Source organism: Sphingomonas sp. CV7422 (assembly GCF_027945725.1).
Classification (GTDB): domain Bacteria; phylum Pseudomonadota; class Alphaproteobacteria; order Sphingomonadales; family Sphingomonadaceae; genus Sphingomonas; species Sphingomonas kyungheensis.
On sequence record NZ_CP115900.1, the window covers coordinates 2795952 to 2853622 of the forward strand.

Annotated in this window: 43 protein-coding genes (2 of these 43 cut by a window edge); 27 read left to right on the forward strand and 16 right to left on the reverse strand. The window is 70.4% G+C overall.

Features of this window, described 5'->3' with window-relative positions; translation table 11 throughout:
• Window positions 1–89: the final stretch of a TIM-barrel domain-containing protein gene (locus PBN85_RS13295; RefSeq protein WP_271299293.1), read on the forward strand. 2770 nt of this gene lie to the left of the window's left edge; only the last 89 of its 2859 coding nucleotides appear in the window; its start codon lies off the left edge, out of view; it ends in the stop codon at window positions 87–89.
• Window positions 90–420: 331 nt separating this feature from the next.
• Here the strand turns inward: PBN85_RS13295 and PBN85_RS13300 are convergent, their stop codons facing one another.
• Window positions 421–1398, reverse strand: coding sequence for an alpha/beta hydrolase (locus tag PBN85_RS13300; RefSeq protein ID WP_081792951.1), 978 nt, complete (start codon window positions 1396–1398; stop codon window positions 421–423).
• Entirely contained in the window at window positions 1395–3857 is a 2463-nt protein-coding gene (locus PBN85_RS13305) for a glycoside hydrolase family 3 N-terminal domain-containing protein (RefSeq protein WP_443026747.1), read from the reverse strand. The genes PBN85_RS13300 and PBN85_RS13305 overlap by 4 nt, the downstream gene beginning before the upstream one ends.
• 254 nt (window positions 3858–4111) lie before the next feature.
• Here PBN85_RS13305 and PBN85_RS13310 point away from each other — a divergent pair, with 254 nt between their 5' ends.
• The 4 genes from PBN85_RS13310 (at window position 4112) to PBN85_RS13325 (ending at window position 11381) form a co-directional block, all read left to right on the forward strand.
• Window positions 4112–5608, forward strand: a complete 1497-nt coding sequence (locus PBN85_RS13310) for a tryptophan halogenase family protein (protein WP_271299294.1) — start codon at window positions 4112–4114, stop codon at window positions 5606–5608.
• Window positions 5605–7056: a tryptophan 7-halogenase gene (locus tag PBN85_RS13315; RefSeq protein WP_271299295.1), complete on the forward strand. Its 1452-nt coding sequence runs from the start codon at window positions 5605–5607 to the stop codon at window positions 7054–7056. Before PBN85_RS13310 ends, PBN85_RS13315 begins: the two co-directional genes overlap by 4 nt.
• A complete protein-coding gene (locus PBN85_RS13320) occupies window positions 7053–8522 on the forward strand; it encodes a tryptophan halogenase family protein (RefSeq protein ID WP_271299296.1) in 1470 nt (489 codons plus the stop codon). Before PBN85_RS13315 ends, PBN85_RS13320 begins: the two co-directional genes overlap by 4 nt.
• A 294-nt stretch (window positions 8523–8816) precedes the next feature.
• Window positions 8817–11381 carry a sensor domain-containing protein gene (locus tag PBN85_RS13325; RefSeq protein ID WP_271299297.1) on the forward strand — a complete coding sequence of 855 codons (2565 nt, stop codon included), beginning with the start codon at window positions 8817–8819 and terminating at the stop codon, window positions 11379–11381.
• Window positions 11382–11640: 259 nt separating this feature from the next.
• Here PBN85_RS13325 and PBN85_RS13330 read toward each other — a convergent pair whose 3' ends face one another.
• The gene (locus tag PBN85_RS13330; protein WP_271299298.1) at window positions 11641–12051 is read right to left on the reverse strand and encodes a DUF3597 domain-containing protein; all 411 of its coding nucleotides are present in this window, start codon (window positions 12049–12051) and stop codon (window positions 11641–11643) included.
• Window positions 12052–12185: 134 nt separating this feature from the next.
• Between PBN85_RS13330 and PBN85_RS13335 the strand changes: the two genes are divergently transcribed.
• A complete protein-coding gene (locus PBN85_RS13335) occupies window positions 12186–12779 on the forward strand; it encodes a DUF4142 domain-containing protein (RefSeq protein ID WP_271299299.1) in 594 nt (197 codons plus the stop codon).
• A gap of 121 nt (window positions 12780–12900) precedes the next feature.
• Here PBN85_RS13335 and PBN85_RS13340 read toward each other — a convergent pair whose 3' ends face one another.
• Window positions 12901–13194: a CsbD family protein gene (locus PBN85_RS13340; RefSeq protein ID WP_271299300.1), complete on the reverse strand. Its 294-nt coding sequence runs from the start codon at window positions 13192–13194 to the stop codon at window positions 12901–12903.
• 74 nt (window positions 13195–13268) lie between these two features.
• The gene (locus PBN85_RS13345; protein ID WP_271300898.1) at window positions 13269–13640 is read right to left on the reverse strand and encodes a reverse transcriptase-like protein; all 372 of its coding nucleotides are present in this window, start codon (window positions 13638–13640) and stop codon (window positions 13269–13271) included.
• Between the two features lie 84 nt (window positions 13641–13724).
• Here PBN85_RS13345 and PBN85_RS13350 point away from each other — a divergent pair, with 84 nt between their 5' ends.
• Window positions 13725–14045 (forward strand): hypothetical protein, encoded by a 321-nt coding sequence (locus PBN85_RS13350; RefSeq protein ID WP_037532651.1) that lies wholly within the window; start codon window positions 13725–13727, stop codon window positions 14043–14045.
• Window positions 14042–15109, forward strand: a complete 1068-nt coding sequence (locus tag PBN85_RS13355) for a spore photoproduct lyase family protein (RefSeq protein ID WP_271299301.1) — start codon at window positions 14042–14044, stop codon at window positions 15107–15109. Before PBN85_RS13350 ends, PBN85_RS13355 begins: the two co-directional genes overlap by 4 nt.
• Window positions 15110–15311: 202 nt before the next feature.
• Here the strand turns inward: PBN85_RS13355 and PBN85_RS13360 are convergent, their stop codons facing one another.
• On the reverse strand, window positions 15312–17810 hold the full coding sequence (locus PBN85_RS13360; protein ID WP_271299302.1) for an ABC transporter permease: 2499 nt from the start codon (window positions 17808–17810) through the stop codon (window positions 15312–15314).
• On the reverse strand, window positions 17807–18469 hold the full coding sequence (locus PBN85_RS13365; protein WP_037532642.1) for an ABC transporter ATP-binding protein: 663 nt from the start codon (window positions 18467–18469) through the stop codon (window positions 17807–17809). The genes PBN85_RS13360 and PBN85_RS13365 overlap by 4 nt, the downstream gene beginning before the upstream one ends.
• 17 nt (window positions 18470–18486) lie before the next feature.
• Between PBN85_RS13365 and PBN85_RS13370 the strand changes: the two genes are divergently transcribed.
• The 10 genes from PBN85_RS13370 to PBN85_RS13415 all read left to right on the forward strand — a co-directional run bounded on the left by PBN85_RS13370 (window position 18487) and on the right by PBN85_RS13415 (window position 33616).
• Window positions 18487–19197: an arylesterase gene (locus tag PBN85_RS13370; protein ID WP_271299303.1), complete on the forward strand. Its 711-nt coding sequence runs from the start codon at window positions 18487–18489 to the stop codon at window positions 19195–19197.
• A 60-nt stretch (window positions 19198–19257) separates the two neighbouring features.
• Window positions 19258–19503: a glutaredoxin domain-containing protein gene (locus PBN85_RS13375; protein WP_271299304.1), complete on the forward strand. Its 246-nt coding sequence runs from the start codon at window positions 19258–19260 to the stop codon at window positions 19501–19503.
• Between the two features lie 464 nt (window positions 19504–19967).
• Window positions 19968–23135, forward strand: coding sequence for a helicase-related protein (locus PBN85_RS13380; protein WP_271299305.1), 3168 nt, complete (start codon window positions 19968–19970; stop codon window positions 23133–23135).
• 486 nt (window positions 23136–23621) lie between these two features.
• Window positions 23622–24173, forward strand: coding sequence for a DNA-3-methyladenine glycosylase (locus PBN85_RS13385; protein WP_271299306.1), 552 nt, complete (start codon window positions 23622–23624; stop codon window positions 24171–24173).
• A gap of 149 nt (window positions 24174–24322) precedes the next feature.
• Window positions 24323–24568 (forward strand): hypothetical protein, encoded by a 246-nt coding sequence (locus tag PBN85_RS13390; RefSeq protein ID WP_271299307.1) that lies wholly within the window; start codon window positions 24323–24325, stop codon window positions 24566–24568.
• 125 nt (window positions 24569–24693) lie between these two features.
• On the forward strand, window positions 24694–26811 hold the full coding sequence (gene glgX / locus PBN85_RS13395) for a glycogen debranching protein GlgX (RefSeq protein ID WP_271299308.1): 2118 nt from the start codon (window positions 24694–24696) through the stop codon (window positions 26809–26811).
• On the forward strand, window positions 26808–28502 hold the full coding sequence (treZ, locus tag PBN85_RS13400) for a malto-oligosyltrehalose trehalohydrolase (RefSeq protein WP_271299309.1): 1695 nt from the start codon (window positions 26808–26810) through the stop codon (window positions 28500–28502). The genes glgX and treZ overlap by 4 nt, the downstream gene beginning before the upstream one ends.
• A gap of 393 nt (window positions 28503–28895) precedes the next feature.
• Window positions 28896–30803, forward strand: a complete 1908-nt coding sequence (gene malQ / locus PBN85_RS13405) for a 4-alpha-glucanotransferase (RefSeq protein WP_271299310.1) — start codon at window positions 28896–28898, stop codon at window positions 30801–30803.
• Window positions 30800–33112: a malto-oligosyltrehalose synthase gene (treY, locus tag PBN85_RS13410; RefSeq protein ID WP_271299311.1), complete on the forward strand. Its 2313-nt coding sequence runs from the start codon at window positions 30800–30802 to the stop codon at window positions 33110–33112. Before malQ ends, treY begins: the two co-directional genes overlap by 4 nt.
• Before the next feature lie 51 nt (window positions 33113–33163).
• Window positions 33164–33616, forward strand: a complete 453-nt coding sequence (locus tag PBN85_RS13415) for a hypothetical protein (RefSeq protein WP_271299312.1) — start codon at window positions 33164–33166, stop codon at window positions 33614–33616.
• On the opposite strand, the gene PBN85_RS13420 is transcribed toward PBN85_RS13415, so the two are convergent.
• The 3 genes from PBN85_RS13420 to PBN85_RS13430 form a co-directional block, all read right to left on the reverse strand.
• The gene (locus PBN85_RS13420; RefSeq protein ID WP_271299313.1) at window positions 33573–33779 is read right to left on the reverse strand and encodes a hypothetical protein; all 207 of its coding nucleotides are present in this window, start codon (window positions 33777–33779) and stop codon (window positions 33573–33575) included. The two genes, PBN85_RS13415 and PBN85_RS13420, sit on opposite strands and share 44 nt — an antisense overlap.
• Window positions 33780–33992: 213 nt before the next feature.
• Entirely contained in the window at window positions 33993–34409 is a 417-nt protein-coding gene (locus PBN85_RS13425; RefSeq protein ID WP_271299314.1) for a cupin domain-containing protein, read from the reverse strand.
• A 64-nt stretch (window positions 34410–34473) separates the two neighbouring features.
• Window positions 34474–34671 carry a hypothetical protein gene (locus PBN85_RS13430; RefSeq protein WP_271299315.1) on the reverse strand — a complete coding sequence of 66 codons (198 nt, stop codon included), beginning with the start codon at window positions 34669–34671 and terminating at the stop codon, window positions 34474–34476.
• Window positions 34672–34846: 175 nt separating this feature from the next.
• Here PBN85_RS13430 and PBN85_RS13435 point away from each other — a divergent pair, with 175 nt between their 5' ends.
• From PBN85_RS13435 to PBN85_RS13460, 6 genes are all read left to right on the forward strand, one after another.
• Complete coding sequence (locus PBN85_RS13435; RefSeq protein WP_271299316.1) at window positions 34847–43342, forward strand: BapA/Bap/LapF family large adhesin; 8496 nt, start codon at window positions 34847–34849, stop codon at window positions 43340–43342.
• Window positions 43343–43438: 96 nt separating this feature from the next.
• Window positions 43439–44734, forward strand: a complete 1296-nt coding sequence (locus PBN85_RS13440) for a TolC family protein (RefSeq protein ID WP_271299317.1) — start codon at window positions 43439–43441, stop codon at window positions 44732–44734.
• A complete protein-coding gene (locus PBN85_RS13445) occupies window positions 44731–46869 on the forward strand; it encodes a type I secretion system permease/ATPase (RefSeq protein WP_271299318.1) in 2139 nt (712 codons plus the stop codon). Before PBN85_RS13440 ends, PBN85_RS13445 begins: the two co-directional genes overlap by 4 nt.
• Complete coding sequence (locus tag PBN85_RS13450; protein ID WP_271299319.1) at window positions 46866–48053, forward strand: HlyD family type I secretion periplasmic adaptor subunit; 1188 nt, start codon at window positions 46866–46868, stop codon at window positions 48051–48053. The genes PBN85_RS13445 and PBN85_RS13450 overlap by 4 nt, the downstream gene beginning before the upstream one ends.
• Window positions 48050–48529, forward strand: coding sequence for a MarR family winged helix-turn-helix transcriptional regulator (locus PBN85_RS13455; RefSeq protein ID WP_051583431.1), 480 nt, complete (start codon window positions 48050–48052; stop codon window positions 48527–48529). The genes PBN85_RS13450 and PBN85_RS13455 overlap by 4 nt, the downstream gene beginning before the upstream one ends.
• Before the next feature lie 142 nt (window positions 48530–48671).
• On the forward strand, window positions 48672–48845 hold the full coding sequence (locus PBN85_RS13460) for a hypothetical protein (protein ID WP_153810799.1): 174 nt from the start codon (window positions 48672–48674) through the stop codon (window positions 48843–48845).
• 9 nt (window positions 48846–48854) lie between these two features.
• Here PBN85_RS13460 and parE read toward each other — a convergent pair whose 3' ends face one another.
• Window positions 48855–50837 (reverse strand): DNA topoisomerase IV subunit B, encoded by a 1983-nt coding sequence (parE, locus tag PBN85_RS13465; protein WP_037534211.1) that lies wholly within the window; start codon window positions 50835–50837, stop codon window positions 48855–48857.
• Window positions 50838–51036: 199 nt separating this feature from the next.
• Here parE and PBN85_RS13470 point away from each other — a divergent pair, with 199 nt between their 5' ends.
• Window positions 51037–51876, forward strand: a complete 840-nt coding sequence (locus PBN85_RS13470) for an outer membrane protein (protein WP_037534213.1) — start codon at window positions 51037–51039, stop codon at window positions 51874–51876.
• A gap of 68 nt (window positions 51877–51944) precedes the next feature.
• On the opposite strand, the gene PBN85_RS13475 is transcribed toward PBN85_RS13470, so the two are convergent.
• Window positions 51945–52658 carry a GcrA family cell cycle regulator gene (locus tag PBN85_RS13475; protein ID WP_271299320.1) on the reverse strand — a complete coding sequence of 238 codons (714 nt, stop codon included), beginning with the start codon at window positions 52656–52658 and terminating at the stop codon, window positions 51945–51947.
• A 63-nt stretch (window positions 52659–52721) separates the two neighbouring features.
• On the opposite strand from PBN85_RS13475, the gene PBN85_RS13480 reads away from it, so the two are divergent.
• Entirely contained in the window at window positions 52722–53576 is an 855-nt protein-coding gene (locus PBN85_RS13480) for an ABC transporter permease (RefSeq protein WP_037534216.1), read from the forward strand.
• The gene (locus PBN85_RS13485) at window positions 53534–54856 is read left to right on the forward strand and encodes a serine hydrolase (RefSeq protein WP_271299321.1); all 1323 of its coding nucleotides are present in this window, start codon (window positions 53534–53536) and stop codon (window positions 54854–54856) included. The genes PBN85_RS13480 and PBN85_RS13485 overlap by 43 nt, the downstream gene beginning before the upstream one ends.
• Here PBN85_RS13485 and PBN85_RS13490 read toward each other — a convergent pair.
• The 4 genes in view from PBN85_RS13490 to PBN85_RS13505 are tightly spaced (each overlapping or abutting the next) and all read right to left on the reverse strand, a layout consistent with a single transcriptional unit that may run on beyond the window.
• Window positions 54853–55368 carry a GNAT family N-acetyltransferase gene (locus PBN85_RS13490; RefSeq protein WP_271299322.1) on the reverse strand — a complete coding sequence of 172 codons (516 nt, stop codon included), beginning with the start codon at window positions 55366–55368 and terminating at the stop codon, window positions 54853–54855. The genes PBN85_RS13485 and PBN85_RS13490 overlap by 4 nt on opposite strands.
• A complete protein-coding gene (locus PBN85_RS13495) occupies window positions 55365–56153 on the reverse strand; it encodes a LysR family transcriptional regulator (RefSeq protein ID WP_037534221.1) in 789 nt (262 codons plus the stop codon). The genes PBN85_RS13490 and PBN85_RS13495 overlap by 4 nt, the downstream gene beginning before the upstream one ends.
• Entirely contained in the window at window positions 56150–56548 is a 399-nt protein-coding gene (apaG, locus tag PBN85_RS13500) for a Co2+/Mg2+ efflux protein ApaG (protein WP_037534223.1), read from the reverse strand. Before apaG ends, PBN85_RS13495 begins: the two co-directional genes overlap by 4 nt.
• A protein-coding gene (locus PBN85_RS13505; protein ID WP_271299323.1) for a trans-sulfuration enzyme family protein crosses the window boundary here: on the reverse strand, window positions 56545–57671 show its 3' portion. Its footprint extends 79 nt past the window's final position; 1127 of the gene's 1206 nt are visible here — the last part of the coding sequence; its start codon lies off the right edge, out of view; it ends in the stop codon at window positions 56545–56547. The genes apaG and PBN85_RS13505 overlap by 4 nt, the downstream gene beginning before the upstream one ends.

Sequence of the window (57671 nt, forward strand, 5' to 3'; positions counted from 1 at the left end):
CGGGCAAGGCCGAGCCGGTCGACTTCACCGAGAATGGCACGACGCAGGTGACGTATAGCGGCAAGCCGATGACGATCCGGATAAAGTAAGGCGCCCTGCCCGCTCGGAGGCGAAGAGCGTTTCGCAGGTGATCTGAGCTCCCGTGTAGGCGGGAGCCCAGTGTCTTCCGCCACAAGCGGGCGCTCTGCTTGGCCACTGGATTCCCGCCTTCGCGGGAATACTTAGCGGCTTTTTCGACCATCCCGGCGAAGGCCGGGATCCAGATGGGCAGACCGTCGGATACTGTTGCCGACCTTCATCCAACTGGACCCCGGCCTCCGCCGGGGTGGGCCTGATTTGAGCCGGACGGATTTTCGAAGACGCATCGTGACCGCGGGAATGCTGGACGAGATAACCGACGGCCGACCGACGGCCTGCCCGCTACCCCGCGAACACCCCCTTGCGCCGCGCATAGGCCGCGAACAGCGTCGGCCAGGCCGCGGCGGGCATCGTCTTGGCGAGGCGGGTGCCGAAGCCATGGCCACCTTCGTCGAACACGTGCAACTCGGCCGGCCGCTTCGCGGCGAGCAGCGCGGCATACATGTTGAGGCTGTTGGCGATCGGCACCGTGTCGTCGTCGCTGGCGTGGACGAGGAAGACCGGTGGCGTCTCCGCCGTGATGCGCCGCTCGACCGAGGCGGCCGCGACGGTCGCCGCATCCGGCGTCGGCCCGAGCAGATTGTCGCGCGAGCCGCGGTGGGTGATCGCCGCGTCCATGCTGATCACCGGATAGATCAGCCCGGCGAGATCGGGGCGCGCCGACAGACGGTCGGCGGCATCGATCGGGGCATAGGTCGCCTCGCCATGCCGAGTCGCCAGCGAACCCGCGAGATGACCGCCCGCCGAAAAGCCGAGCACCGCGACGCGCGTGGGATCGACGCCGAAGCTCGCCGCGCGGCTGCGGATTAGCCGCATCGCGCGCTGCGCGTCCTGCAGCGGCACCAGCCGGCGGTCGTTCCAGCCCTCGCCCGGCAGGCGATAGAGCAGGATGAAGCAGGTGACGCCCAGCGCATTGAGCCAGCGTGCCTGCTCGACGCCCTCATTGTCGTAGGAGAGGAAGCCATAGCCGCCGCCCGGCACCAGCAGCACCGCCGCGCCGGTGGCGCGCGCCGGGCGTTTGACGACCAATGCGGGCGCGTCGATCCCGGTCACCCAGCGGTCGTCGAAGCCCGCGGTCTTCGAGCGTTGCTCGATCTTGCGGGTGATCGCGGTGCCGCGCGCGCCCGGAATACGCCCCGGCCACAGCGGCACGACCTCCTCGCCCGCCGCGGTCTGCGCGCCCGCTCCGCTCGCGGCGGCGAGCGTCAGCAGCGTTGCGCCGCCGATCAGCCCGCGCCGCGACCAGTCGGCGCCGCTCACTTGCCACCGCAGGCGATGGCGTTGGTCGCGCTGCCGATGCGGATCGTCGACACGTCGACACCGAGCGCAGCACTGCTGGTCAGCGCGAACGGCTTGGTCACCTTGCCCATCGTCAGCCCCTGATTGGCGAAGCAGCGCAGCGGCACCGCGACGCTGGTCCAGTCGCCGACGCGCATCGCCCCGGTCAGCGGCACGGTCGCCGTCTTGGCGGTATCGGCAACGTCGAGCGTCACCGTCCCCGCCGGTGCGGCGGTGACGCGATATTCGACGATCAGGCTGAGGTCGCCGTTGGTCTCGCGGGTCAGGTCGATCGGCGTCGCCTGTTCGATCGCGACGCTGCCGGCGCCGCTATAGGCGAGACGCAGACTATCCTCCTGCCCGCGCCGATCGGTGCGCGTCTGGACCACCGCGCCGCTCGGGCCGATGCGCGCACCGCCGACGACACGGCCGCGCACGAACAGCGCGTTCTGATCCGCCGCCGACACCTTGGGCTTGGTCTCGTCGAGCCGGCCGAGCGTGGTGTGATCGGCATAGGTCATGCCGAAGCCGATCGGGAACAGCGGATCATAGCCGGGATCGCGCTTGTTGAGCACGTTCTGGTCGATCCGCTTGGGCCAGCTGAAGCTCAGCTTGCCGTGGAAGTCGGCGACCGGGCGGCCGTTCTTGCCGGCGATCAGCAGGTCGGCGACGCCGCCGCCCTCGGTGCCCGGCAGGAAGGCGGCGACGAAGGCGTCGGCGGCGTTCATCTCGGGATTGACCCACATCGGCCGGCCCGAGAGGAACACCGCGACGGTCGGCACGCCCGCCGCCTTGAGCTTCTTGAGCAGCGCGAGGTCGCTCTTGTCGTCCGGGCTGTACTCCAGGCTCGGACGGTCGCCGGTGAATTCGGCATAGGGCGTCTCGCCGAAGACGACGATCGCGACGTCGGGCTTGGCGGTGAAGGCGCCGTCGACGGCGAGCGTCGCCTTGCCGCCGGCCGCCCGCGCCGCGGCGTCGATCCCCGACCAGATCGACTGGCCGTTGGGGAAATTCTTGTTGGTGACGTCGGTGCCCTGCCAGGTGATCGACCAGCCGCCGGCCTGCTGGCCGATGTCGTCGGCGCCGCGGCCGGCGACGAGGATGTTGGCGCCCGGCTTCACCGGCAGCACGTTGCCGTTGTTCTTGAGCAGCACCAGCGACTCGCGCACCGCCTGCCGCGCGATGGCGCGATGTTCGGGCGCGCCGAGCAGCGCGAACTTGCCCGACATCGGCCGCGCCGAGGGGCGGCCATTGTCGAACGTGCCGGCGATCACCTTGACGCGCAGGATGCGGCGCACCGCATCGTCGAGCCGCGCGGCGGGGATCGTCCCCGCCTTCGCCTCGCGCAGCGTATTGGCGTAGAGCTCCTTCCACTTCGGGCCGGAGTACATGAACATGTCGAGCCCGGCATTGATCGCGGGGGCGCAATCCTCGTTGGTGCAGCCGGTCACCTGCCCGTGCGCGTTCCAGTCGCCGATGGTAAAGCCCTGGAAGCCCCAGCGATCCTTGAGCACGCCGGTGAGCAGGCTCTTGTTGCCGGTCATCTTCTCGCCGTTCCAGCTCGAGAAGCTCGGCATGACGGTCAGCGCACCGGCGGGCAGCGCGGTCATATAGCCGGCGGCGTGGACGTCGCGCAGCACCGTCTCCGACACGCGCGTATCGCCCTGGTCATGACCACCGGTGCCGCCGTCGCCGAGGAAATGCTTGACCGAGGAGATGACGTGGCCGGGCTTCATGAAGTCCTGCCCGATCGTGCCCTGGATGCCCTCGACCATCTGGCCGGCATAGGAAGCGACGATCGCCGGATCCTCCGAATAGCTTTCGTAGGTGCGGCCCCAGCGGTCGTCCTGCACGACCGCGACGGTCGGCGCGAAGCTCCAGTCGATGCCGGTGGCGGCGGTCTCGAGCGCGGTGACCGCGCCGATCTTCTTGATCAGCGCCGGGTCGCGCATCGCGCCGAGGCCGATATTGTGCGGGAACAGCGTCGCGCCGACGATATTGTTGGCGCCGTGCACCGCATCGGTGCCCCAGATCACCGGCACCACCGGACGACCGTCGCTGCGCTTGACCGAGGCGTCGTAGAAGGCGTCGAACAGCTTGAGCCATTCCGGCGCGGGGGCGAATTCATCGCCGTTGGGCGCCGAATTGCCGCCGTTGAGGATCGAGCCGAGCTTGTAGGTCTCGAGATCCCTGGGCGTGATGCTGGCGATGTCGACCTGGATCAGCTGGCCGACCTTGTCCTCGATGCTCATCTTGGCGAGGATCGCGGCGACGCGCGCCTCGACCTTCGGGTCCTGCTTCAGCTGCATCGGCAGCACCGGCCACTGATCGGGATGCGCGGTCGCGGCGGCGGGCAGCGCGGCCTGTTGCTGCGCCAGCGCCGGCATCGCGCCTGCGATCAGCGCCATCGCCGCACCTGCCGTAGCGAACCTCAAAGCCATCATTCTCTCCCTGCGCGCACGCCTTTTTGACAGCGGAACCAAGACCGTGCCGGGACGCCCTTGTCAACGTTGACAATGTCCGTGCGGGTAAGCGTGTGGCCGCATCCCGCCACCCTCGGCCTGTTATTCGTCCGAGCCCTATCCGCCATCTGGCACCAAGCGCGAATTTCCCGATGGAGATCAGGACCCGAACGGGCATAAGGCAGCGGTATCAGACGCGCCGCCGACGGCGCGGGAACGCGAGGGGAGGACAGGTGGCGGGCGAGGAGCGGATCAGGGTGGTGATCGTCGGGGGCGGCACCGCCGGCTGGATGACCGCCGCGGCGCTTGCGACGCTGGCGCCCGGCGCCGCCGAGGTCCACCTGATCGAATCGGCGGAAATCGGCATCGTCGGTGTCGGCGAGGCGACGCTGCCGCACCTGCGCGCCTTCGTCACCCGGCTCGGCATCGACGAGGCGGCGTTCATGGCGGCGACCCATGCGACGTTCAAGCTCGGCATCGAATTCCGCGACTTCGGCGCGATCGGCGATGCCTATATCCACCCCTTCGGCAGCTATGGCCGGGCGCTCGACGGGGTCGGCTTCCATCATTACTGGCTGCGCCGCCATCATGCCGGCACGGTGCCGCCGATCGGCGACTATTCGACCGCGGTGGCCGCGGCGGCGGCGCTGCGCTTCACCCGGCCGGGTGCCGATCCGCACGATCTCGCCAATGCCTATGGCTATGCCTATCAGTTCGACGCGACGCTGTTCGGCCCCTTCCTGCGCTGCCATGCCGAGGCGCGCGGCGCGAAGCGCACCGAGGGCCGCGTCGTCTCGGTCGAACGCGACGGCGAGAGTGGCGACATCGCCGCGGTGACGCTCGCCGACGGCACACGGATCGCGGGCGACCTGTTCATCGACTGTTCGGGCTTTCGCGCATTGCTGATCGGCGGGACGCTGGACGAGGCGTGGGAGGACTGGTCGCACTGGCTGCCGTGCGACCGTGCGGTCGCCGCGCCCTGCGCCTCGCCCGAAGGCGGGATCGAGCCCTATACCCGCGCCACCGCGATGGCGGCGGGATGGCGCTGGCGCATCCCCCTCACCCACCGCATCGGCAACGGCTATGTCTATGCGAGCGAGTATCTGAGCGAAGGCGCGGCGACCGACGCTTTGGTCGCCGCGATGGAGAGCCCGCCGCTCGCCGAGCCGCGCCACCTGCGCTTCCGCGCCGGGCGGCGGCGGCGCAGCTGGGTCGGCAACGTCGTGTCGATCGGGCTCGCCTCGGGCTTTCTCGAACCGCTCGAATCGACCAGCATCTATCTGGTGCAGATGGCGATCACCCAGTTGATCGAGCATTTCCCGGCGGCGCGGGTCTGCGCCGCCGATCGCGACGGCTTCAATACATTGGTCGATGCGGAATACGACCGGCTGCGCGACTTCCTGATCCTTCATTATCACGCGACGACGCGCGACGATTCGCCGTTCTGGGATCATGTCCGCACGATGACGATCCCCGACAGCCTCACCGCCGCCATGACCCTGTGGCGGCAGACCGGGCAGGTCGCGCGCTACACCCACGGCCTGTTCCTCGAACCGAGCTGGATCGCGGTCTATCTCGGTCAGAACATCGTTCCCGAGGGCTGGGACCCGCGCGCCGACCTGCCCGACGGCGCGTCGCTCGACCGGGCGCTCGCCGCGCTCCGTGGCGGCATCGCCGGTGCGGTCGCGGCGATGCCCGATCATGCCGCCTATCTCGGAACCGCGGCGTGAACCGGCGCGAAGCGCTGCACGACATCGTCGTCGTCGGCGGCGGGATCGTCGCGCTGACCGCCGCCATCGCCTTCGCCCGCGCCTTGCCGCGCGCGACGGTCAGCCTCGTCGCGACCAAAGCCGATCCGGCGGCGCTCGCCGACCGGTTGCCGGCGGTGACCCCCGCGGTCGCCGAGATGTTCGAGACGCTCGGCCTCGACGAGGCGGCGCTGGTCGCGGGCGGCGTCGCGACGCACCGGCTGGGCGAACGGTTCGCCTGGGGCGAGCCGGCGTTCACGGTCGGCGAAGGCGACGGCGTCGCCAATCTCGCCGGGGCACCGCCGCACCAGCTATGGCGCGCGCATGGCGAGGGCGCGTTCGAAACGCTGGTGCCGGCGGCGGTGCTCGCGCAGGCGGAGCGGTTCGCCCCGCCCGCCGAGGACCGCGCGTCGCTGCTGTCGTCGCTCAACTACACGCTGCGGCTCGATCCCGAGGCGCTGACCCCGGCGCTGCTCGCCGCGATGCGCGCAGCCAGGGTGCGGCTGATCGCGCCGACCTCGCTGTCGGTCGAGCGGCAGGCGGGACAGACCATCGCCCTGCTGGTCGACGGTGGCACGCGGCTGACCGCGGATCTGTTCATCGACGCGAGCGGACCGGCGGCGTTGCTCGCGGCCGAGGATGCGGCCTGGGTCGACTGGCGCGCGACCCTGCCCGTCGACCGGCTGCTGCTCGCCGCCGCCGCGGCCAGGCCATCGCCGCTCGACCGCTATGAGGCGGGCAGCCATGGCTGGGGCGCGCGCTGGCCGCTGGCACGGCGGACGCTCGTCGGCTTTGCCTATGCGCGTGAGACGACCAACGACGCGCGCGCCGCCAAGGAACTGCCCGGCCCGGCGGAGCGGATCGCGCTCCATCCGCGACGGCAGGTCGCGCCGTTCGCCGGCACGGTGCTGGCGATCGGCGATGCCGCCGCGGCGCTCGGGCCGCTCGGCTGGCCCGGCTATACGCTGGCGCTCGCGCAGCTCGAACTCGCGCTGTCGCTGATGCCGGCGCGCACGCCCGAACCGTTGCTGATCGCGGAATACAACCGCCGCGCGACATTGCGCGCCGAACGCCTGCATGCCTATGCCGCCGCTTTCTATCTCGCGGGAACGGCAAGGCGCGGCAGCTTCTGGCATGCGGCGCGCAAGGCCGAGCCGCCCGCCGAGCTTGCCACCGCGCTCGCGCAATTCGGCCAGCGCGGCACGCTGCCGCCGGTCGAGGAGGAGATGGTCGCGCCGGCGCAATGGTGGCAGGCGCTGATCGGACTGGGCGTATCGCCGCAGCGGCGCGATCCGGTCGCGCTGTCGGTGCCGCGGGTCAGCGCCATCGCGGCGATGACGCAGCTGCGCACCGCGATCGCCGCGCTGCCCGCGCAACTGCCCCCCTATCCCGCCTGGCTGGCGCAGGCCGGCGGAGCGCGCAGCCGATGAACCCGCCGATCCGCAGCGTCGTGATCGTCGGCGGCGGCACCGCCGGCTGGATGGCCGCCGCGGCGGCGGCCCGCTTCCTCAACGACGGGCAGCGGACGATCACCCTGATCGAATCGGAGGCGATCGGCACGGTCGGCGTCGGCGAGGCGACGATCCCGCCGATCCGCGGCTTCAACGCGCGGATCGGCCTCGACGAGGCGAGCTTCCTGCGCGCGACCGGCGGCACGCCGAAGCTCGGCATCGAGTTCGTCGGCTGGGGCGCTCTGGGCGAGCGCTACATGCACCCCTTCGGCACCGTCGGCCATGAGATCGAGGGGCTCAACTTCCATCAATTGTGGCTGCGCCTGCGCGACCGGGCGGAGATCGGCAGCTACGGCGATTATGCGATCGCCGCGGTGGCGGCGCGGGCCGGACGCTTCGCGCCTCCCGCCGGCGATCCGCGTTCGCCGACCGGGCAGCTCGATTACGCCTATCATTTCGACGCCGGCCTCTATGCCGCGCTGCTGCGCGGTCATGCCGAGGCGCAAGGGGTGACGCGGATCGAGGGCCGGATCACCGGCGTCGAGCGCGACGCGCGCGGCCATGTCGCCGCCGTGCGGCTGGAGGGCGACCGCCGCGTCGCGGGCGAGCTGTTCCTCGACTGCACCGGCTTCCGCAGCCTGCTGCTCGGCGAGACGATGGGCGTCGCCTTCGAGGATTGGTCGCACTGGCTGCCCTGCGATCGCGCCATCGCGCTGCCGACCGCGCGGCAGGGGTCGCTCCTGCCCTATACGCAGGCGACCGCGCATGATGCCGGCTGGCAGTGGCGCATTCCGTTGCAGCACCGCACCGGCAACGGCCATGTCTATGCCAGCGCCTTCACCGACGACGAAACCGCCGAGCGGGTGCTGATGGCGAACCTCGACGCCGCGCCGACCGCCGAACCGCGCCGCCTGTCGTTCCGCGCCGGCCGGCGGACAAAATTGTGGGCGGGCAACGTCGTCGCGCTCGGACTGGCCGGCGGGTTCCTCGAGCCGCTCGAATCGACCAGCATCCACCTGATCCAGGACGGAATTTCGAAGCTGTTCGCGCTTTTCCCGGACCAGGGCTTCGGCACGGTCGAGCGGGACGAATATAACCGGCTCATGGGCGATCAATATGCCGCGATCCGCGACTTCATCATCCTCCATTATGCCGCGACGCGCCGCGACGATACGCCGTTCTGGCGGCATGTCGGCACGATGGCGCTGCCCGAGACGCTGATCCGCAAGCTCGCGCTGTTCCGCGAAAAGGGCCGCATCTTCCGCTACGACGACGAATTGTTCACCGTGCCGAGCTGGGTGGCGGTGCTGCTCGGCCAGGGCATCGTGCCAAGCGGCTACGACCCGATCGTCGATGCGCTCGACGCCGATCGCGTCGCCGGCGCACTGCGGCAGATGCGACGCGGCTATGCGGCGGCGGCAGCGGCGATGCCGGCGCTGGGCTGAAGGGCTCCCGTCGTTTCGCATCGACCACGCCGCCCCCGCCAGCCGCTCCTGTCCAGCCTTCGCCGGCAGTCTTGCGGCTTTTCCCAAATGCCTGCGCAGCCAATCAAAGGTTATAGATAGGTCTGCATCGACGACATAGACCGTATACGAACGGGAAAGTCCCTTGCATCCGGCGCAATATAGGCGCTGTTGTCGTCAACATTTGGCGTAGCGGCAAATAATCCAAAGCGGTTCAATTACCGTTCGTTAAGCGGTGCGCCCTCACCTCGCCATGATCGACGAAAGGGGACGCAGGTGGAGCGTTGGGAGGACGGCGACTTCGGCCATGACACGGCGGACGTCGACGACACGCCGGAAGAGACGCAGGCGATCCGCAACGCGGTGGCGCAGGCGCTGGCGCTCGATCGCGAATTGCCGCTCGCCGCAGTGCTCAGCCGGGCGCGGATCGGCCTGTTGCATCGCGACCGGCAGCGGCGCGTCGTCGCGGTCAACGATCGCTTCTGCGAACTGGCGGGGCGGGATGCCGCGGCGCTCTCCGGGCTGGCGGTCGAGGCGTTGCTGCATCCCGACGATCTGTCGATGGTCACCGCCCTCTATGCCCGACATCAGATACGATCGACGCCGTTCGAGGTCGAGGCGCGCTTCGTCCGCCCCGACGGCAGCAGCCTGTGGTGCGACATCAACGTCTCGTTCGTCTGCGACGCCGCCGGCGTCGCGGTATCGACGATCACCATCGCGCAGGACATTTCCGCCCGCCGAGCCGCCGAGGAGCGGATGCGCGAAAGCGAGGAGCATTACCGTCATACCGTCGAACTGAACCCGCAGATCACCTGGACCGCCGGTCCGGGGGGCCAGATCGAATCGGTCAGCTCGCGCTGGGAGACGGTGACCGGCGGCAAGCCGAGCGAGGCGCTCGGTGCGCGCTGGTTGGTCGCGCTCCATCCCGAGGATCGCACGCCGACCGAGGCGGCGTGGCGCAAGGCGATCGCCAGCGGCGCGCCGGTCGACATCGAATATCGCCTCCGCTCGCCCGAGGGAGATTTCCGCTGGTTCCGCAGTCGCGCGGCGGCGCGCTGCGATGCCGCAGGCGCGACGATCCGCTGGTACGGGACGCTCGAGGACATTCACGATCGCAAGCTTGCCGAACGCGCGCTGCGCGACAGCGAGAAGCGTTTCCGCCTTGCCGCCCATGCCGCCGGGCTCGGCATATGGGACTATAACGCTCTGACCGGAACGCGCGAATGGTCGGACGAGCTGAAGGCGATGCTCGGCCTGCCCCTGGAGACGCCGGCGGCAGTGGCGCTCGCGCTCGCCCGCGTCGTCCCCGCCGACCGCCACCGCCTGCAGGCCCTGATCGCCGCCGTCGAGGCGGGCGACGGCAATCACCGGTTCGAGACGACGCTGCGCATCCTGCGCGCCGACACCGGCGCCGAACGCTGGATCAAGACCGGCGGGTGGCGGATCGAGGCGCCGTCGGGGCGGCTCAGCCGGGTGCTCGTCACCACCCGCGACGTGACCGAGGAACGCACCGCACAGGAGCGCATCCGCTTCGCCGCGCATCATGATTCGCTCACCGGCCTGCCCAATCGCGCGACCTTCAACGAGCGGCTCGAAACGGCAATCGCCAACAGCCGGCACCATGGCGGCGGCGTCGCGCTGGTGTTGATCGACGTCGATCACCTCAAGGAAACCAACGATACGGTCGGCCATGATGCGGGCGACGCCGTGCTCCGCGCGCTCGGCGAGCGGGTACATGGCGTCCTGGGCGATGGCTGCATGGTCGCGCGGCTCGGCGGTGACGAATTCGCCGCGGTGATCGAGAGTCCGGGCGAGGCGGCGGCGGAGGTCGCACGGGTGCGCGCCGCGCTCGCCGCGGTCCGCGAGCCATTGTCCTATGACGGCCGCATCCTCGATTGCCAGGCGACCGCGGGCGGATCGCTGTTCCCGGCGCATGGCGCGACCGCGACCGAATTGCTCAAGGCGGCGGACATCGCGCTCTATGCCGCCAAGGCGAACAGTCGCGGCGAGTTGCTGATGTTCGAACCGCCGATGCGCGCCGACCTGCAACGCCGCTCGTCGATGCTGAGCATCGCGCGCGACATCATCCGCGACGATCGCATCCTGCCCTATTACCAGCCCAAGATCGCCTTCACCTCCGGCACCGTCTGCGGGTTCGAGGCGCTGCTACGCTGGCACCATCCCACCTATGGCGCGCAGCTGCCGGCGACGATCGCCGCCGCGTTCGAGGATTACGATCTGGCGCAGGGGCTGAGCGAACGGATGCTCGGCGCGATCGTCGGTGACATGCGGCGCTGGCTCGATGCCGGGCTCGATTTCGGCCGGATCGCCTTCAATTTGTCGCCCGCCGAGTTCCGCCGCGACGACCTGACCGATCGCATCCTCGGCCGGCTGGCCCGCGCCGGCGTGCCCGCCGACCGGCTCGAACTCGAGGTGACCGAGACCGTGTTCGTCGGGCGCGGCGCCGAATGCGTCGCGACGATGCTCGAGACCTTCCACCGGGCCGGAGTGCATATCGCGCTCGACGATTTCGGCACCGGCTATGCCTCGCTCACCCATCTCAAGGCGTTTCCGGTCGATACGATCAAGATCGACCGCAGCTTCATCAACCATCTCGATCGCGATGCCGGCGATGCGGCGATCGTCGATGCGGTGGTCGCGCTCGGCCACCGGCTCGGCATGACCGTCGTCGCCGAAGGGATCGAGACAGAGGCGCAGGCGCATCACCTGCTCGCGCTCGGCTGCGACATCGGCCAGGGTTTCTGGTTCGGGCACAGCGGCCCGGCGGACACCGTGCCGTCGGTGCTGGCGCGCCGCCATCTAGTGCGCGTAGCGGGCTGAACGGTGGCAGGGCTTCGCAGGCATGACCGCTGCGGAGCCTCTTCCGACATGCCGGACCTGCTCCGGCATCCGCGCTCCCGCGAGAGCGTAAGCCGCTGATTCTGCGACACGGTGGACTCTGGGACACGTCCGGTGTGACGGCGCGATCTTGGTGAGAAGACCGCTGGGCTCCCGCTTGTGCGGGAGCAGTTCGGGCCATCACGGATGACGTCCCGAACAGCGGCGGACCCGGGTCGGGACCCGTATCCGCCGCCGCGCCTCAGTTGCGCATGCTGTCGGGGACGATGCCGCCGTTCTCTGCCAGCTTCGCCATCACCGCGCGGTGGAGGGCGATGTTCTGCTCCGCGCTGCCGTCCTCGCCGGCATGGACGCCGAGTTCCTGCGCCAGCTCCTTGCGCGCGGCGAGGCTCGAATCGAGGTCGAGCAGCTTGAGCAGATCGACGATCGACGACTGGTAATTGCCGCCGCCATTGCGCATCGACGCCATCTCCGACAGCACCGCGCCGACATCGACCGGCTGGGCGGCGGGCGACGGCGTCGGGACGGGCGCGGGCTGCGCGTCGGGAGCGGCGGCGGGGGCCGGCGTCGGTTCGGCCTGCGTGGTCTGCGGCGCAGGCGCCTCGCTCTTGTGGTGGAAGATCTTGCCCATGATGTTGCCGAAAATGCTCATCGCACGTCTCCTTCAGATGGATTTCTAGACGGATTTCGGGGTGGGAACGCGCCGGCCGCCGCTTCCGCTCCGTGATCGCAAAGGAACGCCGCGGGAGGCCGATACGTTGGCGGCGGGCAACATGGGAGATGACGATGTTCAAACCAGCCTTGATGATCGTGTCGGCGTCGGCACTGGCATTGGCGGCCTGCGGTCAGAAGACCAGCGACACCGCCGTCGCCAACGACAGCGCGACCTTCGACGCGGGCAATGCCGGCGTCGCCGATACCAATAGCACCGCAATGGCGACACCGGCGGCAGTGACCGGCAGCCAGGCGTTCGTCAACATGGCGGCGGCGAGCGACGCGTTCGAGATCACCACCTCGAAGCTCGCGCTCGACAATGGCGCGTCCGCGGCGGTCAAGAAATACGCCAACCAGATGATCTCTGCGCACACCGCCTCGACCGACAAGCTCAAGGCGACGACGGCGTCGCTGAGCCCGGCGCTCACCCCCGATCCCACGCTCACCGCGGCGCAGCAGGCGACGGTCGACTCGCTTAAGGGCCTGAAGGGCGCGACGTTCGATACGGCCTATATCCAGGCGCAGCAGGCGGCGCACCAGCAGACGCTCGACACGCTGAAGGGCTATGCGGCGACCGGCGACGTGGCGGCGCTCAAGACCTTCGCGAGCGGCCTGGTGCCGACGGTGGCGGCGCACCTCAACATGGCAAAGGGCCTCAAGGCCTGACGACAGAAAGGGGCGCCGACCGAAGCCGGCGCTCCTTGTTCTACGCCAGGACGCAATGACCGGTCCCGCCGACATCCGACCCGACCCCGGACGGAGCCGAAACGGGGCGGTGTGGCGCGGATCAGGCCGACGTCTTGCCGCGCAGCGTGTTGAGGATCGCCAGACCGACGACACCGGCAAGTGCGGCGGCGGCGAACGGACGCTCGTTGGCGAACTTACGCGCCCTGTCGGCGAGCGGCGCCGCGGTCTCGGCGACGGTTTCCTTGGCATCGCCGAAGGTCTTCTGCACCGAGCCGGTCAGCTGGTCGGCCACGCCCGAGGCCTGCGTCTCCTGATCGCCCGTCGCCTTGCCGAAGCCTTCCTTGAGCTTGCCGGTCAGGTCGCCTGCGGTGCCTTCGATCTGATCCTGGTTCATCGTCTCACTCCTCGTTGATGATCATGCCCAACGCGTAACGATCGCAGTGTTTCCGCAGGCGCGAACATGGCGGATCAGCGCGGGTGGCGGCGGGCGAGCGCGATCCCGGCGAGGTTCTTGGCGCGGGGGACGTAGCGCAGGTGGACCCGTCCGATCCCGGCGGTGGCGGCGCGGAAGGCGGCGAGATGCGGCTGCATCGCTGCGTTGCGGCATCGCCAGCGGCCGAGCGCCTGTTCGACGACGGTACGCGAATCGCCGAGGAACAGCGCATCGTCCGCCCCCGCGGCACGGGCGAGATCGGCGGCGGCGAGCAGCGCGAGCCATTCCGCGGTGCAGCTGTCGCCGGGGCCGAGATCGTCGCGGAGATGCACTTCGCCGCCGGCCACCACCGCGGTCTCCATGCCGCCGGGGCCGGGGCGCAGTCCGCCGTCGAAATAGAGCGTCATCCGATCCACGCCGCATCGCTTCGCCGAGCCGCGGGGCAAAGGCAAGCGATGCGACGCTTGCCCGCTCTGATGCGTTGCACCGCAATGCGCTCCCCTCCCCCGACGACTCCCGATGGCCGCTATATCGTCGTGCGCGGCCGCCTGTGGCGCCGGGCCGATCCGTCGCTGCCGCCCGAACGGCGCGAGGCGCTCGTCCACGCGTTGATGCAGGCGCGGCGCGCGGTCGGCGGCGCGCGCCGCGCCGGTGATGCCGAGGCGGAACAGGCCGCGCATGCCGGGGTCGATGCCGCCAAACATGCACTCGGCGAGCGCGGGCCGGTCTGGTGGCACGACGGGACGCCCGATCTCAACCGGCATATGGCGAAGAACACGCCCTATGCCGACTGGTTCGCGGCACTGGCATGAGCGCCGCCCGTCCCGCCCGGCCGTGGCTGCCGCGCCGCGTCCTCGTCACCCGCTCGGCATTGGCGTTCGACCATGGCCGCGCCATCGCCGAGCGCGCCGAGGCGCTCGGCATCCCGGTCGAGCGGCTGCCCGCCGACCGGCTCGCGCTCGGCCTGCCCGACGATCCCGCCGCCGCCTATGCCGCGGCGAAGAAGACATTGGCGGTGGTGGTCGCACCGCCGGGCAAGCTCAGGTTCCAGCCGATCGCGCCCTCGGCGGACTGGCGCGTCGACCTCGCCGAAGGCTGCCCGGCGCATTGCAGCTATTGCTATCTCGCGGGGTCGCTCAAGGGGCCGCCGATCACCCGTGCCTATGCCAATCTGCCCGATATCATCGCCGCGCTGCCGCGCTATCTCGGCGAGGGCACGATCACCTCGCGCTCGCGCGCCCGCGCCGACGAGGGCACGACGTATGAGGCGAGCTGCTACACCGACCCGCTCGCGCTCGAACATCTCACCGGCTCGCTGTCGGCGCTGATCGCCGCCTTCGGGCAATGGCAGGCGCCGGTGCAGCTGCGCTTCACCACCAAGTTCGACGCGGTCGCGCCGCTGCTCGACCTCGATCATCAGGGGCGGACGCGGATGCGCGCCTCGATCAACCCGGCGCCCTATGCGCGGTTCGAAGGCGGCACGAGCCCGGTCGCCGCGCGGCTCGCCGCGCTCGCCGCGATGGCGCGGGCGGGCTATCCGGTCGGACTGACGATCGCACCGATCATCGCCGCGGCGGGCTGGGAACAGGCCTATGGCACGTTGCTCGCCGAGGCGGGGGCGGCGCTGGCGGACGTCGAGGATTGCACGATCGAGCTGATCACCCACCGCTATACGCCGGGATCGAAGGCGGTGCTGGAGAGCTGGTATCCCGGATCGAAGCTCGACATGGGCGCCGCCGGGCGGGTCGAGAAGCGGACCAAGTTCGGCTCGGTCAAATATGTCTATGACGCGGCGACGATGGCGGCGCTGCGCAGCTTCTTCACCGCGGAGGTTGCGCGATGGCTGCCTAAGGCGCGGGTGCTGTACTGGACGTGAGAGGGCGGGAACGGCGGTCGCAGCGGCTGCGCAAATGCGGTCATCGTAGACTGACGAAACAACGACAGCAGCGCACCTGCGGCAGTCCCGCCCTTCGACAGGCTCAGGGCTGACGGATACGAGGGATTCCGCCCTTCCCCGTTCGTGCTGAGCCTGTCGAAACACGCGCTGCCGCAAGCGCACTGCCCGATCGAGCCCCCGCTCACACCGACCGCAACGCCCGCGCCGGCCGGACGCTGAGGATCGGCCACGCGCCTGCCAGCCCGACACCCAGCGTCACGCCCAGCCCGGCGAGCAACGTCACCGCCACCGCGACCGGATCGGGCGACCAGGCGAAGGTGAAGATCCGTACCACGACATACCATGCGCCGCCGAGACCGAGCGCCAGCGCGACCAAGGTCACCAGCGCGCCGAGCACAGCATATTCGAGCGCCTGCGCCGCGAGCAATTGCGCCCGCGTCGCGCCGAGCGTGCGCAGGATCACCGCATCATAGGTGCGCGCCTCGCGCGCGGCGGCGATCGCGCCGATCAGCACCGCGATCCCCGCCGCCACCGCGACTCCCGCCGCCGCCGCGATCGCCGCGGCGACCTGTCCGACGAGGTCGCGCACCTGCCCGAGCACGCCGCGCACCTCGATCACCGACACCGAGGGGAATGGCGCGAGCAGCGCGCGTGTCACCCGTCCCTCGCTGCCGCGCGGCAGGTCGATCGTCGCGGCGAGATTGTGCGGCGCATCGGCGAGCGCATCGGGCGAGAAGACGAGGACGAAATTGAACCCCAACGTGTCCCACTGGATGCGGCGCAGCGAGGCGATGCGCGCGGTGCGCTCGACGCCGAGCAGGCTGACGGTGAGCGGGTCGCCGATATGCAGGTCGAGCGCCTGCGCCAGCCGCTCGTCGATCGAGACGAGCGGCGGTCCCGCATAGTCGCGTGGCCACCAGCGGCCGGCGGCGAGCGTGCTGCCTTCGGGGATGCTCTCCGCATAGGTCAGGCCGCGCTCGCCGCGCAGCGCCCAGGCGCCCTCGGGCAGCGTCTTGAGATCGGCGACGCGGATATTGCGATAGCCAGTGATCGTGCCGCGCAGGATCGGCACGGTGCGGATCTGCGCCGCCGGCACCGCGGCGGTGACGATGCGGCGGAACTCGGCCTCGCGCGGGCGGGGCACGTCGAGCGCGAACAAGGCGGGCGCGCGCTGCGGCACGTTGGTGGCGATATTGGCGTCGATGCTCGTGCGGATCGCGGCGAGCAGCACGAACAGCGTCAGGCCGAGCCCGAGCGCGACGACCAGCGCCTCGGTGCGTGCCCCCGGCCGGTGCAGCGCGGCGATGGCGAGGCGGAGCAAGGGCCGGTGCGGCCGCGGCAGCCGGCTCGCGCCGAAGCGCACCAGACGGCCGAGCCCGAACAAGAGCAGCAACGCCGCCGCCACCGCGGCGAGAAAGCCGGCGGCGATGCCGGGCTGTGCCGCGGTGCCGATCGCCAGTGCGAGCGCCGCTCCACCGGCGGCGAGCGCGACGATCCGCCCCCGCCACGAACTCGCCCGCATCGGCGCGAGCGCTCCGCGCAGCAATCCCGCCGCCGGCGTCGCCCCCGCCGCGGCGAGCGGCGGCGCGGCGAAGGCGAGCGCGATCAGCGCGCCGTACAGCGCCGCGCGGAGCAGCGGCCACGGCTCGGGGCTGAGCGTCGGCAGCACCGGCAGCGCGCCGGCGAGCAGGCGGCCGAGCAGCGGCACCGCGGCGCTGCCGATCGCCAGCCCCGCGACGATGCCGGCCAGCGCCGCGGCGCCGACCTCGATGGCATAGATGCGCGCGACATCGGCGCGGGTCGCGCCGAGCACCTTGAGCGTCGCGATGGCGCCGCGCCGCGCGGTGAGGAACGAATCGACGCCGTTGCCGACGCCGATCCCGGCGATCGCCAGCGCGGCGAGCCCGACCAGGGTGAGGAACTCGCCCATCCGGTCGACGAACCGCGACGCTCCCGGCGCGGCACGCTCGCGCGTCTTGCTCTCCCACCCCGCGGTGGCGAAGAGGCTGGTGAAATGCGTCGCAATCCGCGCCGGATCGTCGCCCGCCGGCAGGCGCAGGCGATAGCGCGTCTCGTACAGGCTGCCCGGCTGGACCAGCCCGGTCCTGCCCAGATCGACGCGCGCGATCAGCACCACCGGGCCGAGCGTGAAGCCCTCGCCGAGCCGGTCGGGCTCGTCGGCGATGACACCGCCGACGCGAAACCGTGCCGTACCGATCGTCAGCATCGCGCCGGCACGCAACCGCAAGCGCTCGGCCAGCGCGGGCGCGATCCATGCCTGTCCCGGCGGCGGCGTGGCGACGTGGCGGCCGTCGGCGAGCGTGACGCGGCCGTAGAGCGGATAGGCGGCGTCGACCGCCTTGAGCTGGATCGGCGCCGAGGCGTCGCCGGCGATCGCATTGGCCTGCATCCGCACCGTCGTCGAGACGGTGCCCAGCCGCGCCAGCGCGGCACGCTCGGCGGCACTGGCCTCGCGCTGCGACACGGACAGTTCGACGTCGCCGCCGAGGATCACCGCGCCGCGCACGGCGAGCTCGCGCGCCACCGCATCGGCGAGCCCGCCGATCGCGGCGAGCGCGGCGACACCGAGCAGCAGGCAGACGACGAGGAGCCGCAATCCGCGGAACCGCCAGTCGAGCTCGCGCCGCGCCAGCCGCCAGGCGAGCGACCAGCCGCTCACCCGATCCGCCCGTCGGCGAGCGTGACGATCCGGTCGCACCGTTCGGCGAGGCGGCGATCATGGGTGATCACCACCAACGTCGCGCCGAGCACGGCCCGCCGGTCGAACAGCAGGTCCATGATCGCGCTGCCGGTCTGCGTATCGAGGTTGCCGGTCGGTTCGTCGGCGAAGACCAACGGTGGCCGCGGCCCGAGTGCGCGGGCGATGGCGACGCGCTGCTGCTCGCCGCCGGAGAGCTGCGCGGGATAATGGTCGAGCCGGTGGCCGAGGCCGACCGCCTCCAGCTCGGCGGCGGCACGCGGCCAGGCACCGGCGACGCCGGCCAGCTCCATCGGCACCGCGACATTCTCGCGCGCGGTCATCGTCGGCAGCAGGTGGAAGGCCTGCAGGACGATGCCGATCCGGCCGCGGCGCGCCCGCGCCAGCGCATCCTCGTCGAGCGTGCCGAAATCCTGCCCGGCGACACGTACGCTGCCGCCGCTCGCCCGTTCGAGCCCCGCCAGCACCGCCATCAGCGACGACTTGCCGGAGCCCGACGCACCGAGCAGCGCGACGCTCTCGCCGGCGGCGACCGACAGGTCGATGCCGCGCAGGATCGCGGTCTCGCCGAGGCGAAGCGTGACATCGCGCGCCTCGATCACCATAGACGTCATGTTCATATCGGGAGACCAAGGCCTTGCAGGGGCGGACAAAACGCTATGCGGCAGCGACGCTGCTCGGCCAAGCCCTGATCCTCGCCGGCTGCGACCGGCAGGCGGCGGCGCCCGATCCGGCGCCGAGCCCCGCCGCCACACCCGTCGCGGTCGCGCGGCCGGTCGGTCCGGAACGGCTGATCCTCGCCTTCGGTGACAGCCTTTACGCCGGCTACGGGCTCGACCGCGGGCAAAGCCTGCCCGACGCGATCGAGGCGCGGCTGCGGCAGCAGGGGATCAACGCGACGATCGTCAACGCCGGCGTCTCGGGCGACACCACCGCCGCGGGGCGGCAGCGGCTCGGCTTCGTGCTCGACAATCTGCCGCGCCCGCCCGACCTCGTGCTGCTCGGGCTCGGCGGCAATGACGTTCTGCGGCAATTGCCCGCGGCGGAGACGCGCGCCAACATGACCGCGATGCTCGACGAGCTGCACCGCCGCAAGCTGCCGGTGGTGCTGACCGGGATGAAGGCGCCGCCCAATCTCGGCCGCGCCTATGTCACCGCGTTCGACGGCATTTGGCCGGATCTCGCCAAGCGCGACTCCGCCGGCCTCTATCCCTTCGTGCTCGACGGGGTGATCGGCGACCCCGCGCTCATGCAGGCGGATCGTGTCCATCCCAATGCCGCCGGCGTGACACGCATCGCCGACCGGCTGACGCCGCTGGTCGCCGCCGGCCTCAAACCCGCCGCCTGACGGAACGCCCGCCGCGCTGTTGCGCTATAGCGGCGAGTTTCAGTCTGGAAGGATCGACCCATGGCCGAGAGCCGCACCGCCACCTTGTACCGCATGGTCCTGCCCGACCATACCTGCCCGTTCGGCGTCCGCGCCAAGCAGATCCTGCAATCCGAAGGCTTCACCGTCGACGACCGCATCCTGCGATCACGCGAGGAGGTCGACGCGTTCAAGGCCGAGCATGACGTCGCGACGACGCCGCAGATCTTCATCGATGACGAGCGGATCGGCGGGAGTGACGATCTCGAGCGGTATCTGGCGAAGTAACGATTGTGTAGCTGCCGGGGCGATGGCGTCCCGGCAGCTTAGATACGCCGACGAATGGCTTCGGCAGCGACAAAGGCGATGATGTTTCGTCCGGCTGGCCTTAAAAGATAGTCGTGACTTTTGCCGGAGGCGCGCCGTCAAAATCGCCAGTATTCCCGCGCAGGCGGGAATCCAGTGGCCAAGCAGATTAACGGCCGTCGCATCAAGAGAACTGGACCCCGCTTTCGCGGGGGTACGGCCCCGTTATGTGAGCGTCCCGAGCGCATTCGAGATCTCGATCTTGAAGGCCGAGAACGCAAGAAGGCGGGCGTGGCCTTGCATGACTACGCCCCCCCACACCTCCATCCCCGGCCCGGCGGCAACGCCCCCCCTGACACGCCGCACGCCCGCCCGGCTCCCCCACCTCGATGGAACGTCACCGGCGACCGGCCGTTCGGGAAGCCCTCCTGCAAAAGGCGTCCAAAATGCCGGCCAGCCCTGCCGATATTCTCTCTCCGGCTGCCGATGCGCCTGCCGATCCGATCCTCGGCATCGCCGAAACCGCCGCCGCGCTCGCCGAACGGCTGGACGACGGCGACCTGCTCTATGCCGTCGCCGACGAGGCACGCGGGATCGCGCTGACCCATGCGCTGACGCTGGCGGTGCCCGATGCGACGGTGGTCTTCTGTCCCGGCAGCGACGCGCTGCCCGGCGACGCCGCCCCCGCCTCTCCCGGCAACGTCGGCCAGCGTGTCTCGGCTTTGCGGCGCATCCGCCTACTGATCGAGGCGAACGAGCGGCCGCGGACCGCCTGTATCACCACCGGTGAAGCGCTCGCCCGCGCCTATCCGGCGCCCGAGGCCTTCGCCGCCGCGCCGCCGCGCGTCGCGGTCGATACGCCGGTCGACCTCGAAGCGCTGTTCGCCGACCTGACCGCGATCGGCTACACGTCCGACGAGCGCGTCGACGAGCCGGGCGAGGTCGCGCTGCGCGGGCAGGTGCTCGACGTCTATCCCGCCGATGCCGGACTGCCGCTGCGCATCGAGGCGGTCGACGGGCGTGTCGAGAGCCTGCGCTGCTTCGATCCCGCCGACCAGCGCACCACCGGCAGCATCGATGCGCGCGAGCTCGGCCGCGTCGCCGAACCGCCGCTCGCCGACGCGGGCGTGTCGCTCGCCGACCATCTGCCGGACGCCGCGATCGGGATCGAACCGGGCGCGGACGAGCGGCGGCGACGCTTCCTCGCGCTGGCTGCCGACGCCGCCAAGCGCCGTCCCAAACGCGCGATCGCCGACACGCTGAGCGATGCGCGCTGGCGCAAGACGGCGGGCGAGCGGCTGATGGCACCGCTGGCGCGCGCGGGCGATCCGCCGGCACGATTCGTCGAGAGCAAGGCGCCGATGCGCGCCTTCGCCAAGGCCGCACGCGGCGCGATCGAGGCGGGCGAGCGCGTCGTCATCCTCGGCGGCGCACGCGATCTGCGCTTCCTGCAACGCCGGATCGCGCGCACGCTCAAGCTGCCGGTCACGCCGGTCGAAGCGTGGCAGGCGGTTCGCGATGCCGCGCCGGGCAGCCTGCTGGCGCTGTCCCTCGCCGCCGATCGCGGCTTCCGGCGCGAGGGCATCTGCGCGATCGCCGCCGCCGACCTGCTCGGCAGCCGCGCCGAACGCGACGACGCGACCAGCCCGATCGCGCACACCGGCCTGTTCGACTTCGGCGAGATTCGCGACGGCGACGTCGTCGTGCACGAGGATCATGGCCTCGCCGTCGTCACCGGCTTGCAGGCGCTGCCCGATCAGGCGGGCGACGCGATCGCCCTCACCTACGCCGACGACGGCGTCCGCCTCGTTCCCGTCGCGGAGGCGGACCGGATCTGGCGCTACGGCGCGGATGCCGAGGCGGTGACGCTCGACAAGCTCGACGGCGCGAGCTGGCAGAAGCGGCGCGGCGCGATCGACGCGGCGATCGCCGAAAGCGCCCGCGGCCTGACCGAACTCGCCGCCGAACGCAGCCGCCGCGATGCGCCCAAGCTGGTCGCCGATACCGACGCCTATGAACGGTTCGCCGCCGGTTTTGCCTTCACCGAGACGCCCGATCAGGCGCGCGCGATCGCCGCGGTGCGCGACGATCTCGCCGCGGGCAAGCCGATGGACCGGCTGGTGATCGGCGACGTCGGCTATGGCAAGACCGAAGTCGCGCTGCGCGCCGCGGCGATCGCCGCCCTGGCCGGGCATCAGGTGGCGATCGCCGCGCCGACCACGGTGCTTGCCCGCCAGCATCTGGAAAGCTTCGCCGCGCGCTTCGAGGGGACGGACATCGCGGTCGCCGGCCTGTCGCGGCTGAGTTCGGCGACCGAGCGCAAGCAGGTCAAGGCCGGGCTTGCCGACGGATCGATCCGCATCGTCGTCGGCACCGGGGCAGTCGCCGGCAAGGGCATCGCCTATCAGGACCTCGCCCTCGTCATCATCGACGAGGAACAGCGCTTCGGCACCGCCGACAAGACGCGGCTGCGCGATCTCGGCGCCGGCCACGTGCTGACGCTGAGCGCGACGCCGATCCCGCGCACCCTGCAGACCGCCCTGATCGGCCTTCAGCAACTGTCGGTGATCGCGACGCCGCCGGCGCGGCGGCAGCCGATCCGCACCTCGGTCGGTGCGTTCGATCCGGCGGTGGTACGCACCGCGCTGCTACGCGAACGCAGCCGCGGCGGCCAGAGCTTCGTCGTCGTGCCGCGGATCGAGGATATGGCGCCGCTCGCCGAGACGCTCGCCAAGTCGGTGCCCGAGCTCGACATCGTCCAGGCGCACGGCAAATTGCCCGCCGCCGAGATCGACGAGGCGATGGTACGCTTCGCCGGCGGCGATGGCGACGTGCTGCTCGCCACCAACATCATCGAGGCGGGGCTCGACGTGCCGCGCGCCAATACGATGGTGATCTGGAAGGCCGACCGCTTCGGCCTGTCGCAGCTCCACCAGTTGCGCGGGCGGGTCGGGCGCGGCCTGCGGCGCGGTCAGGTGCTGCTGCTCACCGATCCCGCCGCGACGATCGCACCGCGCACGCTCAAGCGGCTCAAGACGCTGGAGGCGTTCGACCGGCTCGGCGCCGGCTTCGCGATCAGCGCGCGCGATCTCGACATGCGCGGCGCGGGCGACCTGCTCGGCGAGACGCAGGCGGGGCATATGAAGCTGATCGGCATCGACCTGTACCAGCATCTGCTCGAAAGCGCGCTGCGCACCGCGCGCGGCGAGACGGTGGAGCGGTGGAGCCCGGAGCTGCACCTCGGCCTCGACGGCTGCCTGCCGCCGACGTGGATGCCCGAGGAGGAGCTGCGCGTCACCACCTATGCCCGCCTCGCGCGGATCGAGGAGGCCGAGGGGCTCGACGCGCTGGCGGACGAGCTGGAGGATCGGTTCGGCGACCTGCCCGAAGAGGCACGGCTGCTGTTCGCGGTGGCGCGCATCCGGGTGGCGGCACGGGCGGCCGGCATCGCCCGGATCGACGCCGGCCCCGCCGCGATCGCCTTCACCCCGCGCGCGGCGATGCCGGCACCCGAGGGGCTGGAGGAGAAGAACGGACGGCTGCTGCTCGCCGAACGGATCGCCGATGCGCACGAACGGCTCGACCGGATCGCGGCGGTGCTGGAGGATTGGTGACGGCGGCGGGTGTGGGGGGTCGAAACAGGGCCGCCGGCCGGTATCGGGATGTTCGGTCGCGACTTGGCAGGATCAACGAGGCAAGCCCATTAAGCAGGCGAAGGTCGGGAACGTCCCGCCGTCACCCAAAACGCTCCGGCACCCCGGACGTGTTCCGGGGTCCTCCGGGCCGCGAAATCAAGGGTAGAGACACTTGCGGCACCGTGGATGCCGGAACGAGTCCGGCATGACGGAGGCCGTGGTGCGGAGGTCTCGCGCAGGCCGGAGCCCATGGTGGTTCACGCCGCAGGTGGTGCTCCGCTTGTCACCTATGCGCCCGCCTGCGCGGGAACACTGACAGGGTGCGACGGCAGCGCGCGATACCAGGCTGCGGCACGATGGGCGGGACGAACCGCAATGGGATTGCATCCTCCGTCTTGCAGGTGACCTGATGCGCAGTGCCGCAAACCCCTTGCACCCGCGTGCGCCCCGCGCCACCGCCCGCCGATGCCCCTCCCCACCGCCTTCTTCGACCGCGACGTCGCGACCGTCTCGCGCGCGCTGATCGGCGTCGATCTGCGCGTCGATGGCGTCGGCGGCGTGATCGTCGAGACGGAGGCCTATGACGCCGACGACCCCGCCTCGCACAGCGTCAACGGGCCGACGCCGCGCAATGCGGCGATGTTCGGCCCGGCCGGCCATGCCTATGTCTATCGCAGCTACGGCATGCACTGGTGCCTCAACTTCGTCTGCCGGCCGGGAAGCGCGGTGCTGATCCGGGCGATCGAGCCGGTCGCGGGCGTCGAGACGATGATCGCGCGCCGCGGCCTTGCCGGGCCGCGCTTGCTCTGCGCCGGTCCGGGGCGTCTGTGCCAGGCGCTCGGCGTCGACCGGGCGCTCGACGGCGCGCCGCTCGATGCGCCGCCGTTCGCCCTCGAACCCGCGGCGCGTGACGAGGATATCCACGCCGGCGCCCGGATCGGCATCACCCGGGCGGTCGACACGCCGTGGCGCTTTTGTCGAACAGGCTCGCGCTTCCTCAGCAAGCCGGCGCGCTGATCCCATCAATCGGCGTGACGGCCCAGATGTTGGTAATTCGTTACGGGGCCGACACGCCGAAACCCGCCCCTCCCCTCCTGCAGCGCAATTGGCACGGCAGATGCAATGCTCCGGATACAGCCAATCGGGCTGATCTTTGGGAGGACATCATGCTCATCACCACCGTCGCCGCCGCGCTCCTGTCGGTCACCAGCGCACCCCAGCCGACTGCCACGCCGACCCCGATCGCCGCCCCCGTCGCCCCCGCTCCGGTGGTCGTCGCCGCCGCGCCGGCCCGCGCCAATCCGCGCGTCTGCCTGGTCGACGAAGTCACCGGATCGCGCCTGCCGATCCGCACCTGCAAGTCGCTCGACCAGTGGCGCGCGCTGGGCCTCGACCCGCTTGCCAAGCGCTGATCCGTCACGGGCCGGCGTATCAGCCGCATCGATACGCCGCCCGCGCCCGGGTGTACACGTCGCGCGGAGCTTCCCCGCCGCACCTGCGTTGGGCGGTGCAGCATCTTCAAGGGGGTCCTCTCACCGTGCACGCCTTACCCGACCGGCTCGACGCCGGTTCGCCCTATCCCTTGGGCGCAACGTTCGATGGTCTTGGCGTCAATTTCGCGGTCTATTCCGCCAATGCGGACCGGATCGAACTGTGCCTGTTCGATCCGTCGGGCAAGCGCGAGTTGCAGCGCATCACCCTGCCCGAATGTACCGACGAGGTGTTCCACGGCTATCTGCCCGATGCCGCGCCCGGCCTGCTCTACGGCTATCGTGCCCACGGCCGTTACGAGCCGGAGAACGGCCACCGTTTCAACCCGAACAAATTGCTGCTCGATCCCTATGCGCGGCGGCTGCACGGCCAGATCAAATGGACCGACGCATTGCACGGCTACAAGGTCGGCCACGCCCGGGAGGACCTGAGCTTCGACAAGCGCGACAGCGCGCCGGCCATGCCCAAGGCGGTGGTGGTCGACGATCATTGGGACTGGTCGCGCGATACCAAGCCGAACACCCCCTGGTCGGAAACCGTGATCTACGAGGCGCACGTCAAGGGTCTGACGAAGCTGATGGAGCTGGTGCCGCCACGCGAACGGGGCAGCTATGCCGCACTCGGCCATCCGGCGGTGATCGCGCATCTGAAGCGGATCGGCGTCACCGCGCTCGAGCTGCTGCCGATCCACAGCTTCACGCAGGACCGTTTCCTTCAGGAAAAGGGCCTCAAAAATTATTGGGGTTATAACACGCTCGGCTTCTTCGCGCCCGAACAGGCCTATATGTCGACCGACAGCCAGGACGAGCTGCGCCGCGCCGTCCACCGCCTGCACAAGGCCGGGATCGAGGTGATCCTCGACGTCGTCTACAACCATACCTGCGAAGGATCGGAAAAGGGCCCGACGCTGTCGTGGCGCGGGCTCGACAACGCCAGTTACTATCGACTGGTGAAGGATCAGCCGCGCTATTCGATCAACGACACCGGCACCGGCAACACGCTCAACCTCAGCAAGGCGCGCGTCATCCAGATGGTGACCGATTCGCTGCGCTATTGGGCGACGAGCTTCGGCATCGACGGCTTCCGCTTCGACCTCGGGCTGACGCTGGGGCGCGAGGACGATGGTTTCGATCCGGGCGCGGCCTTCTTCGACGTGGTGCGGCAGGACCCGGTGCTCGGCCGGCTCAAGCTGATGGCGGAGCCGTGGGACGTCGGCCCCGGCGGCTATCAGCTCGGCAACTTCCCGCCCGGTTTCGCCGAGTGGAACGACCAATATCGCGACACCGTCCGCCAGTTCTGGCGCGGCGATGCCGGGCAGCGCGGCGATCTCGCGGCGCGACTGGCGGGATCGGGCGATCTGTTCGACCGGCGCGCGCGGCGGCCGTGGGCGAGCATCAACCTGCTGTCCGCGCATGACGGCTTCACCCTCGCCGATACCGTGACCTACGAGGAGCGCCACAACGAGGCGAACGGCGAGGACAATCGCGACGGCCACGACAACAACCATTCGCGCAACTGGGGCCACGAGGGGCCGACCGACGATGCCGCGATCAACGACGCGCGCGGGCGGGTGCAGCGATCGATGCTGACCACCCTGCTCGCCTCGCTCGGCACGCCGATGCTGGTCGCAGGCGACGAATTCGGCCGCACGCAGCAGGGCAACAACAACGCCTATTGCCAGGACAATGCGATCAGCTGGCTCGACTGGCAGGCGGCGGCGAGCGAGGCGGGGCAGACGCAGATCGACTATGTCGCGCGCCTCACCGCGCTGCGCCGCCGCTATCCGGTGCTGCGCGCGGCGACCTTCCTCTACGGACAGGATACGCCGGGCCACGGCATCAACGACATCGAATGGTGGGACGAGCGCGGCGGCCGGCTCAGTCCGGACGACTGGCAGAACCCGGACGGACGCGCGCTGATGATGCGCCGCGCGTCGTGCAATGCGGCGGGCGAGGTCGAGGCGATCTCGCTGCTGCTCAACGGCTCGGCCGATCCGGTCACCTTCCACCTGCCGCCGCCGCAGGCCAAGCGGACCGTGCTGATCGACAGCGCCAAGCCCGATCAGGGCGAGCTGACGATCGACGATCAGTACGAGGTCGCGCCGCAGGGCGCGGTGCTGGTCACCTGGACGCTGCCGCGCGACGACGCGGACGCGGCGGCATGAGCGAACGCTGGGGCGCGCGGCTGCTCGACGACGGCCGCACCCGGTTCGCGCTCTGGGCACCGGCGTGCGAGGCGGTGACGCTGGAGATCGATGCGGGCGAGACGATCGCGATGGATGCGGCGGCGGACGGCTGGTTCGTCGCGACCACCGATGTGCCGGCGGGCACGCGCTATCGCTTCCGCATCGGCGACCTCGCCGTCCCCGATCCGGCGAGCCGCGCGCAATCGGGCGGCGTCCACGGCTGGAGCCTCGTCATCGATCCCGCCTATGACTGGACGACGCCCGACTGGCGCGGCCGGCCGTGGGAAGAGACGGTGCTGATCGAGCTGCACGCCGGCGTGCTCGGCGGCTTTGCCGGGGTGATCGACCAGATCCCGACGCTCGCCGCGCTGGGCATCACCGCGATCGAACTGATGCCGGTCAACGCCTTCGGCGGCACGCGCAACTGGGGCTATGACGGCGTGCTGCCCTATGCACCGGCGGAAAGCTATGGCGCCCCGGCCGAACTGAAGGCGCTGGTCGATACCGCGCACGGCTTCGGCATGTCGGTGTTCCTCGACGTGGTCTACAATCACTTCGGGCCGGACGGCAATTATCTGTCAGCCTATGCCCCCGACTTCTTCGATGCCGAGGTCCATACGCCCTGGGGCGGTGCGGTCGCGGTGCACGAGCCGGCGGTGCGGCGCTTCTTCATCGACAACGCCCTGATGTGGCTCGACGAGTATCGCTTCGACGGGCTCCGCTTCGATGCGGTCCATGCGATCGGCGACGATGCCTTCCTCGACGCGATGGCGGCGGAGATCCGCGCCGCGCTGCCCGACCGGCACGTCCATCTCGTGCTCGAGAACGAACGCAACGACGCCGAACGGCTGCGCGGCGACGCCTATGACGCGCAGTGGAACGACGATTTCCACAACGTCCTGCACGTCCTGCTGACCGGCGAGACCAGCGCCTATTACAGCGACTTCGCCGATCGGCCGGCGGAGCGGCTGGCGCGCTGCCTGGCCGAGGGGTTCATCTATCAGGGCGAAGGATCGGGCAATCACGACGGCAAGCCCCGCGGCACGCCGAGCGCGCACCTGTCGCCGACGCGCTTCGTCTCCTTCCTCCAGAACCACGATCAGGTCGGCAATCGCGCCCTCGGCGAACGGCTGACGCGGCTGACCGACACCGACCGGCTGCGCGCGGCGACCGCGCTGCTGCTGCTCGCGCCGCAGGTGCCGATGCTGTTCATGGGCGACACCGAAGGCAGCGAGACGCCCTTCCTGTTCTTCACCGACTTCCACGACGCGCTCGCCGATGCGGTGCGCGAGGGCCGGCGCAAGGAATTCGCCAAGTTCGATGCCTTCGCCGATCCGGCGGCGCGCGCGCGCATCCCCGATCCCAATGCGGTGGCGACGTTCGAGGCGTCACGCCCGACGCCCGGACCGGATGCGACACGCTGGCGCGGGTTGCTCCGCGATCTGATCGCGCTGCGGCAGGCGGCAATCGTGCCGCATCTCGCCGGCACGACCTCGCTGGGCGCGGAAGCGACCGGCGCGGCGGCGGTGGTGGCGCGCTGGCGGCTGGGCGATGGCGCGACGCTGACGATCGCGATCGACCTTGCCGACGCGCCGGGCGGATTGCCCGATGCGGCGGGCGACTTGCTGCATGCCGAGGGTGAGCGCTTTCGCGCGTGGATCGCCCGGTGAGCGGACAGATCACTCCGCCGTTCACCCACCGCCGTGGCCACGCGCCCAAATCAGTGATCCTGCGCATGCACGAATCCAGGGCCCGGCAGAGCGACGTCAGGGTTTCGCAACCCTGGGCTCCGGCTTTCGCGGGAGCACTCGGATATGGGAAGCCGGCTGTTGCCTCTCACGGCGACGGATGCCTCAGCGTGGATCTTTGCGCGCAGAGGCGCAGAAGACGCAGAGAAGAGATCCACGCGAAGACGCGAAGACGCGAAGCCGCGAAGAGCGGGTGCATCCTCTTCGCGGCTTCGCGCCTTCGCGTGACCCAAGTCCAGCCCGGGCCAAACCCGTTCGGACGGCTCACCCTCTCTGCGCCCTCCGCGCCTCTGCGCGCCCCAACGGAGCCTCGGCATGAGTGACCTCGCGCACGAAGCGGAAGCCGCCGGACTGCAGGTCGCGTGGGAGGATGCCGACGGCCGGCAGCATCGCGTCGCCGATACGGTGGTCCGCGCGATCCTCGACACGCTCGATACGCGGACGGACGGCGACGCATTCGTCACCGGTGATATCGGCACGGCGATACGGACAAAATCGAGCCCGGGGGCGGCGCGGCTGACGATCGACGGCGGCGAGACGCGCGATGTCGTCATCGCCGCCGACGGGACGATCCCGGCGATCGATGAGCCGGGCTATCACCGGCTCGAAACGCGCGACGGCCTGGTGACGCTGGCGATCGCGCCGCGGCGATGCGTCGCACCGCCGGCGGGGCATGGCTGGGGTCCGGCGGTGCAGATACCGGCGCTGCGTGGATCGCGCCCCTCGCCGTTCGGCGATCTCGGCGCGCTGGCCGAGGCGGCGCGCGACTTCGCGGCGGCGGGCGCGGATGCGCTCGCGATCAGCCCGACGCATGCCCTCTTTCCTGCCGATGCCGCGCGGTTCAGCCCCTATGCGCCGTCGAGCCGGCTCTATCATCACGCGCTGCTCGCCGATCCGGCGCTCGCCGGGATCGACGGCGCCGGGGAAGCGGGCGGTGCGCTGATCGACTGGACGCAGGCCTGGCCGCACCGGCTCACCCGGTTGCGCGAAGCATTCGACCGGGCGCCGGACGCGATGCGCACCGATTTCGCCACCGCCCGCGCGGCGCATCCCGAATGGGAGGAGCATGCCCGCTTCGACGCGCTGCACGGCCATTTCTTCGCGCAGCGGCGCGCGTGCGGCTGGCAGGACTGGCCCGCCGACTATCACGATCCCGCCGCACCGGCCGTGGCGCGGTTCGTCGCCGACCATAGCGAGACAGTGGCGTTCCACGCCTTCCTGCAATGGCTTGCCGACGCCAGTCTGGCACAGGCGCAGGCGGCGGCACGCGCGGCGGGGATGCAGATCGGCCTGATCGCCGATCTCGCGGTCGGCATGGATGCGGGTGGCAGCCATGCGTGGAGCCGGCGCGGCGACCTGCTCACCGGCCTGTCGATCGGCGCGCCGCCCGATCCACTCGGGCCGCAGGGGCAGAATTGGGGGATCACCGCGCTGTCGCCCTTTGCCTTGCGACGCACGGGCTTCGACGGCTTCATCCGCACGGTCCGCGCCAGCCTGCGCCATGCCGGCGGCCTGCGGATCGATCATGCGCTCGGCCTCAAGCGGCTGTGGGTCATCCCCGAGGGCGGTGCGGCGAGCGATGGTGCCTATCTGGCCATGCCGTTCGACGATCTGCTGCGCCTGCTCGCGCTCGAATCCCATCGTGCCGGCGCGATCGTGATCGGCGAGGATCTCGGCACCGTGCCGCCGGGCTTCCGCGACACGATGGCGGAACGCGGCATGCTCGGCATGCGGGTGTTGCCCTTCGAGCGCGACGAGGACGGCTTCACGCCCGCGCGCGACTGGGATGCGGCGGCGGTGGCGATGACCGGCACGCACGACACCGCGACGCTCGCCGGCTGGTGGACGGGCCGCGACATCACGTGGAACCACAAGCTGCGCCGCGGCGGCGACGACGAACCCGCCGACCGCCTGCGCCGCGTCGGCGAGAAAGCGGCGCTCTGGCGCACCTATCGCGAGACGGGCGTCGCCGAGGGACCGCCGCCGCAGGACGCCGATGCCGCGATCGATGCGGCGATCGCCTTCACCCGGCAGGCACCCTGCCCGCTGACCATCGTGCCGGTCGAGGATCTGGTCGGCATCGCCGAACAGCCCAATCTGCCCGGCACCACCGACGAACATCCCAATTGGCGACGCCGCCTGCCCGACACGACCGCCGGCCTGCTCGCCCGGCCCGAGGTCGCGCGCCGCACCGCCCTCCTCTCAGCCGAGACCCCAGCATGACCGCGCCCCGCCCGCCCCGTGCCACCTACCGGATGCAGTTCCACAAGGACTTCACCTTCGCCGATGCCGAAGCTTTGGTCCCCTATCTCGCCGATCTCGGCATCAGCCACCTCTATGCCTCGCCGATCACCGTCGCGGCCGCCGGGTCGACGCACGGCTATGACGTCATCGACCCGACGCGGATCAACCCCGAACTGGGCGGCGAAGACGCGTTCCGCAGCCTCGTCGCGGCGCTGCACGCGCGCGACATGGGCGTCGTCATCGATATCGTCCCCAACCATATGGGCGTCGCCGGTGGCGGCAATGCCTGGTGGAACGACGTGCTGGCGCGCGGGCCGGACAGTCCGCATGCCCGCGTCTTCGACATCGACTGGTCGCGACCGTTGCTACTGCCGGTGCTCGGCGACACGCTGACCGCGACGATCGCGGCGGGCGATCTGGCGATCGAGGGGCAGCAGGTCGTCGCCTATGGCGAGCATCGCTTTCCGTTGCGCGACGACGTCGCCACCGACGGCGACCTCGCCGAAGTGCTGGCGCAGCAGCATTACCGGCTGGCGAGCTGGCGCGTCGCCAACGACGACCTCAACTGGCGCCGCTTCTTCACCGTCAACGATCTCGCCGGCGTGCGGATCGAGGATCCGGCGGTGTTCGAGGCGACGCACGCCTTGTATTTCCGCCTGTACGCGGAAGGGCTGATCGACGGCGTCCGCGTCGATCATGTCGACGGGCTGACCGATCCGATCGGCTATTGCCGCACGCTGCGTAAGCGCCTCGGCGACGACGCCTATATCGTCATCGAGAAGATCCTCGGCGCGGACGAAGGCCAGCCCGTCGGCTGGGGCGTCGACGGCACCAGCGGCTATGACTTCATGGAACAGGTCGCGACGCTGATCCACGATCCGCTCGGCGCCTTGCCGCTCGAGGAATTGTGGCAGCAGGTCAGCGGCCGCTATCAGGGGTTCGAGGCGGAGGAGTTCGAGGCGCGGCAGGATCTGCTCGCCTGGCAGTTTTCCGGTCAGCTCGACGCCTGCGTCGCCGCCTTCGTGCGGCTCAACCGCGACGAGGCGGTGACCGCGGCGATGCTGCGCCGTGCGATCGAGCGGCTGCTCTGGGTCTTCCCAGTCTATCGCACCTATGGCACCGGTTACGCCGCCGCGCCGCAGGATGCCGCGATCCGCGGGCTGGTGCGCGAACGGGTCGCCTGGCTGATCCCGCCCGGCGAGGCGCATGTCGTCGACCGTATCCTCGCCTGGCTCGCCGGCGACGGGCCCGGCGATGCCGCCGACGCGGTGCGCCGGTTCCAGCAATTGTCCGCGCCGATCGCCGCCAAATCGGTCGAGGACACCGCTTTCTATCGGTCCGGCCGGCTGCTGTCGCGCAACGACGTCGGCTTTGACGCGACGATCCTCGGCGTCCCGGTCGAGGCGTTCCACGCCTTGATGATCGACCGCGCGCGCGAGGTGCCGCAGGCGATGCTGACCACCGCGACGCACGACCACAAACGCGGCGAGGACGTCCGCGCCCGGCTCGCGGTGCTGAGCACCATCCCCGACGTCTGGCGCGCCCGCGTCGAGGCGTGGGAAGCGCTCGCCTGGAGCTGGGGCCATGACGTCGACGGCGGCGACCGCTACATGCTGTTGCAGACGATCGTCGGCGCCTGGCCAGAGGATGGCGCGGACGCGGATTTCGCCGAACGGGTCAAGGCGTGGCAGCAGAAGGCCCTGCGCGAGGCGAAGCTGCGCTCGTCCTGGGAAGCATCCGACGCGGACTATGAGGCGGCGGCGGCGGCGCTGGTCGACCATTACCTCGCCGATCCGCGCTTCTGCGCCGAGGTCGCCGCCTTCGTCGCCGAGATCGCACCCGCCGCGCTCGCCAACACCCTGGCGCAGACCGCGCTGCGGCTGACGCTGCCCGGCGTGCCCGACCTGTATCAGGGGTGCGAGCTCGCCGACCTCAGCCTCGTCGATCCCGACAACCGCCGCCCCGTCGATTACGACCGCCGGCGCGCGCTGCTCGGCAGCGCCGAGGCGCCCGACAAGCTGCGATTGATCGCCGATCTGCTGGCGCTGCGGCGGGCGGAGCCGGCGCTGTTCGCCACGGGCGACTATCGTCCGGCGGAGGTCGAGGGCAGCGACCGCATCCTCGCCTTCAGCCGCAGCGCGGGCGACCGGACGCTGCGCGTCGCGGTGCTGATCCGCGGCACCGAGCGGCCCGTCGCGACGATCCGCTTCGCCGATGGCAGGACGCTGTCAGCGGCCGAAGCGTTCGCCGCGGCAACGATCTGGTATGATATCGACGTTACCGACTGATCGGGTCGGAACAAATGGCAAAGACATCTTTTTGAAGCTATATGCCTGCACATGGTTCGGCAGAAACCAAAGACAGCAAGTTCAGGGAGGACGACAGGGCCGATGCCGCAAGTACGCCGGATCGATTTTTGGGCAAAGGCGATCGCGGCGCGGTCGCCGGCGATGCTGGAACACTTGCAAGGCGTCGCGCGGGCACTTGTCGCGGCGCGACGGGCGATGCGGACGACGCTGCCGCCCGAGTTCGTCAACAATCCGCCGATGGATCTATTGTATACGGTGTTCCTGGCGGACGATCATTGCGCGACGCTACCGCCGCTAATCGCGGCGACCGGCGTTTCCGCGCCGGTGGCGCGGCGATGGATCGACCTGCTGGTCGAGCGTGATCTGGTGTACGAGAGTGCCGGCATGATCCGTCTAACCGATGCCGGGCTGATATTGGTCGCCGAAACCTGTCAGGCGGTCATTGCGTCGCAGACGGGCGTCGATGAGATGAGCTTGAACTGAAGCGCAGCTCGTCCCCGCGCCGGATGACGGTATCGAGCGCCTGTTCGAGCTCCGCCGCCGCCAATGTCTCATCGGCTGCCACGACCAGATCGAGCGCCGCCGCAATCAATTGCCGTGCCTCATCGAGCCGGTCCGCGTTATTCTCTGCCATGCCCAGGATCATGCTCCGAACGAAGGACCTGCCGCCCGGCGTGGGATGCACCATGATCGGAGAAATTCAAACAGGATTCGTATCATCCGGGGGCATTTCATCCCGAGATGATACGGAATCCCATGTGCGATTCGGCGCTGTGGCCGCAACGGCCGAAACTCCATCGCTATTTACTTCGGGCCGTCAAAAGACTTTGGCAAACCGGACGAAAATCGTAGCCTGGGATCAGTGGCCTACCGCCGCCTTCACCGCGTCCGCCGCCTTGCTCAGCAAGCCTTTCTCTGCCTCCTCGGCCTCCGCCTTGGTCCTGAACGCGGCGCCTTCCGGTTCGGCGGGCGGGGCATAGACAGAGAACAGCTTGAGCGGCTCGCCGCCCTTGTTGATGATATTGTGCTGCGCGCCCTTGAGCACGACGACGAGGTGATTGGGCGTCGCCTTGGTGGCATGACCATCGATCACCACCTGCGCCTCGCCCGCGACGATGAAAGTGGTCTGGTCGGCGGGGTGCGTCTCCATGCCGATCTCTTCGCCGGCGGGGATCGCCATCAGCACGATCTGCACCTTGGCATCGCGGTACACTTCCTTCTGCCACAGCTCGTTGCGGCCGGCGAGGTCGATCATGTCCTTGTTGAAGATCGTCATAGCGATGTGCGCTCCCGTTGATACGTGCGCAGGTCTGGACGAACGAGCCCGCCTCGGCGTTCCCCTATCCCGCCGCCGCATCCCACAACCGCTGCCAGAGCCGCAGCAGCGGATGCGCCTCCGGCGACAGCGCCGCCCGGCGCGCGGCATAGGCGCTGGCGAGGAGGCGATGCGCGCGCCGCGCCTTCCGGCAGTCGGCGCGGCGCGCCATGCCGCGGGCATGCTGCTCGCGCCGGCGCAAATATTCGACGTCACGCTCCATGATATTGCGCCTCCTGCTGCAAGCAGATCAGCCTAAGGTGCGTGTGCGTGCCGACAACGACTATTGGTTCCGGAAACGGTATTGAAGCAGCTTCGTAACCCCTCCCGCGATTACTGTCCGGGAAAGCGCCGCCCGTGGGGGAAGCGCCGTGCGTAACCGATAGGGGATAGTGCTCATGTCCGTCGAAGTGATCAGCAAGGCGACCGGTGCGGTCCATCAGGTGGCCGGCAACGATGTCGCGCTCGACGCGCCGAGCATCGTCCGCCTCGATATCGCGCGGACGCAGGTCGCCGCCGTCGACCGGCAGGGCAGCGATCTGGTGGTGCGGCTGGTCGACGGCGGGACGGTGCACGTTGCCAATTTCTACCCGGCGCAGGCGACCACCACCAACGAACTGGTGTTGCGCGAAAACGACGGCCATCTGTGGGTGGCGCGCGGCACGGGCGTGCCGCGCTTTTCGCTGATCGACGATCTCACCGATCTGACCGCGGCAGCGGGCGGCGGCGGATCGGCGCTTGCGCTGCCGGCGACCCTGCTCGGCGGCGCGGCGGCGGCGGGCGGCGTCGTCGCGCTGGCGAGCGGCGGCGGCAGTGATGCGACCGCGGCCGGCAGCGGCACGCCCGACACCGGCACCGGCACCGGCGCGCCCCCCACACCGACGCCGACGCCCACCCCCGACACGACGCCGCCGGCAACCCCGACTGCCACCGTCCGCGCCGATGGCGGCGCGATCAGCGGTCAGGGCGAGGCGGGCGCGACCGTCACCGTACGCGACGCCGCCGGTGCGGTGATCGGCTCCACCACCGTCGCCGCGGACGGCAGCTTCGCCGTGCCCCTCGCCCCGGCGCGGGTCGACAATGAGCGGCTCACCGTCACGCAGAGCGATGCGGCGGGCAATGTCTCGCCCGCGGCGACGATCCAGGCCCCCGACCTCACCGCCCCGGCGACCCCGGTCGCGACGATCGACGCGGCCGGGACGAGCGTCAGCGGTCAGGGCGAGGCCGGCGCGACCGTGACGGTGCGTGATGCGAGCGGCGCGGTGATCGGCAGCACCGTGGTCGCGGCGGACGGCAGCTACAGCGTTCCGCTCACGACGCCGCAGGCGAACGGCGGCGCGGTCACGGTGACGCAGGGCGATGCGGCCGGCAACGTCTCGCCGCCGCTCTCGGTCACCGCGCCCGACGTGACCGCCCCCGCCGCCCCGACGGTGGCGATCGACGGCACCGGCACGGTGGTCAGCGGCACCGGCGAGCCGGGCGCGCGCGTCACCATCAGCGGCGCGGGCGGTACGGCGCTCGCCACCGCGATCGTCGCCGCCGACGGCCGCTATAGCGCAACGCTCTCCGCCCCGCAGGTCAACGGCGAGCGGGTCGATGCGAGCCAGTCGGACGCGGCGGGGAATGGTTCGGGCAGCGCCAGCACCACCGCCCCCGATCTGACCGCACCCGTACAGCCGGTCGCGACCATCTCCGCCGACGGTACGCAGGTGACCGGCACCGGCGAGGCCGGCGCGACGGTCAGCGTCGTCACGGCGGCCGGCACCGTGATCGGCAGCGCGACGGTCGCCGCCGACGGCAGCTTCGCGGTGACGCTGACGCCCGCGCAGGCCAATGGCGAGAGCCTGAGCGTGCGCGAGAGCGACGCCGCGGGCAATCAGGCGCCCCCGCTCGCACTGACCGCGCCCGATCTCACCGCCCCCGCCGCACCGGTGGCGGCGATCGATCCGACCGGCACGACGGTGACCGGCAGAGGCGAGGCCGGCGCGACGATCAGCATCCGCGATGCCGCGGGCAACGAGGTCGGCACCGCGACGGTCGGCGCCAACGGCAGCTATGCCGCGGTGCTGACGGTGCCGCAGATCGACAGCCAGGCGCTGAGCGTGACGCAGAGCGACGCCGCCGGCAACGCCTCGCCCGCGATGCCGCTGACCGCGCCCGACCTGACCGCCCCCGCCGCGCCCACCCTCACCGTCGCCGCGGACGGCGCGAGCGTCAGCGGCAGCGGCGAGCCGGGTGCGACGGTGACCGTGCGTGATCCGGTCGGTACGGTAATCGCGACGGCGACGGTCGCGGCCGACGGCAGCTACAGCGCGCCGCTCACCGTGACGCAGATCGACGGCGAGCAGTTGAGCGCGCGGCAGAGCGATGTCGCGGGCAATCTCTCGCCCGTCACCACCGCCATTGCGCCCGATCTGGTCGCCGACGCACCCCCCGCCGCGCCGAGCGCCACGGTGACGGGGGACGGTAGCGCGGTGACCGGCGTCGCCGGTGCCGGTGCGGCGATCGCCCTCTATGACGCCGATGGCCGCGTCATCGCCACCGGCACCGCCGCCGCCGATGGCAGCTACACCGTCGCGCTGACCCCGGCGCGGCTCGACGGCGAGACGATCCGCGTCACCCAGGCGGATGCCGTCGGCGCGGTGTCGCCGCCGGCGACCGCGATCGCGCCCGACCTCACCGCTCCCGCCGCGCCGACCGCGACGCTCGATGCGACGGGCACGCTGGTCACCGGCACCGCGGAGGCAGGTGCGACCGTCACCGTCCGCGATGCCGCCGGCGTTGCGCTCGGCAGCGCGGTGGCGACCAGCGCCGGCAGCTATGCGGTGACGCTGACCACGCCACAGGCGAACGGCGGCACGCTCGCGGTCACGCAGGCGGATGGTGCGAACAACGTCTCGCCCGCCACCAGCATCGCCGTGCCCGACACCACCGCCCCCGCCGCGCCGAGCGCGCTCGTTGCCGGCGACGGTCTCACCGTCAGCGGGAGTGGCGAGGTCGGCGCGACCGTCACGGTGCGCGACGCGGTGGGCAATCCGCTCGGCAGCGCGACCGTCGCCGCGGACGGCCGCTATACCGTCACGCTGACCACGCCGCAGGGCAATGGCGAGACCGTGACCGTCGCGCAGGCGGACGGCGCGGGCAATCCGTCACCTGCCACCGCCGCGGTCGCGCCCGATTTCACCGCGCCGCTCGCACCGACCGCGACCGTCGCGGCGGGCGGCACCCTCGTCACCGGCAGCGGCGAAGCCGGCGCGACCGTGACGATCACCGCCGCCGACGGCAGCGTCCTCGGCACCGGCGTCGTCGCCGGCAACGGCAGCTACAGCGTGACGCTGGCGACGCCGCAGATCGCCAGCGAGCCGCTCACCGCGGTGCAGGCCGACGCCAGCGGCAACGTCTCGCCCGCGACCGGCTTCCTCGCGCCCGATCTCGCCGCGCCCGCCGCGCCCGCGGCTACGCTGGACGCAACCGGCAGCATTGTCACCGGCACCGGCGAGATCGGCGCGACCGTCACCGTCCGCGATGCGGCGGGCGTGGTGCTCGGCAGCGCGACGGTGACCGCGCAAGGCTATGCGATCACGCTGACGACGCCGCAGATCGACAGCCAGGCGCTGAGCGTGACGCAGAGCGATGCCGCCGGCAACGCCTCGCCCGCGACGCCGCTGACCGCGCCCGACCTCACCGCCCCCGCTGCACCCACCGGCAGCGTCGCGGGCGACGGGCTGACGCTGAGCGGCACCGGCGAGGCCGGCGCGACCGTGGCGGTGCGCAGCCCGGTCGGACTGGAGATCGGCAGCGCGACCGTCGCCGCCGACGGCAGCTATACCGTGCAGCTCGCGACCCGGCAGGCGGACGGCGAGGTGCTGACCGTCCGGCAGAGCGACGCGGCCGGCAATGTCTCGCCGGTGATCAGCGCGGTCGCGCCCGATCTCAATCCGGCGACCCTGCCCCCGCCGCCCTTGGCCGAGGTCGCCCCGGATGGCACGGCGGTGGCCGGACGCGGCGTCGGAGCCGCGACGATCACCGTCTATGACGCCGCCGGTACGGTGATCGCCACCGGCACCGCCGCCGCCGACGGCAGCTACAGCGTCACGCTCAGCCCCGCGCGGGTCGACCATGAGACGCTGTACGTCACCCAGACCGATATCGTCGGCGCCTCCGCTCCGACGCAGACGATTGCCCCCGACCTCACCGCACCGGCGGCGCCGACCGCGACGCTCGATGCGACCGGTGCGATCGTCACCGGCAGCGGCGAGCCCGGCGCGGCGATCGTCGTCCGGGACGTCGCGGGCAATCCGCTCGGCACCGCCATCGTCTCGAGCGCCGGCGGCTATGCGGTGACGCTGGCGACCGCGCAGACCAACGGCGAGCTGCTGAGCGTGACTCAGGCCGATCCGACCGGCAATGTCTCGCCGCCGATCGGACTGGTCGCGGGCGACACCACCGCACCGCTCGCCCCAATGGCGAGCGTCAGCGGCGACGGCGCCTTCGTCAACGGCAGCGGCGAGCCCGGCACGATGGTGATGGTCCGCGATGCCGGCGGAACCCTGCTCGGCACCGCGACGGTGGCGACGAACGGCAGCTTCTCCGTCGCGCTCACCCCGACGCAGCTGAACGGCGAGACGGTGCGCGTGACGCTGTCCGATGCGAGCGGCAACGTCTCGCCGTCGGTGACCGCGCCCGCGCCCGACGTCACCGCCCCCGCTGCGCCGGGCCTCGCGGTCAATCCCGACGGGACGGTGGTGACCGGCACCGGCGAGCCCGGCGCGGTCGTGACGATCGCCGCCGGCACCACGCCGCTCGGCTCCGCCACCGTCGCTGCGGACGGCAGCTATACGGTGACGCTGAGCGCGCAGCAGAACAACGGCGGCACGCTGAGCGCGACGCAGGCGGATGCGGCGGGCAATGTCTCGCCCGCCGCCACCGTCACCGCGCCCGACCTGATCGCCCCGGCCGCGCCGACCGCGGGGGTCTCGGCCGACGGCCTGTTCGTCACCGGTACCGGCGAGCCCGGCGCGCGAATCACCGTCACCGATGCGACAGGATCGCCGCTCGGCGTGGCCGTGGTCACCGACGCCGGCAGCTATAGCGTGACGCTGACCAGCCCGCAGGCGAATGGCGAGCGGCTGATTGCGACGCAGACCGACGGCGGCGGCAACGTCTCGCCGCCGGTGGCCGCCTTCGCCCCCGACATCACCGCGCCCGCCGCACCGACGCTGATCGTCGCCGCGGACGGCGCCAGCGCTGGCGGCATCGCCGAGGCCGGGGCGAGCGTCACCGTAACCGGACCGAACTTCACCGCGACGGTCACCGCCGACGCCAATGGCGTCTACAGCGTCGCGATCGATCCGGCGCGGCTCGACGGCGAGACCTTCACCGCGGTGCAGACCGATGCCGCGCTCAACAGCTCGCTGCCGACGAGCGCGCAGGCGCCCGATCTCCTCGCCCTCGCGCCGACCGCGACGATCGCCGCCGACGGCGCGAGCATCTCCGGCACCGGCGAGGTCGGCGCGACGGTTACCGTCACCGCCGCCGGCACGGCGACCGTGCTCGGCACCACGACGGTGGCGGCGGACGGCAGCTACACGATCGCGCTGACCCCGGCACAGGTCGACGGCGAGCCGCTCACCGTCTCCCAAACCGACGTGTCGAACAACGTCTCGCCGGGTATCGCGCTGACCGCGCCCGACCTGTTCGCGCCGCCGGCGCCGAGCGCGACGGTGTCCCTCGACGGCACCACCGTCTCCGGCATCGCCGAGGCAGGCGCGACGGTGACCGTCACCGCGCCGGACGGCGATGTCCTCGGGCGTGCGACCGCCGCGGCGGACGGCAGCTACAGCGTCACGCTCACGCCCGCCCAGGGCAATGGCGAACTGCTCGCCGCCACCGCGAGCGACGGCGGCGGCACCTCCGCCGCGACGGCGGTCACCGCGCCCGACTTCACCGCACCGGACGCACCGAGCGCGAGCGTCACCGGCGACGGCCAGTTCGTCATCGGCACCGGTGAGGCGGGCGCGACCGTCACCGTCCTTGCCGCCGACGGCACGCCGCTCGGCAGCGGCGTAGTCACGGCGACCGGCAGCTATGCCGTGCAGCTCGCCACGCCGCAGGTGAATGGCGAACTGCTCACCGTCCGGCAGACCGATGCCGCGACCAACACGTCGCCGACGGTGCAGGCGGCGGCCCCCGACCTCGCCACCACGGTCGCGCTGACCGCGAGCGTGACCGCAGACGGGGTGGCGGTGACCGGCACCGCCGCCGCCGATGCGGCGATCGTCGTAATGCTCAACGGAGTGACGGTCGGCACCGGCACCGCCGATGGCACCGGCGCCTATTCGGTGACGCTGACCGTTCCGCAGCGCAACGGCGAACTGCTCGACGTCACCCAGTCGGTCGGCGGCGGGACGCCCTCGACGCCGGTGCTGGCGATCGCGCCCGACCTCACCGCCCCCGCCGCGCCGACCGCGAGCGTGATCGGCGGCGGCACGCAGGTGATCGGCACCGGCGAGGCCGGCGCACGCGTCTCGATCCGCTCCGCCGCCGGGGTCGAGATCGGCAGCGCGATCGTCGCCGTTTCCGGCAGTTACGTCGCCGAGCTGACGACGCCCCAGCGCAATGGCGAATCGCTGACCGCGGTGCAGACCGATCCGGCGAACAACCCCTCGCCGGCGGTGGCGCTGGTCGCGCCCGACATCACCGCACCGCTTGCACCGACCGCCCTCGCGGTCAGCGCGGCCGGCACGACGCTGACCGGCGTCGGCGAGAGCGGCGCACGCGTCTCGGTCCGCAGCGGCACGACGCTGCTCGGCGAGGCGACGGTGGCGAACGACGGCAGTTTCACCGTGGCGCTGACCGCGGCGCAGCTGACCGGCGCGACGCTGACGGTGACGCAGGCGGACCCCGCCGGCAACGTCTCCCCCACCGCCTCGGTCATCGCTCCGTTCGATATCCAGGCGTTCGACAATGCGGCCAATGCGACCATCGACCTGCTTCCCGTCGTCGCCGCGGCGCCCACGCCGATCGGCAGCGTCACCTATGGCGCGCTGCTGTCCGCAGGGGCGCTCAACCTGCAGGCCGAGGCGCTTGGCGAGGCGAATATCCGCTTCACCGTCGCACAGGGGCATAACCTCGCCGCCACCTTCACCTATGACTCGGCGATCAGCATCGGGGCGACGAGCGGCTACAGCGTCGTCGTGCAACGGTTCGACGGCACGCAATGGGTCGCCGTCAACGGCGCATCGGGCGGGTCGCTGCTCGAACTCGGCCTGCTCAACGGCGATCTCACTGCGGCGCAGACGCTCGCACCCGGCGAATATCGCGCCTTCGTCACCTATCAGAGCGGGCTCGGCGTCGGTGCCGGCGTGCTCGGCAGCCTGTCGGTGAGCGGCGTCGACATCGACTATACCGATGTCGGCGGCGTCCGCCCGGTGGCGGTGACGGGGAACGTCGTCAGCGATGCCGGGCCCACCGGCGCGGTGGATGTCGTCGCCCCCGGCACGACGATCACCCAGGTGACCAACGGCACGACGGTGACCGACGTCACCGCCAACGGCACGGTCGTCGCCGGCCAATGGGGCACGCTCGTCATCAATCTCGACGGCAGCTACAGCTACACGCCATCGACCAGCGCCACCGCGATCGGCCATACCGACGTCTTCGCCTATACGCTGCTCGATCCGAGCGACGGCGAACGCGAGACCGCCAATCTGTCGATCACGATCGGCAGCGGCGCGATCAGCGGACCGCCGGTGGTGACGGCGGACGTCGCGATCGCCCCGGTGACCTATCAGAACGTCGTCGAGGTGACCGCGCCGGTCGCATCGACCAGCTTCACGGCGACGCCCTTGGTGCAGCTGCCGCTGGCGCCGATCGCAGTCGGGGCGCACGGCGAGGGAACGGGGGCGTTCGTCATCAATCCCGCAACCAAGGCCAACATCACGCTCAGCGCCACCTCGACCAGCGCGCTGTCGGTCGCGCCGACCTATACGCTGACGCTGACCAACACCGATACCAATGCGACGACGACGGTGCGGCAACTGGCGCTGCTCGGCGGCACGGCGTCGACCAGCTTCGCGCTTAACGACCTGCCCGCCGGCCATTACAGCTACCGGCTGGCGGCGGACAGCACGGTCAGCACCAGCTTCGGCACCAATGTGACGCTGGGACGCACGACGACCTTGCTCGACAGCCATGTCGTCGTCAGTCCGGCGGCGGTCGAGGGCAACCTCCTCGCCAACGACAATGCCCACAGCGATTTCATCGCGGTGCGAGTCGGCAGCGGCGCCGCGGCGACGACGCTGACCGAGGTCGGCGAGACGCCGGTGACGCTGACCGGCGCGCACGGCACGCTGACCGTCAACGAGGTCGGCCATTACGTCTACCAGCCGAGCGCATCGCTCGCCTATTCGACGACCGACCTCAGCGACACTTTCACCTATCAGCTCGTACAGCCCAACGGCAGTGTCGCGACCACGACTCTGACGGTGACGATCGACGTCCCCGGCGACAATGCGTCGGCGGCGGTCCATTATGCGATCGCGCCGGTGCAAAGTATCGAACCCGATGTGGTGTCGATCGATACGACAATGATTGCAAATGACAGCCACACTGTCGCGCTCGACGGCCATACCGCCACGGCCGCGACGGGGGCGGACAGCAGCGTCGCCACCGCGCAGAGCCTCGCCACCTATGACCTGTTCGAAGGGCAAGGCGACATCGGCATCGTCCTCTCACGCTACCTCGATACGCATGTGTCGGGCAGCACGACCCAGACGACAACGACCGACACGACGATCGCCGCTGCCCCCGCGTCGGTCGCCGATCCGCTCGACTATCTCGCCACGCCGGACGATCCGACCCATCATCAGTCAGTCGTCAATCATGTTATATAAGCAATCCAAAGTGCATCTAAAGTATTGCTGCTGACACATTGAACTATATCATTTGTTAAGCGAACGGGCCTTTCCTGCGGCGCAGGAGAGGTCCCGATGCGTTCGATGCGAGTTCTGGTGGGGATGGCGGCGGCGGGCCTGCTCGTCGGCGCGGCCGGTCGGGCGGCGAGCGGCGACGCGCTGACGCTGGAGGCGGCAGCACGCGATGCGGTCGCCTGGCACCCGTCGGTGATCGAGGCGGCGGGCACGCTCGCGGCGAGCGACGCCGATGTCGCCGCGGCCCGCGCCGGCTATCGCCCGACGCTGAGCGCCGGCCTCGGCAGCGGCTATGACAGCCGGGTCAGCGGCACCTGGCGGCCGCGGCCGCAGTTCGGCGCGTCGCAGATGCTCTACGACTTCGGCAAGGTGTCGAGCGACGTCGCCGCGGCACGCGCCGGCACCCGCGTCAGCCGCGCCGAGATGCTGCTCGCGGTCGATACGCTGATCCGCGACACCGCCTATGCGATCATCGAACTGCAACGCGCCAGCGCGCAGCGGCTGATCGCGCAGGACCAGCTCGCCCGGATCGCCGAGATCAGCAACCTCGTCGGCCAGCGATCGACGATGGGCGCCGCCACCCAATCGGATGCGTTGCAGGCGCAGGCCCGCGTCGAGGCGGCGCAGGCGAGCCTGACGCAGGTCGAGGCGGAGGAGCGGCGCTGGACCAGCAACCTCGTCTTCCTGCTCGGCCATCCGCTGCCCCCCGCCGGCGTGGCGAGCGATGTTCCGGGCTGGCTGGATCAGGGCTGCGCCGGGCCGCCACCGGCGTGGCAGGGCGTCCCCGCCATCGCCGCCGCCGATGCGCAGACCGAGCGCGCCGCCGCCGAGCTGCGCCGCAGCCGCGCCGACCGTTATCCGACGCTGTCGCTCGGCGGCGATGCCTCGACCGACGTCGGATCGCCCTTCGGTGATCGCAGCATCTACAATTTCGGGCTGCGCGTCAGCAGCAACATCTTTGCCGGCGGCCTCACCAAGGCGCGGGTGCGCAGCGCCGGCTTCCGCCTCGCCGCCGCCGAGGCGGGCGCGCGCCGCGTCCGCAACGAAAGCAGCGCGCAGCTCGCCGAGGCGCAGCAGCAGATCGACAGCCTGTCGCGCCTCGCCGCGACGCTCGGCTCGCGCGAGACCAACATGCGCGAGACCGGGCGGCTCTACCGCATCCAATATCTCGAAATGGGGACCCGGACCTTGGTCGACCTGCTGAATGCCGAACAGGAATTGCAACAGGTGCGCTTCGACGCGGTCAATACCACGCAGAACTTGCGTCGACTGCATATCGACTGCCTGTTCACGGCCGGGCGGATGCGCGACGCGTTCGGGCTGGCCGGCACCGCGATCCGCGGGGTGACGCTGTGAGCGTCGCCTTCGCGCCGCCGGGCGCGGTCGATGCCTGGCTCGAACTGCTCGGCCGCGTCGCCCGCGCCTATCGCCTGCCGGTTTCCGACCAGAGCGCGCGGCTCGCCGCGCAATGGGATCTCGGCGGCAGCGAGGAGGCGCGCATCCAGGCACTGGCGCGCGCGACCGGCCTTATCCTCCGCTTCGTCTCGCCGCAGGAGGCGCGGCTGAGTGGCTGGCGGCTGCCGATGATCGCCCGCTTCGGCGACGGCGAGATCGCGCTGATCGAGGGGATCGACGGCGAGGACCATGCGCAACTGATCCTCCCCGGCGAACGCGGCGGCCAGACCCGCCGCCCCGTCGCCGAGCTGCGCGCCGCGGCGACCGGATTCGTCGTGCCGCGACCGGCGCGCGCCGCGCCCGATGCGCGGGTCGATACCTATATCCGCCCCTATCAGGAGCATTGGCTGCGCCAGATCCTGATGCGCGACGCCCCCGCCTACAGCCATGTCATGGTCGCCTCGGTCGTCACCAATCTGCTCGGCCTCGCCGGCGTGCTGTTCTCGATGCAGGTCTATGACCGCGTCGTGCCGGCGGCGTCGATCCCGACGCTGACCATCCTGTTCGTCGGCGTGCTCGTCGCGATCGGCTTCGACTATGCCCTGCGGCGGCTGCGCACCAATATCGTCGACGTGCTCGGCAAGCGCGCCGACCTGCGCATCTCCGACCGGGTATTCGGCCATGCATTGCGCGTCCGCAACGCCGCGCGCCCCGCCTCGACCGGCACCTTCATCGCCCAGCTCCGCGATCTCGATCAGGTGCGCGACATGCTGACCTCGACGACGATCGCGGCGGTCGCCGATCTGCCCTTCTTCCTGATATTCCTCGGCCTGCTCTGGTATATCGGCGGGATGCTCGCGCTGGTGCCGCTGGTCGCGCTGGTGATGCTGCTGCTCCCCGGCCTGCTCGCCCAGCGCCGGCTCCGCCAGCTCGCGACCGAATCGATGCGCGAATCGTCGCTGCGCAACGCGATGCTGGTCGAGGCGATCCAGGGGATCGAGGACATCAAGGCCCTGCAGGCGGAGGAGCGGTTCCACCGCCAGTGGAACCACTACAATGCCGTCGCGGGCGAGGCGCAATTGCGGCTGCGCGGGCTGACCAACAGCCTGTCGGTGTGGACGCAGAGCGTGCAGAACGGCGTCTATGCCGCGATCATCTTCGTCGGCGCGCCGCTGGTCATCGCCGGCAGCATCACCACCGGCGTGCTCGTCGCCACGTCGATCCTCGGATCGCGGATGATGGCGCCGATGGCGCAGGTGACGCAATTGCTCGGCCGCTGGCAGCATGCCCGGGTCGCGATGGGCAGCCTCGACCAGATCATGGCGCTGCCCGTCGACAGCGCCGATGCCGATCACCGCATCCCCCTGCCCGCGGTCAACGGTGCCTTCACGCTGCGCCATGCGGTGTTCAGCTATGCCGATCCCAATGCCCCGCCGGCGCTCACCGTCGCCGGGCTCGACATCGCCGCGGGCGAGCGTATCGCGCTCCTCGGCCGCAACGGCGCGGGCAAGTCGACGCTGCTCCAGGGTCTGTCGGGCATGCTGCGGCCGGTGTCGGGCGAGGTGCTGCTCGACGGGCTCGCGCTGCATCAGATCGACCCCGCCGACGTCCGCCGCGACGTCGGCCTGCTCACCCAATCGAGCCGCCTGTTCCACGGCACGCTGCGCGAGAATCTGACGCTCGGCGCCCCCGCGGCGAGCGACGCCGAAATCATGGCCGCGCTCAACATGGTCGGTGCCGAGCCGATGCTGCGCCGGCTGCGCGACGGCCTCGGCCATGTCATCCAGGAAGGCGGGCGCGGCCTGTCCGGCGGGCAGGTGCAGGCGCTGCTGCTCGCCCGGCTGCTGCTGCGCCAGCCGATGGTGGCGCTGCTCGACGAACCGACCGCGGCGATGGACGAGGCGACCGAGCGGCTGTTCATCCAGCGGCTCGGCCAATGGGGGCAGGACCGGACGATCGTCGTCGCGACGCACCGGACGCGGATGCTCGACATCATGGACCGGATCATCGTCATCGATCAGGGCGGCATCGTGCTCGACGGGCCGCGCGACCAGATCCTCGCGACGATGCGCGGCACGCGGAGCGCGGCGGCATGACCAGCATCGCGATGGACGACGACCATCTGTTCGGCGGCGACGGCGAGGCGGCGCGGATCACCGCGACGCGGCTGGTGTGGCTGCTCGCCGGACTGTTCGTCGTCCTGCTCGGCTGGGCGGCGTTCGCCAGCCTCGACGAAGTCGCGACCGGCGAGGCGCGCGTCGTGCCGACCAGCCACGAACAGGTGCTGCAATCGCTCGAGGGCGGCATCCTCGCCAAGCTGCTCGTCCACCAGGATGATATCGTCACACCGGGGCAGTTGCTCGCGCAGCTCGACCCGACGCAGGCGGGATCGACCGTCGAGGAGAGCGCCGCCAAATATCGCGCCGCCCTCGCCAGCGCCGCGCGGCTGACCGCGGAGGCGAACGGCACGCCGCTGCGCTTTTCGCCCGAGCTCGACCGCTTTCCCGACCTCAAGGCTGCGGAGACGCGATTGTACGAGACGCGGCGGCGCAGCCTGCAATCCTCGGTCGGTCTGATCGATCAGAGCCTAGCGCTGATCGGCCGCGAGGTGTCGATCGGCCAGTCGCTGATCACCGTCGGCGCGGCGAGCAACGTCGAGGTGCTGCGCCTGCAACGCCAGCGCGCCGACCTCGAACTCAAGAAGGCCGACCTTCGCTCGCAATATTCGGTCGAGGCGCGACAGGACCTCGCCAAGGTGATGGAGCAGGTCGACACGCTCGGCCCGGTGATCCGCGGCCGCGCCGACACGCTGAGCCGCCTCACCCTGCGCTCGCCGGTACGCGGCGTCGTCAAGAACATCGAGGTGTCGACGATCGGCGGGGTGATCCCGCCCAACGGCAAGGTGATGGAGATCGTGCCGCTCGACGACCGGCTGCTGATCGAGGCGCGCATCCAGCCGCGCGACATCGCCTTCATCCGCCCCGGCCAGCCCGCCAAGGTCAAGGTGACGGCCTATGACTATTCGATCTACGGCGGGCTCGACGGCGTCGTCACCACCATCTCGCCCGATACGATCCGTGACGAGGTGAAGCCCGAGCTGCTCTATTATCGCGTCTTCGTGCGCACCAAGGCGGATTCGCTGGTCAACACGGCGGGGCGGCGCTTCCCGATCACGCCGGGCATGGTCGCGACGGTCGACATCCACACCGGCAGCAAGACGGTGCTGCAATATCTGCTCAAACCGCTCAACCGCGCGCAGGAGGCGCTGCGCGAACGATGAGCCCGCCGCTCGATCACGCCGCCTTCGCCGCAGCGATCGCCGCCGATGCCAATGCGCCGGAGGCGGTGCAGCCGAGCTTCCCGCCGGCGCTGCTCGCCCGCGCGCGGCAGGCGCGGCAGCTGCGCGCGCGGATGAGCCATTTCCTGCCGCGCGACCTGCTGGTCGATCCCGCCTGGGACATGATGATCGACCTGTTCGTCGCGGCGGGCACCGGCGAGCGCCTCTACGTCAAGGACCTGACGCTGATGTCGGGCGAGAGCACGACCAGCGCGATGCGGCGGATCGACCGCCTGCAGGAAGCCGGGCTGCTGTCGCGCCACGCCGATCCTGCCGACCACCGCCGCGTCCGTGTTCGGCTCACCGGCAAGGGCTATCAGGCGATGGCGGCGATGCTCGACCATCTGTTCGACCCGCCCTCCGGCGCGCAGGCCGCCGCCGAGCCGCAGGACTTTGCGCCCGGCCCGGTGCGGGGATGAGGCGGATGCGCCGCGCCACGCCCGCAGCGGTCGGGGAGACGATCGTCCTGATGCAGAGCAGGAATGCCGGCCAACGCGACGAATCGAACCAATTTGATAGTTAACCGGAGGAACGGCGCCGTCGGGGTGGAGTTGGACCGCGATGACCGAAGCCGACACCGTCTTTGCGTTGCGGGAAAATGATCACCTCACCCGCATCCATCTCAAGCTCGCGCTTGAGGATATCGGGTTCGTCGTCGACGAAGACGACGTGACCATCCACCTGCGCGGTGCCCCGCAGAACGCGCTCGCCTCGCTGGCCGCCGCCCGCGCCTGATCCTGCCGATCAGGCGTCGATCGCTTCCTCGTCGAGCCGCGCCGCATTCTCCTGGATGAAGGCGAAGCGGTGGGCGGGATTGTTGCCCATCAACCGGTCGACCAGATCCTTCACCCCGGCCCGCTCCTCATATTCCTGCGGCAGCGTGATGCGGATCATGCCGCGCGTCTTGGGGTCCATCGTCGTCTCGCGCAGCTGCGACGGGTTCATTTCGCCGAGACCCTTGAAACGCGCGACCTCGACCTTCTTGCCCTTGAAGGCGGTCCGCTCGATCTCCTCGCGATGCGCATCGTCGCGGGCGTAAAGCGACTTCGCGCCGACGGTGAGCCGGTAGAGCGGCGGCTGCGCCAGATAGAGATGCCCGCGGCGAACGAGGTCGGGCATTTCCTGGAAGAAGAAGGTCATCAGCAGCGTCGCGATATGCGCGCCGTCGACATCGGCGTCGGTCATGATGACGACGCGTTCGTAGCGCAGCTGGCTCGCGTCGCAATCCTTGCGCGTACCGCAGCCGAGCGCCTGGATCAGGTCGGCGATCTCCTGATTGGCGATGATCTTGGCGCTGGTCGCGCTGGCGACGTTGAGGATCTTGCCGCGGATCGGCAGGATCGCCTGCGTCTTGCGGTCGCGCGCCTGTTTCGCCGAGCCGCCCGCCGAATCGCCTTCGACGATGAACAGCTCGGTGCCCTCGTTGCCGTCGCTGGCGCAGTCGGTGAGCTTGCCGGGCAGGCGCAGCTTGCGCGCGCTGGTCGCGGTCTTGCGCTTGACCTCGCGCTCCGCCTTGCGGCGCAGCCGTTCGTCCATCCGGTCGAGCACATAGCCGAGCAGCGCCTTGCCGCGCTCCATATTATGGCCGAGCCAATGGTCGAAATGATCGCGCACCGCCTTCTCGACCAGTCCCGCCGCCTCCGGACTGGTCAGCCGGTCCTTGGTCTGGCTCTGGAATTGCGGATCGCGGATGAAGACGCTGAGCATCAGCTCGCTGCCGATCATCACGTCGTCGGCGGTGATTTCCTTCGCCTTCTTCTGGTGGACGAGCTCGCCGAACGCGCGCAGCCCGCGCACCAGCGCCTGCCGCAGCCCCTGTTCGTGGGTGCCGCCGTCCGGCGTCGGGATGGTGTTGCAATACCAGCTATAGCTGCCGTCGCTCCACAGCGGCCAGGCGACCGCCCATTCGACCCGCCCCTGTTCGTTGGGGAAGTCCTGGCTGCCGGCGAAGAAATCGGAGGTCGCGCATTCGCGCGTGCCGAGCTGCTCCTTGAGATGATCGCCGAGACCGCCGGGAAACTGGAACACCGCCTCGGCAGGCGTGTCGGTCCCCTCGACCAGTTCGGGCGCGCAATGCCAGCGGATCTCGACCCCGGCGAACAGATAGGCCTTGGACCGGGCGAGCTGATAGAGCCGCTTGGGCTTGAAGCCGAGATCGGGGCCGAAGATTTCGGTATCGGGGGTGAAGGCGACCGAGGTGCCGCGCCGGTTGGGCGCCGCGCCGACATGGTCGAGCGGCCCCTGCGTCACGCCGCGGCTGAACCGCTGGCGATAGAGCTGCCGGTCGCGCGCGACCTCGACGATCGTGTCCGACGACAGCGCGTTGACCACCGAGACGCCGACGCCGTGCAGACCGCCGCTGGTCGCATAGGCCTTGCCCGCGAACTTGCCGCCCGAATGGAGCGTCGACAGGATGACCTCGAGCGCGCTCTTGTCGGGGAATTTGGGATGCGGATCGACCGGGATGCCGCGGCCGTTGTCGACGATCGTCAGCCGGTTGCCCGGCTCCAGCGTCACCTCGATCCGCGTCGCATGGCCGGCGACCGCCTCGTCCATCGCATTGTCGAGCACCTCGGCGGCGAGATGATGCAGCGCGCGCTCGTCGGTGCCGCCGACATACATGCCGGGGCGGCGACGAACGGGCTCCAGCCCCTCCAGCACTTCGATCGAAGAGGCGTCATACGAACTGTCGGGCGCCGCGGCGGACGCGAAAAGGTCTTTGGCCATTACCGGGAACCATACGGGAACAGAGCGCCCAACGCCAGCCGCCCGCCGACCTTCGTTCGGTTCCGCCGCCACACCCACATGTTGCTCGATTATTGCTCAGGTGGTGCATATTTGCAACACTATAGGTGAATCCTTCTGACCATGCATATCCCGCCGCACTGACTCGTTCCTGCGACGCTGCAACACTCCGGGAGAGAATATGCGCAAGACCCTGTTACTCGGCGCAATCGTCGCCGCATCCTTTGCCACTGCCGCGCAGGCACAAGACGGCGGCGAGCCGCTGCCCTTCTCCGGCCTTTATATCGGCGGCGCCGGCGGCTATGACGTTCAGCCCAACGATGTCGGATCGTCGATCCTGTTCGATCGCGGATCGAACGGCAGCTTCGGCGATACGGTGACGACGGCGGCGGGCGCCAACGCCTTCTCGCCCGGCTTCTGTAACGGACGCGCGCGCGGCGCGACGCCGCAGGCGGGCGGCTGTGCCAACGATCGCGACGGCTGGTCCTATTACGGTCGCGTCGGCTTCGATTCGCAGATCGGCAACGTCGTCGTCGGCGCGCTCGGCGAATTCGGCAAGACCGAGATCACCGACAGCGTCAGCGGCTTCTCGACCACGCCCGCCAATTACGTGATGACGCGTGAGGTCAAGTGGGAGGCGAGCGTCCGCGGACGGATCGGCTATGCTCCCGGCACGACGCTGTTCTACGGCACCTTCGGTCCGGGCTATGCCAATATCGATCGCAGCTTCACCTCGACCAACACCGCCAATGCGTTCAGCCAGTTCGGCAAACGCAAGCAGTTCGGCATCGTCGGCGGGGGCGGCGTCGAGCAGAAGCTCGGCGAGCATTTCTCGATCGGGATGGAATATAGCTACCATCAATATCGCGACGACGACGCCCGCGTCCGCGTGACGCAAGGCAGCGCGCCCGCGACCAATCCGTTCATCATCGCCGCGGGTGGCAATTCCACCGACTTCCGCCGGTCGGACACGATGTTCCGCTGGCATTCGCTGCGCGCCACCGCCGCCTTCCGCTTCTAAGCGGAGCGGACAGGCACGAACAACCCGCGCCGATCGCTCGGCGCGGGTTGTTCGGATGCGACGCTGGCTCAGCGGACCCGCGGGCCGCCGAACGGCAGCGGCGGCGGCGGGCGGCGGTCGCGGCGGGGCAGCTGCGCCTGATAGGCGTGGCCGCAATGCGCGACGCAATAGGGGAAACCGGGGTTCACCTTGTCGCCGCAAAAGTGGAAGTCGGGCTCACCGGGATGGCCGAGCGGCCATTTGCAGATCCGGTCGTTGAGATCGAGCAAGGTCGTCTTGCCGGCGATCTCGGGCGAGGGCTTGGCCGGGACAAGCCGACGCGGCGGCGCCGGGGTGGAGGGCGGCTGCTGCTCGCCGGGCGACTGACGGACGAAGCCGCCCGGGCCGACCGAGCGCAGCACCGGCTGCTGCGGTTCGCGACGCACCGGCGCGGCGGCGACATCCTCGTCCTCATCCTCGTCCGCCTCGTCCTCGACCGTATCGTCCTCTGCCGCCATGGCGGGCGCAGCGGCGACCGGTTCGGGTGCCGGCGCGGGCGCCGGGCTGGCCGGGGCGGCGACCGGCGCTGCGACGATCTCGGGCTCGGCCTCGGCCGGGACATCGAGCGGCGCGGCCTCGTTGGGCTTGACCGGCGACGGCCGCGATTGCAGCCCCAGCCGGTGCGCCTTGCCGATCACGGCGTTGCGGCTGACGCCGCCCAGCGCCTCGGCGATCTGGCTGGCGGTCTGCCCCGCCTCCCACATCGTCTTGAGCGCATCGATCCGCTCGTCGGTCCACGACATTCGTACTTCCTTATTCCTGCGCCGGGTTGCGGGCGGCTGCGGCTGCGGTTACCCGCTTGGCCCATGAGCAGCCAGCCCCCAATCGGCGAAATCCAATCGGCGATCCGGTCCGCCCCCGGTGTCCCGGTCATCCGGAACGTCAATTGGGGCGGTCTGAGAACCCTCTATGTGAAGGAGGTGCGCCGCTTCTTCAAGGTCCAGCTCCAGACCGTGTGGGCGCCGGCGATCACCACTTTGCTGTTTCTCATCGTCTTCACCATCGCGACCGGCGCCAAGCGGCCGGTGCTGGTCGGCGGCGTCACCGTGCCGTTCGCCGATTTCATCGCGCCCGGGCTGATCATCAGCCAGGGGATGATGGGCCCCGCCTTCGCCAACGCCAGCTTCTCGCTGCTCGTCGGCAAGATCCAGGGGACGATCGTCGATTACCTCCAGCCGCCGCTGTCGACCGCGGAACTGCTCACCGCGCTGGTCGGCGGAGCGATGACGCGTGCGTTCATCGTCGGCTTCATCTGCTGGTGCGCAATGGCGCTCTACCCGGGCGTCCACGTCACCCCCGCGCATCCGCTCGCGATCCTGTGGTTCGGGCTGCTCGGCGCGGGATTCCTCGCCTTCCTCGGCGTGCTGACCTCGATCTGGGCGGAGAAATTCGATCATGCCGCGGCGGTGACCAATTTCGTCATCGCGCCATTGTCGCTGCTCTCGGGCACCTTCTATTCGGTCGACCGGCTGGCGCCCGCCTTCCGCGCGTTCAGCCACGCCAATCCCTTCTTCTACATCATTTCCGGCTTCCGCTACGGCTTCCTCGGCACCGCCGATTCTCCGGTGGCGATCGGCAGCATCGCGGTACTAGCGGTCGATATCGCTTTGGGGGTGACATGCTATCTCTTGCTCAAGCGCGGCTGGAAGCTCAAAAACTGATCCTGTTCGCGGCGGCAGCGGCGGTTTCGCCGATGCTGTCCGCAGCCGCAGCGGCGCAGGCACCGGCCGCGACCGCGACCGCCGATCCGGCGATGACGACGCAGGCGGCGGCGCTGCTACCGGTGCTCGCCGGCCAGCCCGGTTATGCGGCGCTGTTCACCGACTCGTTCCGGGCGGCGGTGCCGGAGGCGCAATGGACGGCGATCACCGCGCAGCTGCGCACGACGCTCGGTGCGCCGCAGCGGGTGGCGCGGATCGCGCCCGCCGGGCGCTGGGCGGCGACCTGGGTGATCGATTACGCCCGTGGCAGCGCGACGATGCTGGTCGCGCTCGACCCTGCCGTGCCCCATCGCATCGCCGGCTTGCGGATCACCGGCACGACGCTCACCGGCGACAGTCTCGCCAAGCTGCGCGCCGATCTCGCAGCGCTGCCCGCCGGCGTGTCGTTCGGCCTCTACCCACTCGACGCGACCACCGCGCCGGCGATCGCGCGCGATGACGACCGGCCGATGCCGCTCGGCTCGGCGTTCAAATTGTGGGTGCTGGCCGAGGCGGCGCGGCAGGTCGCGGCGGGGCGGCATCGCTGGGACGAGGTGGTGCCGGTCGGTCCGCCCTCGCTTCCCTCCGGCATGCTCCAAAGCTGGCCCGCGAAGACGCCGGTGACGCTGCAGACGCTGGCGACGCTGATGATCTCCATCAGCGATAATACCGCGACCGACACGCTGATGCGCGTGCTCGGCCACGACGGGATCGATGCGATCGCCGCCAGATTCGGTGGCGCGACTCCGGTGCCGACAACGCGCGAAGCCTTCGCGATCAAAGCCGACGCGGCCCTGACCAAGCGCTGGACCGCCAGCGACGCCGCCGGACGACGCGCGCTGCTCGACGCGGAGGCATCGCGGATCGCGGCGGCGCGACTCGATCCGCTGATGTTCTCGTCCGGCGCGGTGGCGAGCGAGTCGGTCGAATGGTTCGCCGCGCCGCGCGACATGGCGCGGCTGCTCGCCTCGCTGCGGGACGCCGGGCCGGTGGTGCGCGCGATCCTCGCGGTCAATCCGGGGATCGACCCGGCGACCGCGGCGCGCTTCGCCTATGTCGGCTTCAAGGGCGGCGCCGAACCGGGAGTCGTCACGCTCAACCTGCTGCTCCATACGCGCGGCGACCGCTGGTATGCGCTCAGCGCCGGCTGGCACCACGCCGAAGGAATCGACGAACCACGCCTGCTCGCGCTGGTGACACGAGCCGCGGCGCTGGTGGCAGACGAGGGACCGAAAGACTAACCGCGCCACTCGCGGGCGAGCAAGGCGTAGAGCAACGTGTCACGGACGCCGATATGCGTCTGCCACTCCTCGCGTAACCGGCCTTCGCAGACGAAGCCCAGCCGTTCGAGCAGCCGCGCCGACGCCTGCGCGTCGGGATCGACGTCGGCGAAGATCCGCCGCGTGCCGCTGGCGAACAGATGGGTTATCACCGCCGACACCGCTTCGCGCGCGACGCCGCGGCCCCAATGCGCCGGGCCGATGAGATAGCCGATCTCGCTCACCCCCGGCCGGCGTTCCGCCGCGAAGACGAAGCCGATCACGCCAGGTGTATCCATCACCGCCCAATACCGGGTTCCGGCGGCACGATCGGCGAAATAGCGGCGCAGCTCGGCCTCGTCGACGAACGGCCCGCGCGACCACCAGCGCATCACCGCCGGGTCGGCCATCGCCGGGAACAGCGCCGCGGCATCGTCCGGCGCGAGGCACCGCAGCGTCAGCCGTGGCGTCGCCAGCGTCGGCGTATCGCTCACCCGGTCAGCGCGTCGACCAGCGCCCGCACCTTCGCCTGCCGCCATTGCGGCAACGGCGCGACCAGCCAATAGCCGAAGCGCGACGGCTGCGGATCACCGATCACCGACACCTGACCGCCAGCGATCGCCCGCGCGGCGAGCAGTTCGGAGACGGTGGCGCGACCGAGTCCGGCCACCGCCGCGTCGATCGCGAGACCGGCATCGGCGACACGGACCAGCGCATGACCCTCGCCATTGGGCGCGCCGGGCCAGGCGATGACCGCATCGCTCGCGCCGGGGGCGGCAATCGTCACCATCCCCTCCGATTCGAGCGCCTCGCCCTCATGCTCGCCCGGCCCTTCGCCCCAGCGGATCGCGAGATCGAGATTCGCCTCGGTGAAATCGACCGCATCGTCGGCGGCGATCAGCACGAAGCGCAGCTCGCCGTCCGCCTGCGCGACCTCGGCGAGGCGCGGCATCAGCCATTTCTCGGTCAGGTCGCGCGGCGCGGCGATGGTCAGCGACTTGGACGACTGGCCCGCCTGCATCGCCCGCACCGCTTCCTCGAACTGGAGGAAGCCCCCCCGCAGCGCGCCGAGCCCCGCCTCTGCCTCCGATGTCAGCTCCAGTCCTCGCGTCGTGCGGCGGAACAGCACGACGCCGAGCGTATCTTCGAGCGCGCGGATCTGCTGGCCGACCGCGGCGGGCGTCACCGCCAGTTCGTCGGCGGCGCGGGTGAAGCTGAGGTGGCGCGCGGCGGCATCGAGCACGCGCAGCCCGTTGAGCGGCAGGTGCGTCCGCTTCACGATTCGACCGCCGAGGCGAAGAGCGCGAATTTCGGGATCGTCGCGTCGAAGAAGGCGCCGTCCTCGTCGATCATGCGATAGCTGCCCTGCATCGCGCCGCTCGGCGTCTGCAACGGGCAGCCCGAGACATAGTCGAAGCTCGCGCCCGGTGCGATCAGCGGCTGTTCACCGACGACGCCTTCGCCCTCCACCGAATGGCGCGCGCCGCGTCCGTCGATGATCACCCAATGGCGGGTGAGCAGCTGCACGGCGCGCGCCGTGTCGTTCTCGATGCGGATATGATAGGCCCAGAACCAGCGGCCCCGCCGCGGCTCCGACTGTTCGGGCAGATAGCTCACCGCGACGCGCACGGTCACCCCATCGGTGGTCGCGGCATGCGGGAAAAATTGCTTCACAGTCCGACCTGGCAGAGCGCCTGATCGAGATCGTCGATCAGGTCCTGCGGATCCTCGAGCCCGACGTTGAGCCGCAACATGCCCTCGCCGATCCCCATCTCGATCCGCTTGTCCTCGGCGACGCCTGAATGGGTGGTCGAGGCGGGATGCGTCATCAGCGAACGCGAATCGCCGATGTTGTTCGAGATATCGATCAGCGCGAGCGCGTCGAGCAGGCCATGCGCCTGCGCGCGATCGGCGACCTCGAAGGCGAAGATCGGGCCGGCCGCGCTCATCTGGCGCATCGCGAGATCGTGCTGCGGATGGCTGGCGAGCCCCGGATGCAGGATCCGCGGCACGCGGGCTTCGAGGAAGCGGCCGACGGCGACCGCGCTCTCCGACTGACGGCGGATCCGCAGGTCGAGCGTCTCAAGCCCCTTGAGCACCACCCAGGCGTTGAACGGCGACAGCGTCGGGCCGGTGTTGCGGGTGAAGGGCAGCAGCGTGTTGTCGATGAAGTCCTGGCTGCCGCACACCGCGCCGGCGAGCACGCGGCCCTGCCCGTCCATCATCTTGGTCGCCGAATAGGCGGTGACGTCGGCGCCGAACTCCATCGGCCGCTGCAACGCCGGGGTGGCGAAGGCATTGTCGACGACGGTGGTGATGCCGCGCTCGCGCGCGATGCCGCAGACCGCGCGCAGATCGACGACGTCCATCGTCGGATTGGCGGGCGTCTCGAAGAAGAAGACCTTGGTCTCCGGCCGCACCGCGTCGAGGAACGCCTGCGGATCGCGCGCATCGACGACGGTGGTGGCGATGCCGAACTTGGGCAGCAGCGTATCGGTGAGCCAGCGGCACGAACCGAAGGCGGCACGGCCGCCGACGAGATGGTCGCCCGCCTGCAACTGGCAGAGCAGCGCCGCGGTCATCGCCGCCATGCCGGTCGCCATCGTCCGGCACGCCTCGGCCCCTTCGAGCAGCGCGATCCGCTGTTCGAGCATCTCGACCGTCGGGTTTTGCAGCCGGGAATAGGTCATCCCCTCCTGCTCGCCGGCGAAGCGCGCCGCGGCATCGGCGGCCTTGTCGTAGGTATAGCCCGAGGTCAGGAACAGCGCCTCGCTGGTCTCGCCATATTCGCTGCGCG

Coding starts and splice junctions, on each gene's coding strand:
- PBN85_RS13350 (WP_037532651.1), top strand. CDS start 13,725: ATGCGCTCCCCTCCCCCGACGACTCCCGATGGCCGCTATATCGTCGTG.
- PBN85_RS13365 (WP_037532642.1), bottom strand. CDS start 18,469: ATGAACATGACGTCTATGGTGATCGAGGCGCGCGATGTCACGCTTCGC.
- treY (WP_271299311.1), top strand. CDS start 30,800: ATGACCGCGCCCCGCCCGCCCCGTGCCACCTACCGGATGCAGTTCCAC.
- PBN85_RS13380 (WP_271299305.1), top strand. CDS start 19,968: ATGCCGGCCAGCCCTGCCGATATTCTCTCTCCGGCTGCCGATGCGCCT.
- PBN85_RS13390 (WP_271299307.1), top strand. CDS start 24,323: ATGCTCATCACCACCGTCGCCGCCGCGCTCCTGTCGGTCACCAGCGCA.
- PBN85_RS13460 (WP_153810799.1), top strand. CDS start 48,672: ATGACCGAAGCCGACACCGTCTTTGCGTTGCGGGAAAATGATCACCTC.
- PBN85_RS13340 (WP_271299300.1), bottom strand. CDS start 13,194: ATGAACCAGGATCAGATCGAAGGCACCGCAGGCGACCTGACCGGCAAG.
- PBN85_RS13305 (WP_443026747.1), bottom strand. CDS start 3,857: ATGGCTTTGAGGTTCGCTACGGCAGGTGCGGCGATGGCGCTGATCGCA.
- PBN85_RS13485 (WP_271299321.1), top strand. CDS start 53,534: ATGCTATCTCTTGCTCAAGCGCGGCTGGAAGCTCAAAAACTGATCCTG.
- PBN85_RS13335 (WP_271299299.1), top strand. CDS start 12,186: ATGTTCAAACCAGCCTTGATGATCGTGTCGGCGTCGGCACTGGCATTG.
- treZ (WP_271299309.1), top strand. CDS start 26,808: ATGAGCGAACGCTGGGGCGCGCGGCTGCTCGACGACGGCCGCACCCGG.
- PBN85_RS13330 (WP_271299298.1), bottom strand. CDS start 12,051: ATGAGCATTTTCGGCAACATCATGGGCAAGATCTTCCACCACAAGAGC.
- PBN85_RS13440 (WP_271299317.1), top strand. CDS start 43,439: ATGCGTTCGATGCGAGTTCTGGTGGGGATGGCGGCGGCGGGCCTGCTC.
- malQ (WP_271299310.1), top strand. CDS start 28,896: ATGAGTGACCTCGCGCACGAAGCGGAAGCCGCCGGACTGCAGGTCGCG.
- PBN85_RS13480 (WP_037534216.1), top strand. CDS start 52,722: ATGAGCAGCCAGCCCCCAATCGGCGAAATCCAATCGGCGATCCGGTCC.
- PBN85_RS13415 (WP_271299312.1), top strand. CDS start 33,164: ATGGTTCGGCAGAAACCAAAGACAGCAAGTTCAGGGAGGACGACAGGG.
- PBN85_RS13455 (WP_051583431.1), top strand. CDS start 48,050: ATGAGCCCGCCGCTCGATCACGCCGCCTTCGCCGCAGCGATCGCCGCC.
- PBN85_RS13470 (WP_037534213.1), top strand. CDS start 51,037: ATGCGCAAGACCCTGTTACTCGGCGCAATCGTCGCCGCATCCTTTGCC.
- PBN85_RS13425 (WP_271299314.1), bottom strand. CDS start 34,409: ATGACGATCTTCAACAAGGACATGATCGACCTCGCCGGCCGCAACGAG.
- PBN85_RS13475 (WP_271299320.1), bottom strand. CDS start 52,658: ATGTCGTGGACCGACGAGCGGATCGATGCGCTCAAGACGATGTGGGAG.
- PBN85_RS13355 (WP_271299301.1), top strand. CDS start 14,042: ATGAGCGCCGCCCGTCCCGCCCGGCCGTGGCTGCCGCGCCGCGTCCTC.
- PBN85_RS13450 (WP_271299319.1), top strand. CDS start 46,866: ATGACCAGCATCGCGATGGACGACGACCATCTGTTCGGCGGCGACGGC.
- PBN85_RS13375 (WP_271299304.1), top strand. CDS start 19,258: ATGGCCGAGAGCCGCACCGCCACCTTGTACCGCATGGTCCTGCCCGAC.
- PBN85_RS13320 (WP_271299296.1), top strand. CDS start 7,053: ATGAACCCGCCGATCCGCAGCGTCGTGATCGTCGGCGGCGGCACCGCC.
- parE (WP_037534211.1), bottom strand. CDS start 50,837: ATGGCCAAAGACCTTTTCGCGTCCGCCGCGGCGCCCGACAGTTCGTAT.
- PBN85_RS13430 (WP_271299315.1), bottom strand. CDS start 34,671: ATGGAGCGTGACGTCGAATATTTGCGCCGGCGCGAGCAGCATGCCCGC.
- PBN85_RS13385 (WP_271299306.1), top strand. CDS start 23,622: ATGCCCCTCCCCACCGCCTTCTTCGACCGCGACGTCGCGACCGTCTCG.
- PBN85_RS13435 (WP_271299316.1), top strand. CDS start 34,847: ATGTCCGTCGAAGTGATCAGCAAGGCGACCGGTGCGGTCCATCAGGTG.
- PBN85_RS13345 (WP_271300898.1), bottom strand. CDS start 13,640: ATGACGCTCTATTTCGACGGCGGACTGCGCCCCGGCCCCGGCGGCATG.
- PBN85_RS13420 (WP_271299313.1), bottom strand. CDS start 33,779: ATGATCCTGGGCATGGCAGAGAATAACGCGGACCGGCTCGATGAGGCA.